The sequence below is a fragment of the Paenibacillus sp. 7541 genome, from assembly GCF_002276395.1.
GTDB classification, from domain to species: domain Bacteria; phylum Bacillota; class Bacilli; order Paenibacillales; family Paenibacillaceae; genus Paenibacillus_AQ; species Paenibacillus_AQ campinasensis.
Genome location: NZ_NQLZ01000002.1, coordinates 1 through 43203, shown reverse-complemented (window position 1 = coordinate 43203; position 43203 = coordinate 1). Strand labels below are relative to the sequence as shown.

General features: G+C 52.8%; 37 protein-coding genes. 22 read left to right on the top strand and 15 right to left on the bottom strand.

Annotated elements, in window-relative coordinates; translation table 11 throughout:
- Nucleotides 1-220: 220 nt before the first annotated feature.
- On the top strand, nt 221-2347 hold the full coding sequence (gene nasC / locus CHH75_RS01880; protein WP_095397321.1) for an assimilatory nitrate reductase catalytic subunit NasC: 2127 nt from the start codon (nt 221-223) through the stop codon (nt 2345-2347).
- A 22-nt stretch (nt 2348-2369) separates the two neighbouring features.
- Here the strand turns inward: nasC and CHH75_RS24720 are convergent, their stop codons facing one another.
- Nucleotides 2370-2525, bottom strand: coding sequence for a hypothetical protein (locus CHH75_RS24720; protein WP_176475430.1), 156 nt, complete (start codon nt 2523-2525; stop codon nt 2370-2372).
- Nucleotides 2526-2643: 118 nt separating this feature from the next.
- Between CHH75_RS24720 and CHH75_RS01875 the strand changes: the two genes are divergently transcribed.
- The 11 genes from CHH75_RS01875 (at nt 2644) to CHH75_RS01825 (ending at nt 15376) form a co-directional block, all read left to right on the top strand.
- On the top strand, nt 2644-2949 hold the full coding sequence (locus tag CHH75_RS01875) for a Dabb family protein (RefSeq protein ID WP_095397320.1): 306 nt from the start codon (nt 2644-2646) through the stop codon (nt 2947-2949).
- A gap of 202 nt (nt 2950-3151) precedes the next feature.
- On the top strand, nt 3152-3850 hold the full coding sequence (ric, locus tag CHH75_RS01870) for an iron-sulfur cluster repair di-iron protein (RefSeq protein WP_095397319.1): 699 nt from the start codon (nt 3152-3154) through the stop codon (nt 3848-3850).
- 351 nt (nt 3851-4201) lie between these two features.
- The gene (locus tag CHH75_RS01865) at nt 4202-7879 is read left to right on the top strand and encodes a nitrate reductase subunit alpha (protein ID WP_095397318.1); all 3678 of its coding nucleotides are present in this window, start codon (nt 4202-4204) and stop codon (nt 7877-7879) included.
- A complete protein-coding gene (narH, locus tag CHH75_RS01860; protein WP_095265332.1) occupies nt 7869-9401 on the top strand; it encodes a nitrate reductase subunit beta in 1533 nt (510 codons plus the stop codon). The genes CHH75_RS01865 and narH overlap by 11 nt, the downstream gene beginning before the upstream one ends.
- Nucleotides 9394-9963: a nitrate reductase molybdenum cofactor assembly chaperone gene (gene narJ / locus CHH75_RS01855; RefSeq protein WP_095265331.1), complete on the top strand. Its 570-nt coding sequence runs from the start codon at nt 9394-9396 to the stop codon at nt 9961-9963. The genes narH and narJ overlap by 8 nt, the downstream gene beginning before the upstream one ends.
- Complete coding sequence (gene narI / locus CHH75_RS01850; protein WP_095397317.1) at nt 9960-10652, top strand: respiratory nitrate reductase subunit gamma; 693 nt, start codon at nt 9960-9962, stop codon at nt 10650-10652. The genes narJ and narI overlap by 4 nt, the downstream gene beginning before the upstream one ends.
- A gap of 53 nt (nt 10653-10705) precedes the next feature.
- Nucleotides 10706-11176: a GAF domain-containing protein gene (locus CHH75_RS01845; protein ID WP_095265329.1), complete on the top strand. Its 471-nt coding sequence runs from the start codon at nt 10706-10708 to the stop codon at nt 11174-11176.
- 32 nt (nt 11177-11208) lie between these two features.
- The gene (locus tag CHH75_RS01840) at nt 11209-12246 is read left to right on the top strand and encodes a PAS domain-containing sensor histidine kinase (protein ID WP_483310902.1); all 1038 of its coding nucleotides are present in this window, start codon (nt 11209-11211) and stop codon (nt 12244-12246) included.
- Nucleotides 12246-12893, top strand: coding sequence for a response regulator transcription factor (locus CHH75_RS01835; protein WP_095265327.1), 648 nt, complete (start codon nt 12246-12248; stop codon nt 12891-12893). Before CHH75_RS01840 ends, CHH75_RS01835 begins: the two co-directional genes overlap by 1 nt.
- Before the next feature lie 181 nt (nt 12894-13074).
- The gene (locus tag CHH75_RS01830; RefSeq protein WP_095397315.1) at nt 13075-14607 is read left to right on the top strand and encodes a nitrate/nitrite transporter; all 1533 of its coding nucleotides are present in this window, start codon (nt 13075-13077) and stop codon (nt 14605-14607) included.
- Between the two features lie 37 nt (nt 14608-14644).
- Nucleotides 14645-15376, top strand: a complete 732-nt coding sequence (locus tag CHH75_RS01825) for a YwiC-like family protein (RefSeq protein ID WP_095397314.1) — start codon at nt 14645-14647, stop codon at nt 15374-15376.
- 95 nt (nt 15377-15471) lie between these two features.
- Here the strand turns inward: CHH75_RS01825 and CHH75_RS01820 are convergent, their stop codons facing one another.
- Nucleotides 15472-16389 carry an aldo/keto reductase gene (locus CHH75_RS01820; RefSeq protein ID WP_095265324.1) on the bottom strand — a complete coding sequence of 306 codons (918 nt, stop codon included), beginning with the start codon at nt 16387-16389 and terminating at the stop codon, nt 15472-15474.
- Between the two features lie 216 nt (nt 16390-16605).
- On the opposite strand from CHH75_RS01820, the gene CHH75_RS25110 reads away from it, so the two are divergent.
- Nucleotides 16606-16734 (top strand): hypothetical protein, encoded by a 129-nt coding sequence (locus CHH75_RS25110; RefSeq protein WP_255222942.1) that lies wholly within the window; start codon nt 16606-16608, stop codon nt 16732-16734.
- 18 nt (nt 16735-16752) lie between these two features.
- Nucleotides 16753-17037, top strand: coding sequence for a hypothetical protein (locus CHH75_RS01815; protein WP_196426448.1), 285 nt, complete (start codon nt 16753-16755; stop codon nt 17035-17037).
- Nucleotides 17038-17047: 10 nt separating this feature from the next.
- On the opposite strand, the gene CHH75_RS01810 is transcribed toward CHH75_RS01815, so the two are convergent.
- Nucleotides 17048-17683, bottom strand: a complete 636-nt coding sequence (locus CHH75_RS01810) for a L,D-transpeptidase family protein (protein ID WP_230875777.1) — start codon at nt 17681-17683, stop codon at nt 17048-17050.
- A 235-nt stretch (nt 17684-17918) separates the two neighbouring features.
- The gene (locus tag CHH75_RS01805; RefSeq protein ID WP_095397313.1) at nt 17919-19718 is read right to left on the bottom strand and encodes a hypothetical protein; all 1800 of its coding nucleotides are present in this window, start codon (nt 19716-19718) and stop codon (nt 17919-17921) included.
- 340 nt (nt 19719-20058) lie between these two features.
- Here CHH75_RS01805 and CHH75_RS01800 point away from each other — a divergent pair, with 340 nt between their 5' ends.
- The gene (locus CHH75_RS01800) at nt 20059-21546 is read left to right on the top strand and encodes a stalk domain-containing protein (RefSeq protein WP_230875773.1); all 1488 of its coding nucleotides are present in this window, start codon (nt 20059-20061) and stop codon (nt 21544-21546) included.
- 127 nt (nt 21547-21673) lie between these two features.
- Here the strand turns inward: CHH75_RS01800 and glsA are convergent, their stop codons facing one another.
- Entirely contained in the window at nt 21674-22615 is a 942-nt protein-coding gene (gene glsA / locus CHH75_RS01795) for a glutaminase A (protein WP_095397311.1), read from the bottom strand.
- A gap of 279 nt (nt 22616-22894) precedes the next feature.
- On the opposite strand from glsA, the gene CHH75_RS01790 reads away from it, so the two are divergent.
- The 4 genes from CHH75_RS01790 (at nt 22895) to CHH75_RS01775 (ending at nt 27648) form a co-directional block, all read left to right on the top strand.
- A complete protein-coding gene (locus CHH75_RS01790; protein WP_095397310.1) occupies nt 22895-23440 on the top strand; it encodes a GNAT family N-acetyltransferase in 546 nt (181 codons plus the stop codon).
- Nucleotides 23441-23510: 70 nt separating this feature from the next.
- Nucleotides 23511-24470 (top strand): phosphotransferase, encoded by a 960-nt coding sequence (locus CHH75_RS01785; RefSeq protein WP_176475428.1) that lies wholly within the window; start codon nt 23511-23513, stop codon nt 24468-24470.
- A gap of 246 nt (nt 24471-24716) precedes the next feature.
- The gene (locus tag CHH75_RS01780) at nt 24717-25757 is read left to right on the top strand and encodes an ROK family transcriptional regulator (protein ID WP_095397308.1); all 1041 of its coding nucleotides are present in this window, start codon (nt 24717-24719) and stop codon (nt 25755-25757) included.
- 76 nt (nt 25758-25833) lie between these two features.
- Nucleotides 25834-27648 (top strand): DUF3658 domain-containing protein, encoded by a 1815-nt coding sequence (locus CHH75_RS01775; RefSeq protein WP_255222941.1) that lies wholly within the window; start codon nt 25834-25836, stop codon nt 27646-27648.
- Nucleotides 27649-27734: 86 nt separating this feature from the next.
- Here the strand turns inward: CHH75_RS01775 and CHH75_RS01770 are convergent, their stop codons facing one another.
- The 3 genes from CHH75_RS01770 to CHH75_RS01760 are packed head-to-tail and all read right to left on the bottom strand — an operon-like array spanning nt 27735 to nt 31428.
- Entirely contained in the window at nt 27735-28835 is a 1101-nt protein-coding gene (locus CHH75_RS01770) for a Ger(x)C family spore germination protein (protein WP_095397307.1), read from the bottom strand.
- A complete protein-coding gene (locus CHH75_RS01765) occupies nt 28832-29923 on the bottom strand; it encodes a GerAB/ArcD/ProY family transporter (protein WP_255222940.1) in 1092 nt (363 codons plus the stop codon). The genes CHH75_RS01770 and CHH75_RS01765 overlap by 4 nt, the downstream gene beginning before the upstream one ends.
- Nucleotides 29920-31428: a spore germination protein gene (locus CHH75_RS01760; protein ID WP_230875772.1), complete on the bottom strand. Its 1509-nt coding sequence runs from the start codon at nt 31426-31428 to the stop codon at nt 29920-29922. The genes CHH75_RS01765 and CHH75_RS01760 overlap by 4 nt, the downstream gene beginning before the upstream one ends.
- A gap of 323 nt (nt 31429-31751) precedes the next feature.
- On the opposite strand from CHH75_RS01760, the gene CHH75_RS01755 reads away from it, so the two are divergent.
- Complete coding sequence (locus CHH75_RS01755) at nt 31752-33326, top strand: ATP-binding protein (RefSeq protein ID WP_095397304.1); 1575 nt, start codon at nt 31752-31754, stop codon at nt 33324-33326.
- A gap of 108 nt (nt 33327-33434) precedes the next feature.
- Here the strand turns inward: CHH75_RS01755 and CHH75_RS01750 are convergent, their stop codons facing one another.
- Together CHH75_RS01750 and CHH75_RS01745 are read right to left on the bottom strand one after the other, a co-directional pair.
- Nucleotides 33435-34235, bottom strand: coding sequence for a cytochrome c oxidase assembly protein (locus CHH75_RS01750; RefSeq protein ID WP_141235799.1), 801 nt, complete (start codon nt 34233-34235; stop codon nt 33435-33437).
- A gap of 45 nt (nt 34236-34280) precedes the next feature.
- The gene (locus CHH75_RS01745; RefSeq protein WP_413773628.1) at nt 34281-34712 is read right to left on the bottom strand and encodes a DUF2243 domain-containing protein; all 432 of its coding nucleotides are present in this window, start codon (nt 34710-34712) and stop codon (nt 34281-34283) included.
- 315 nt (nt 34713-35027) lie between these two features.
- Between CHH75_RS01745 and CHH75_RS01740 the strand changes: the two genes are divergently transcribed.
- A complete protein-coding gene (locus CHH75_RS01740) occupies nt 35028-36287 on the top strand; it encodes a DHH family phosphoesterase (RefSeq protein ID WP_095265309.1) in 1260 nt (419 codons plus the stop codon).
- Nucleotides 36288-36483: 196 nt separating this feature from the next.
- Here the strand turns inward: CHH75_RS01740 and qoxD are convergent, their stop codons facing one another.
- From qoxD to pdxR, 5 genes are all read right to left on the bottom strand, one after another.
- The gene (gene qoxD, locus CHH75_RS01735) at nt 36484-36771 is read right to left on the bottom strand and encodes a cytochrome aa3 quinol oxidase subunit IV (protein WP_095265308.1); all 288 of its coding nucleotides are present in this window, start codon (nt 36769-36771) and stop codon (nt 36484-36486) included.
- Between the two features lies 1 nt (nt 36772).
- Complete coding sequence (gene qoxC / locus CHH75_RS01730; protein WP_095265307.1) at nt 36773-37369, bottom strand: cytochrome aa3 quinol oxidase subunit III; 597 nt, start codon at nt 37367-37369, stop codon at nt 36773-36775.
- Nucleotides 37366-39309, bottom strand: a complete 1944-nt coding sequence (gene qoxB / locus CHH75_RS01725; RefSeq protein ID WP_095265306.1) for a cytochrome aa3 quinol oxidase subunit I — start codon at nt 39307-39309, stop codon at nt 37366-37368. Before qoxB ends, qoxC begins: the two co-directional genes overlap by 4 nt.
- A 60-nt stretch (nt 39310-39369) precedes the next feature.
- On the bottom strand, nt 39370-40317 hold the full coding sequence (qoxA, locus tag CHH75_RS01720; RefSeq protein ID WP_095397303.1) for a cytochrome aa3 quinol oxidase subunit II: 948 nt from the start codon (nt 40315-40317) through the stop codon (nt 39370-39372).
- Between the two features lie 497 nt (nt 40318-40814).
- Nucleotides 40815-42260: a MocR-like pyridoxine biosynthesis transcription factor PdxR gene (gene pdxR / locus CHH75_RS01715; RefSeq protein WP_095397302.1), complete on the bottom strand. Its 1446-nt coding sequence runs from the start codon at nt 42258-42260 to the stop codon at nt 40815-40817.
- 131 nt (nt 42261-42391) lie between these two features.
- Here pdxR and CHH75_RS01710 point away from each other — a divergent pair, with 131 nt between their 5' ends.
- Nucleotides 42392-43009 carry a LysE/ArgO family amino acid transporter gene (locus CHH75_RS01710; protein ID WP_095397301.1) on the top strand — a complete coding sequence of 206 codons (618 nt, stop codon included), beginning with the start codon at nt 42392-42394 and terminating at the stop codon, nt 43007-43009.
- Nucleotides 43010-43203 lie beyond the last annotated feature (194 nt).

Genomic DNA, 43203 nt, shown 5'->3' with positions numbered 1-43203 from the left:
TGTGGCAATGGGTGGATCGCGAAGGCATCGTACCGATCCGGGAACATGTGCTGGATGCATGCCTGCAGCAAGAGCTTGCCGACAAGCTGATCGGAAACAGCAAGTGGTATGATGCGAACCTGGCGTCAGGCCATCGTTATGAGGCGAAGGTGCTTGGATGATTCACTGACTACGATTCAAACATGTGTCATATAGGAAACTCCATCAATGATAGGAAGAGGTGTGGAGAGTGAAACAGAGACAAACATTTGCCTATGCAGGCACACGGCCCGAAGCGGCTACACAGTGCCCATTCTGCAGCGTACAGTGCAAAATATCGGTGGAGGAGGTTTCCGAAAGCATTGCCGGTCAGCGGCGGGCAGCGTTCAGTGTGGAGGGCGTGCCGAACGCAGCTTCCCAGGGGCGAGCCTGTGTGAAGGGAATGAACGCCCACCAGCATGCGCTGCACTCGGAACGCTTGCAGCATCCGCTCATCCGCAGAGACGGGGAGCTTGTGCCTTGCACCTGGGATGAGGCGATTGCGGAAATCGCCGGCCGTTTTCAGGAGACCTCCGCGCTGCACGGTCCGGATGCGCTGGGCGTGTACGGCGGCGGTTCACTCACCAATGAAACGGCATACTTGCTGGGGAAATTCGCTAGAGTGGCGCTCGGCACCCGCTATATCGATTATAACGGCCGCTTCTGCATGTCGGCTGCTGCGTCTGCCGGTGTCAAAACATTCGGCATGGACCGGGGGTTAACCTTCCGGCTGGCGGATATTCCACTGGCGAAGTGCATCATTCTGGCGGGCACCAACATTGCCGAGTGTCAGCCCACCCTGATGCCTTATTTCAACGAGGCGAAGGAGGCAGGTGCACAGCTGATTGTCATCGATCCGAGGAGAACGGCGACCGCAGCAGCGGCGGATCTGCATCTGCAGATCCGTCCGGGAACGGATCTATCGCTTGCGAACGCTCTGCTGAAAGTCGTGATGGAGGAGGGGCTGATTGACGAAGCGTTCATTCGCAGCCGAACGAATGGTTATGACGATCTGCTTGCATACATGGCGAAGGTTGATGTGGATGTGGCTGCAGCAAGATGCGGGGTGGAGCCGGGGATGATCCGGGAAGCTGCCCGCGCTTTTGGCATGGCAGAGACGGGCATGGTGCTGACAGCCAGGGGCGTTGAACAGCAAACGGATGGCCATCTGGCGGTTCGTCATTTCCTCAATCTGGTGCTTGCAACCGGCAAAATCGGGAGGGAAGGCTGCGGCTACGGGGCCGTTACCGGCCAGGGCAATGGCCAGGGAGGACGGGAGCATGGCCAGAAGGCAGACCAGCTTCCGGGCTACCGATCCATTGAGAATGAAGCGGACCGTGCCTACGTCGCTTCCGTATGGGGAGTGGAGCCTTCCAGCTTGCCGGGGAAAGGGGTGTCTGCCTACGAGATGATGGAGCTGGTGCATCAGGGCGTGATAAAGTCCTTGTTCGTGATGGGCTCCAATCCAATCGTATCCAATCCGAATGCAGAGCTGGTTGCCGAAGCACTTAAACAACTTGATTTTCTGGTGGTGGCCGATATGCTCATGTCCGAAACAGCCCGCATGGCCGATCTGGTGCTGCCAGTGACGTCCTACATGGAGAATAAAGGGACGCTGACCAATCTGGAAGGCAGGGTGCTGCTGCGAGAAGCGTCGCGTCCGGCACCGGGTGAGGCTTGGCATGATTGGGACATCCTCTGCTCGATTGCAGAGGCGCTGGGCAAGGGCAGGTATTTTCGATACAAGGATGCTGAGGCGATCTTCAACGAGCTGAGACTGGCGAGCAAGGGAGGGATTGCGGACTATTATGGGATCACGTACGACCGGCTGCGCCGGGAGGAAGGGATATACTGGCCGTGTCCTTCGACGGAGGAGGAAGGCAGCGGGCTGCTCTTCCGCGATAAGTTTGCCCACCCCGATGGAAAAGCGGTGTTCACCGCGGATCAAGGTCCAGCCTGGGCCGGTGTGAACGAGGCGTATCCTCTTATTCTGACAAACGGACGGGTCCTGTATCATTACCTGACCGGAGTACAGACCCGGAGAAGCCCGTCGCTTGCTGCACGAGAGCTGGAGAATTTCGTGGAGCTGCATCCTTATACGGCAGAGCGCTATCACATCCAGGATGGGGAATGGGTGCTGATCCAATCGGAGTTTGGCAGCTTCAAGGTGAGAAGCCGAATCAAGGAGCATATCCGTGAGGATACCCTGTTCGTGCCGATGCATTGGGGCGGCATCCAAAATGTCAACCGGGCTACCCGCCCCGAGCTTGACCCGAATTGTAAAATGCCTGGCTTTAAAACCGCGGCGGTTCGAATCCGCCGATTATAACAGATCGGATTCGTCCTATCTGTTAGGACGCGTCGAAAGATACCGGTCCCCAATCATCACGATTGCTGAATTCCGAGCTGCTTATACTTAGCTCCGCGCCAATGGCTCCGAGAATGGCAGCGATCGCGGCCGAGATGACTGTGAGATTGAGAATCAGTTCCTTTTTGAGATACTCCATCCTATCGAACTCCTATCCGCAATGAACGAAATCTATGAATCTCCTAATCACTGGATGTTCATTTACAGCACTATACCATATAATAGTTACAACTCAAAATATAGAAAGGATGTTCGATATGAGCAGTAATGCCATCATTCATTCCGTTATATTTTCATTAAAGCATGAGCAGGGTTCAGAAGAAGAGCAGCGCTTTTTGGAGGATGGGCGGACTGCGCTCAGCGCGATTCCTACCGTAAAGAATTTTCAAGTATTCCGGCAGATCAGCCCCAAGAATACCTATCATTTCGGCTTTTCCATGGTGTTTGACAGTGAAGCTGATTATGAAGCTTACAATGTTCACCCGAATCATGTGGCGTTTGTAAAAGAGCGGTGGGAGCAGGAAGTGACGCAATTCTTGGAGATTGATTATAACGAAATGTAACACAAGTCAAGGAGCGTTTCCCGACAGATCGTCGGGGAATGCTTTTTTTTTATTATGCAGCGAATGTGATCATGGCCGCGAAGGTGGTGCCGCTGTCACAGATCGTTTGAATTTGGTATGACGGCAATCACAAGCGGAGACACCTCCTTCTATATACTTGATGGTAAGCAAGACGATTGCAACAGGAATGGGGGAGTGAAACATGAGTACATTAACACTTCAAACGCAAGTATCTGATATTGTGACAGCCGTACCACAGACCGCCGATGTATTCCGTCAGCTTCGGATTGATTTTTGCTGTGGCGGACAAGTTTCATTGGAAGAGGCTGCCCTTGGCCGGGGACTGGACCCGGTTAAAGTGCTGGAGCAAGCACAGCTTGTGGAGCGGAAATTTGCGGAATATCAGCAGCATCGTCCGGCCGAACTGACAGCGCTTGAGCTGATCGACCATATCCAGAAGAAGCATCACGCTTTTCTAATGGAAGAGCTGCCTGCGCTGGTGCCCTATGTTACGAAGCTGGCGCGTGTTCATGGAGGTGCACATCCGGAGCTGCTTCGGGTACAGGAGCTGTTCTCGGATTTGAAGCGAGAGCTGCTGGATCATACCCAGGATGAGGATGAGGTGGTGTTCCCGTTAATCACACAATTTGTAAGCGAGCCGGGTCCGGAAACGGCGGCGGCGCTGAAACCGCATCTGTCCGAGCTGGAGGATGAACATGAATCGGCTGGTCAACTGTTGAAAGAAATGCGGGAAGTCACCAGCGATTATGAACTGCCAGCAGATGCTTGCGGCACTTACCGTCTTGTTTACCAGCGTCTATCCCTTCTGGAGAAAGATACGTATGACCATATTCATCTGGAGAACAATATTCTATTCCGAAACGTTCGCGCTGCGATGTAAATCGAGGAGTTTGATACCGCGGCGTGGCTGGAACGCACACGCATCAGTTATAGATTTCACGAGTAGAAGTAGAGACCTCGCCATCGGTGGGGTCTTTTTCGTGCCAGAATGCCAGAATGCCTGAGTGCCCCCATGCCCCCATGTCAGCCCTTCTTCAAGCTTAGCACCGTTATCCCGATGGATCAGGGGGACAGGCATTCATCCGCAAAACAAGGGAGTTCGTCAAGCGATATAGGAGTTTCCCTAATAGGAGGGGAGGGGGCCGCTTCTTCATAATAAGATTATACGAATGGACGACGCATTGATTCCCCGCCAATCATCGTCATTCAAGCAGAAGGAGTGGAGCGTCCTATGAAACGAAACAAGGGACTGAGGTTCTTCAAAAGGGTGGAAAGCTATTCGGACAATTGGTCCATTCTTGAGGAGAAGAGCCGGGAATGGGAGAACATGTACCGCAGCCGCTGGTCGCATGACAAGGTGGTGCGAACGACGCATGGGGTTAACTGCACCGGTTCCTGCAGCTGGAAGGTGTTCGTGAAGAACGGCATTATTACTTGGGAAAACCAGCAGATCGACTACCCTTCCTGCGGGCCGGACATGCCGGAATTCGAGCCTCGCGGCTGCCCGCGCGGCGCGTCGTTCTCCTGGTATGAGTACAGCCCGCTGCGCGTGAAATACCCCTATATGCGCGGCCGATTGTGGCGACTGTGGAATGAGGCGCTGAAGCAGCATAGTAATCCTGTCGCTGCCTGGGCCAGCATTGTGGAGGATCCCGCGAAATCAAGACAGTACAAAGCGGCGCGAGGCAAGGGCGGTCATGTCCGGGTGTCCTGGCAGGATGCGACCCAGCTGATCTCCGCCCAATTGATATATACGATACGCAAATACGGACCGGACCGTATCGCAGGCTTCACGCCAATTCCGGCAATGTCGATGATCAGCTACGCCTCCGGTGCCCGTTTCATTTCATTGCTCGGAGGCGAGATGCTGAGCTTTTACGACTGGTATGCCGATCTGCCGCCGGCTTCTCCACAAATTTGGGGAGAGCAGACCGATGTTCCGGAATCGAGCGACTGGTATAACGCCGGCTATCTCATGATGTGGGGTTCCAATGTGCCGCTGACGCGCACGCCGGATGCACATTTCATGACCGAGGTTCGCTATAAGGGAACCAAGGTTGTCTCCGTTGCCCCGGATTACGCCGAGAATGTGAAGTTTGCCGACAACTGGCTGGCGCCAAACCCTGGAACCGATGCTGCCATTGCCCAAGCCATGACCCATGTCATTTTGGATGAATATTACCATAAGCGTCAGGAGCCGATGTTCCTGAATTATGCCAAACAGTATACGGATATGCCGTTTCTAATACTGCTTGAGGAGTTCGAGGACGGTTATAAAGCAGGCCGCTTCCTGCGGGCAAGCGATCTGTGGGAAACGTCGCCGCCGCATGCTGAGTGGAAGCCGGTTCTCATCGATGAAACGACGGAGGAAATCCTGGTGCCGAACGGAACGATGGGTCAGCGCTGGGAGGAAGGGAAGCCGTGGAACCTGATTCTGGAGCGCGAGGACGGCTCGGTCATCTCGCCTTCGCTTTCGGTTGAGCCTCATGGCGGAAGCTATCAAACGATTCATTTTCCATACTTTGATCACGATGGCGGCGGTACGTTCAAACGGATGATTCCTGCCAAAACCATTCAGCTGGCTGACGGAACGCAGTGTCTTGCAGCCACCGTGTACGACCTGATGCTGAGCCAGTACGGCATCCGGCGTGCGGGAAGCGAGCTGGAGGCCAGCGGTTATGAGGATTCGACTTCGAAGTACACTCCTGCTTGGCAGGAGAGCATTACGGGTGTGAAAGCCTCCATCGTGGTCCAGATTGCGCGGGAGTTTGCGCAAAATTCACTGGATACAGGCGGGCGTTCCATGATCATCATGGGCGCAGGGATCAATCACTGGTTCAACAGCGACACGATCTATCGCTCTATCCTGAACCTGGTCATTCTTACCGCTTCCCAAGGGGTCAATGGAGGCGGCTGGGCCCACTATGTCGGTCAAGAGAAATGCCGCCCGATTGAGGGCTGGTCGACCGTAGCCTTCGCTAAGGATTGGCAGGGGCCGCCGCGGCAGCAAAACGCAACTTCGTTCTTCTACTTCGCTACCGATCAATGGAAGTATGAGGAGATGGATACCGAGTCCTTGAAATCGCCAACAGGCGGCGATATACGTTACAGCCATCCCGCAGACTATAATGTGCTGGCCGCAAGGCTCGGCTGGCTTCCGTCCTATCCGCAGTTCAATAAGAGTTCTCTGGCGTTTGCGGAGGAGGCGAACCGGCAGGGAAAAACAAGCAACGAGGACATTGTGAAGCATGCTTATGAGCAGATTGTGTCCGGTAAAACAACGTTTGCGGCCGAGGACCCCGATGCGCCGGAGAATTTCCCGCGCACGATGTTTGTGTGGCGCTCCAACCTGATATCCAGCTCGGCCAAGGGGCAGGAATATTTCATGAAACATCTGCTGGGAACATCGGATAACCTGCTCTCCGCTCCGAACGAGGAGCAGAAGCCGAAGGAGATGGTCTGGCGGGAAGAAGCGGTAGGCAAGCTGGATCTGCTGGTTGCCCTTGATTTTCGCATGACGGCGACTCCGATGTATGCCGACGTTGTTCTTCCGGCTGCGACCTGGTATGAGAAGACGGATCTGTCCTCGACTGATATGCACCCGTTTGTGCATCCGTTCAATCCGGCTGTCGATCGGCTCTGGGAATCGCGGTCGGACTGGGACATCTATAGAACGCTTGCCGCGACATTCTCGGAGATGGCGAAGGAGCATTTGCCCGGCGTACACAAAGACCTTGTGGCCACCCCGCTCGCGCATGATTCCGTAAGTGAGATCGCTCAGCCTTACGGGATGGTGAAAGATTGGCGCAAGGGTGAAATTGAGGCAATTCCGGGCAAGACGATGCCGAATCTGACGATTGTGGAACGCGATTATACGAAAGTGTATGACAAGTTCATTTCGCTGGGGCCGCTTCTTTCCAAAGGCAAGGTGGGCGCGCACGGCGTCAGCTTTTCCGTTGCGGAGGAATACGAGGAACTGAAGCGGGTGAACGGCATCTACGAGGACGGGTCGATCAAGCAGGGGCTTCCGAAGCTGTATACGGCACGGGATGCGGCTGAGGTCATACTGTCGATATCGTCAGCTACGAATGGCAGGGTGTCCCAGCGTGCCTGGGAGGCGTGCGAACAGGATACCGGCGTGCAGCTGAAGGATATTTCGGCAGACCGGGCGGCGGAACGCATCACATTCCAGAGCATTACGGCGCAGCCGCGTGAGGTCATCCCGACACCGGTATTCAGCGGATCCAACAAGATGGGCAGAAGATATTCTCCATTCACTACGAATATCGAACGTCTTGTCCCTTTCCGTACGCTGACCGGCAGACAGCATTTTTATATCGATCATGAGATTTTCCTGCAGTTTGGCGAGGCGCTTCCAGTGTATAAACCGACACTTCCGCCGATGGTGTTCGGCCCTCGGGACCGGCAGATTAGCGGCAGCGGTGAGGCGCTGGTGCTGCGCTATTTGACCCCGCACGGGAAATGGAACATCCACAGCACGTATCAGGACAATCTGCACATGCTGACGCTGTTCCGGGGCGGACCTACGGTATGGCTGAACAATGAAGACGCAGCGGCCCATCATATTGAGGACAACGACTGGCTGGAGGTATTCAACCGCAACGGCGTGGTCACCGCGAGAGCTGTGGTCAGTCACCGGATGCCGAAAGGGACAATGTACATGTACCATGCCCAAGACAAACATATCTATGTCCCGGGCTCTGAGATAACGAAAAACCGCGGCGGGAGCCACAACGCCCCGACCCGAATCCATGTGAAGCCGACGCAGGTCGTTGGGGGCTATGCCCAGCTCAGCTATGGATTCAACTATTACGGACCGATCGGAAACCAGCGGGATGTATACGTGGCTGTCCGCAAAATGAAAGAGGTGGATTGGCTTGAAGATTAAAGCGCAAGTGGCCATGGTGATGAATCTGGACAAATGCATCGGATGCCATACCTGCAGTGTAACCTGCAAGAGCACCTGGACAAACCGGCCCGGAGCAGAGTATATCTGGTTCAACAATGTGGAGACCAAGCCGGGGATCGGCTATCCGGTTCGCTGGGAGGATCAGGAGAAGTACAAGGGTGGCTGGACGCTTAAGAACGGCAAGCTGGAGCTGAAATCCGGCAGCAGGCTGTCCAAAATCGCGCTTGGCAGCATTTTTCACAACCCTGACATGCCGGAGATGAAGGATTATTATGAACCGTGGACTTACAATTACGAGCATCTGACGAATGCCGGAGAGAAGAATAACCAGCCGGTTGCCCGCCCGAAATCCGCGGTAACCGGAGATACGATGGATCTGGAGTGGGGACCGAACTGGGAGGACGATCTGGCGGGAGGCCATGTGACAGGCCCGCGCGATCCGAATATTGAGAAGATCGAGGAAGAGATCAAGTTCAACTTCGAGCAGACGTTCATGATGTATTTGCCGCGGCTGTGTGAGCACTGCCTGAATCCGAGCTGCGTGGCTTCCTGTCCATCCGGAGCGATGTACAAGCGGGATGAGGACGGGATCGTGCTGGTCGATCAGGAGGCTTGCCGGGGCTGGCGCTACTGCATGACCGGCTGTCCATACAAAAAGGTATATTTCAACTGGAAAACGAACAAAGCGGAGAAATGCACCTTTTGTTTTCCGAGAATCGAAGCGGGACTGCCGACGGTCTGCTCTGAAACCTGTACCGGGCGCATCCGCTATCTCGGCGTGCTGCTGTATGACGCGGACCGCGTTCAGGAAGCAGCGTCCATGCCGGATGAGCAGGATCTGTACCAGGCCCAGTGCGATCTGTTTCTGGACCCGAGCGACCCTGCTGTCATCGAGCAGGCACGGGCCGACGGCATCCCGGAGGAATGGATTGAAGCCGCGCAGAAGTCGCCGGTCTATAAACTGGCGATTGAATACAAGCTGGCGTTTCCGCTGCATCCGGAGTACCGGACCCTGCCGATGGTATGGTATGTTCCGCCGCTCAGTCCGATCATGAATGTGTTTGAAGGCAAGGATTCGATCTCGAATCCGGACCTGATCTTCCCGGCGATTGAAGAGATGCGGACACCGATTCAATATTTGGCAAACATGCTGACCGCCGGGGATACGAACACGGTCAAGGAGGCGCTGCAAAGAATGGCCATGATGCGCTCCATGATGCGTGCGGTCTCCTCCGGTGCAGACTTCGATGAACGCCGGCTGGCACGGGTAGGGCTTACCTCGCATCAAGTCCAAGAGATGTATCGGCTGCTGGCAATCGCCAAGTACGAAGACCGCTTTGTCATCCCTACCTCCCATAAGGAAGCGTATATGGACGTATACCGTTCGCAGGGGGACGAAGGCTTCGGTCTCGGCTGCTCGGGCTGCGGACCGGAAGGCTTCGGTAAAGGCGGCAAGACACAGTACGAAGAAAACTTCTACGGGGGGATATGGCGTGATTGATCTCGAGAAGCTGCATGAACAACAAGCGTTGTTCGCCTTTTATGCCCGGCAGCTGTCCTATCCGGAAAAGATCGACTACCATCCATCGGTCTGGGCCGAAGCGCTGATTGCCGGACATCCTGCTTACCCTGCACTGCAGCAGTACTGGGAGGCTATGCAGACATACAGCATGGAGCAGATTGAAGAGATGTATGTGCAGACCTTTGATTTCCAAAAGAAAACGACATTATATATGACGTACTACCAATATGAGGACAGCCGGGAGCGAGGCTCCCTGCTGGTCCGCCTTAAAGAGGCCTATGAGCTGTTCGGCCTAGAGATCGAAGGTACGGAGCTGTCGGATTATTTGCCGCTGATGTGCGAGTTTCTGTCAGCCGCCGACTGGCGGGGGCACGAGCAGGAAGCCGCGAACATCCTGGGGTTGATGCTGGCGGTTATGGAGGACGGCACCTACCGCTTGCAGCAGGCTCTGAAGGAGGCGGCCAGCCCGTACTTCCATCTTATCAACGGACTGCGCGATACATTTAAGGCGTGTGTCATTCAGGAGGCGCAGGGCACATGAGGATGATAGATCAGTTATTGTGGGTGATTTTCCCCTATATTTGTGTTTCGGTTTTCGTTGTTGGTCACATTTACCGTTACCGGACAGATCAATTCCATTGGACAGCAAAGTCGAGTGAATTCGTGGAGAAAAAAAGACTGAAGGCAGGCAGCCTCATGTTTCATATGGGCATCATTCCGGTAATTGCCGGCCATGTAGCGGGGCTTGGCATTCCCCAGTCCTGGATGGAAGCGATCGGGGTGAACGAGCATCTCTATCACATCGGGGCCGTCTATATCGGTGGGGCTTTCGGGTTTTTGACACTGGCCGGGATGGTGCTGCTCACCTTCCGCAGATTCACGATGAAGAATGTGCGACAGCTCAGTTCCGCCTCGGACATGATCGTTAACGTGCTGCTGCTGTTCATTGTGGCGGCAGGCATGTACAGCACGCTCGTCACCAATGCGCTGCAGCCGGATTTCAACTACCGGGAGTCGGTGTCGGTGTGGTTCCGCCAGCTCTTTATTCTCCGGCCGGACCCGGGCTTGATGACCGATGTGCCGCTGTCTTTTAAAATTCACATCACCGCAGGCCTGTTCATTTTTGCGCTGTGGCCGTTCACCCGGCTTGTTCATGTGTGGAGTGTGCCGTTGAATTATATCGGCAGACGATATATTCTGTATAGAAAGCACCGTAAATATGACATGTAGCTAAAGGGAAGGCTGATCGCGGCCTTCTTTTCTACATCAGAGGAGTTAGGGGTATGACCATGACGAATCTCCATTCATTTCATTATCAGCAGGAGATTGACGGCATTCGGAGCAGGTTTCAATTCGACTTTGTGTCATTGGCGCTCGTGCAGCCGGCTGAAGACCGGTTTGTGCTTACATGGCAGTACGTTTCGGGGAACAGGAACGACCGGTACAAGCGGATCGTGCTCCATTCCGGCAAAGGCGTCGCCGGGATCGTATTTAAAACCGGGAAAGCGATGCTGATTCAAAATGTCAGTGCCGATATCGAAGCCAAGGATTTATTCAATTATCCGATCATTGTATCAGAACAGTTGCGGAGTCTTGGCGCCTTGCCTTTATGGGAGGGATCCCGCGTCATTGGCGTGCTTCTGGTCGGTTTCCGGAAGGAGAACGAACTGGATGAGGCGTCCTTTGCCCGATTCCAGAACAGCCTCGGAGCCTCATTGGGCGCTTTTCAAATCAGGGAGGTGTCGCAGCCTTGAACGCTTTGAGCGGAGAACGGCTAGGCGAGTTGATGAACAAGCTGTACCGGAACAGCATGGAAGCGATGATCTTCATCGACCAGGAGGGCAAGGTGATCGATATGAATCCTGCGGCGGAGCAGATTATCGACCCGCAAGTCATTGAGCAGATCCGTACAGGGGCTGATCCCTCCTTCTGTCAAACCTGTGAAGGCTATACCGATGAACAGGAACTGATCTCCTGTGCCCGGTGCTATCTGAATTATCCGCAGGGGGAATTTTCTTCCTTTCAGGTGTTTCTCAAGACTAGGGACGGGGGTGTCGTTCCGTTTGCCGCCAGCTACCATACGATTGATGAGGCTCGGGGGGTGCGGTTGCTGATGCTTCTGGATCTGACCAAGCAGCAGAAAACGCAGGAGATGCTGCAGCGCAACCATATGCTTAAATATGTCATTAAAGCGCAGGAGGACGAGCGCAAGCGAATATCCCGCGAGCTGCATGACAGCGTGGCTCAGGAGCTGCTCAGTTCGCTGGTCGATCTGCGCGTCATTAAATATATGGATGTCGGGGAGGATGTGCTGAAGAAGCTGCAGCATACCGAGCAGTCTTTGACACGGCTTCTGGATGATATCCGGCACTTGTCGGTAGAGCTGCGCCCTTCCTCCCTGGATGATCTGGGCCTCGAAGCAGCCTTCCGTTCTCATTTCAAGTGGCTGGAGAAAAATTACGGTCTGCTGGTGAAGTTCTCGGCCGAGCTTGCGGCGGCCCGGTACGGCAGCGAGATGGAGACGGTCGTTTATCGGGTGTGCCAGGAGGCGCTGCTGAACGCCCTGAAGTACTCGGGTGTGGATGAAGTGTACGTACGGCTGTGCGAAGAGAACGGCCATCTGCTGCTGACGGTGCGCGATGAAGGCGTAGGCTTTGATATGGTCATTGACGAGGCGAAGGGAACCGGCCTCGGCTTGTATGGGATGCGCGAACGCGCCGAGCTGGTGGGCGGCCAGTTTATGCTTCGTTCGGCACTCGGGGAAGGAACGACGGTTCAGCTCAGCATTCCGCTGTCCCGGGCAGAGCAGCAGGAGGTGGGATGATGAGGATTGTGATTGCGGACGATCATGCTGTTGTTCGGAGCGGATTTACGATGATATTGAACTATCAGGAAGACATGGAAGTGGTAGCGACGGCAGCGGACGGTCTGGAGGCTTATGCGATGGTGGCTCAGCACCGGCCGGATGTGCTGCTGATGGATTTGAGCATGCCGCCCGGGGAAAGCGGACTGATCGCCACCGGCAAAATCAGCAGCGAGTTTCCGGACACGAAAATTATCATTTTAACGATGTATGATGACGAAGATTATTTGTTCCATGTTCTGAAGAACGGCGCAGCGGGCTATGTACTGAAAAATGCACCGGACGACGAGCTTGTCTCGGCCATTCGCATGGTTCATGCAGGCGGCACCTATATCCATCCGCAGATGGCGACCTCCCTGGTGCGGGAATTCATCAAAAAGGACAGCGAGAGCGCCGAGCAGGATCCGTTCAACAGCCTGTCCAGGCGAGAGGTCGAAATATTGCCGCTGATCGCCAAAGGTTACGGCAACAAGGAGATCGCCGAGAAGCTGTATGTTTCCGTCAAGACAGTGGAAGCGCATAAGGCCAAAATTATGGAGAAGCTCAATTTGAAGAGCCGGCCGGAGCTGGTTGAATATGCGCTGAAAAAAAAGCTGCTTGATTTTTGATTTCCTCCGCCAGGCAGGGGGAGAGGTTTCGGCGCCTTTAAGTTATCCATTCATCATAATAGGGAAGTTCCTTGCTCAGGTTCAGGGAACTTCCCTATTATTTTTGTGAATAAGTGCACTTACAATGAAAACGGGGATCAATCGTAAGAGCCATTCATTATGCACAGAAAAGGTGATTAGAATGATCAAGAAGCTGCAGCTGCCGCTGCAAACGATGAATCTGGTGCTTGGGTTTATGGTATGGGTGATCATCTCGGCGCTGCTGCCCTTTATTCGGGAGGATATCGCCATCCCGGCTGACCGGATCGCCATCTTGACCGCCATCCCGGTTGTGCTCGGGTCCGTCTTGCGGATTCCGCTTGGCTATTATGCCAATGTGGTAGGGGCACGGATTGTGTTTATTGTCAGTTTTATTCTGCTGCTGTTTCCGGTGTATTTCATCAGCACGGCTTCAAGTGTAACGCACCTGGTAATCGGCGGCCTGTTCCTGGGGATTGGCGGCGCGGTATTCTCGGTAGGGGTTACCTCTCTGCCCAAATACTATCCGAAGGAAAAACTGGGACTGGTTAACGGCATTTACGGGATGGGCAACCTGGGAACGGCCATCACGACATTTGCTGCACCGGTCATCGCTACCCAGATCGGATGGTCGGCTACAATCCAAATGTACTTGATATTGCTGCTCGTCTTTGCGGCATTAAACGCCGTGCTGGGCGACCGGAAGGAGCCGAGGGTGAAAACCCCGGTGATGGAGCAGATCAAGGGTGTATATAGAAATGATAAGCTCTGGTATTTCTCGCTGTTTTACTTTATTACGTTCGGTTCATTCGTGGCCTTTACCGTATATTTGCCGAACTTTCTGGTCAGTCATTTTGAGCTGCCGAAGGTGGATGCAGGGCTGAGAACAGCCGGTTTCATCCTGATCGCCACCTTCCTCCGTCCGGTGGGCGGCTGGCTTGCGGATAAATTCAAGCCGCTGTTTCTGCTGATGGGGGTATTTATCGGCATGACCTTGGCGGCGGTTCTCCTGGCGTTCTCGCCGTCCATCGCGCTGTACACGGTTGGATGCTTAACCATCGCGGTATGCGCTGGGCTTGGCAACGGCATTATTTTCAAGCTGGTGCCGCTTTATTTCAATAAACAGGCGGGCATTGTCAATGGTATCGTGTCGATGATGGGCGGCCTGGGCGGATTCTTCCCGCCGCTGATGCTTTCCTTCATTCATTCGGCAACCGGCCAATACTCAATCGGCTTCATGGCGCTGTCCCAGGTTGCACTGGCCAGCTTTGTACTGGTTGTGTGGATGTATTATCAGGATAAGCTCGCCGTGACCTCCCAGGTGTTCAACTCTACCGGCCAGGGCATTCTGGTCACGGATGCGAAAGGGCGTATCTATGCTGTAAATCCTGCCTTCACAAGACTAACAGGCTATGCGGAAGAGGAAGTGCTTGGCAGAAACCCAAGTCTGCTTAAATCCGGAAGGCAATCGCCGCAGTTCTACCAGTCGATGTGGGCGGAGATAATGGAGAAGGGCAGCTGGCAGGGTGAAATTTGGAACCGGAGAAAGAACGGGGAACAGTATTTGGAGCTGTTGACGATCAATGTGGTGAAGGATGAGACGGGGGAAATCGTGCACTATGTAGGCACCTTCAGCGATATTACAGACCGCACGCCAGGCGCTTCAGCCATGGAAGACCGCGTGGCTAAACCTTGATCCAGCGTTCAAATCGTAGTGGAAAGGTGGCGAAGGTATGAAGGAGTCGAGAATTGTAATCCCCCGCGAGCATGGAGGCTGGGCTATGCTTGCCGTGCCTTATATGATCGGCACGATGGCGGCACAGCCGATCCTGCTTCACGTGCCGCTCTTTCTGGCCTGGCTGCTGCTCTATCTGGCGTCGTACCCACTGCTGCAGGCTCTGAAGAAGGGGAGCAGGCAAAGAAGCTGGATCAGATGGGGGATTGGCTATGGCGCTGCGGCGGTCATTATGCTCATCCCGGTTGTGCTGCAGGAGCCGTGGCTGTTCGGGTATGCTCCGGTCTTGCTGCTGTTCATCATGGTTAACATATGGCATGTGCTCCGGAAGAAGGAGCGTGCGCTCTTTAATGATATCTGTGCAATACTGCTGTTTTGCACAGGCGGGGCTGCTGCCTACATGCTGGGGGGAGGCGGGCTTGATGCCGGACTCGCAGCTGTGGTGTTGTTAAACTTTCTGTACTTTACGGGGACGGCATTGTTCGTGAAATCGGTGTTCCGCGAGCGGAAGAACAGGCGGTATACATACTACTCCAAAGCTTATCATGCTGTGATTCTGCTCGTTCCGTTCCTGCTCGGCTATCCCTGGCTGACGCTGGCTTTCCTGTTTCCGCTGGCGCGCGCGCTGGTGCTTTCCGGGAAGGTCATCAAGCCGATGAAGGTTGGCATACTCGAAATTGCCGGAGCGGTGCAGTTTCTCGTGCTGGCCATAATCTTTCTCCATATGTGAAAAAAACCTCCAAGAGCAAAGCCAATCTGTTCCAGATTGGCGGTCTTGGAGGTTTGTTTATGATAGGAACCTGTTAACATGCCCGTACAAGCTTGTTACGGTAGAATGTTGCCCGCTGCGCGATATACTTCGTACCATTCTTGACGCGTCAAGGTGATATGAGTAGCCTTAATGCAGTCTTTCAGACGCTCGGTATTCATCGTCCCGATAATCGGCTGCATGTTGGCCGGATGGCGGAGCAGCCATGCAATGGCGATCGTGGTATTGGTGACGCTGTATTTCTCGGCCAGCTCGTCGATCTTCTGATTCAGCTCCGGGAATTTGTCACTGCCCAGGAAGACACCCTCGAAGAATCCGTACTGGAACGGAGACCAAGGCTGGATAGTGATGTCATGCAGCCTGCAGAAGTCAAGCACGCTGCCGTCGCGGTTGACAGCTGACGCATTCTCCATATTGACGTTAATGCCGCTGGAGATCATGGTGGCGTTGGTGATGCTAAGCTGCAGCTGGTTGGCTACAATCGGCTGTTTGACCGACTTCTGGAGCAGCTGGATTTGCATCGGGTTCTGGTTGGAGACACCGAAATGCCGAACCTTTCCGGAACGCTCCAGCTGATCGAATGCTTCAGCTACTTCCTCGGGCTCAACGAGCGCATCAGGGCGATGAAGCAGCAGCACATCCAGGTAATCGGTTTTCAGTCTGCTCAGAATGCCGTCAACCGAAGCGAGAATATGCTCTTTGGAGAAATCGAACATCCCTTGCCGAATGCCGCATTTGGATTGCAGAATCATCTGCTCGCGAACGGTCGGATTCATCTGAACAGCATCTGCGAAGATTTCTTCGCAGGCACCGCCTCCATAAATATCAGCATGATCGAAGAAGTTGGCGCCTTCCTCCATCGCTGTGCGTACGAAGCGTTCCGCTTCTGTTTTATCCAATGAATTGATCCGCATGCACCCTACGGCGACCGCGGGAACTTCAAGTGAGCTGCTTCCGAGTGTAATCGTTCTCATGTGTGGGATCCTCCTAATTAAAGTATGTAGTGCAGCACTTCCTCTCTATTGTGACAGGAGGGAACGGAATGTCAAGCGTTCGGAGCGATAAAAACAACACCAGTCAAACGAGCAGGCATGAAGTCGAATCCGGTGATGTCACAAGCCTGTGGAACACCAAAAAACCCGCGTTCATATAATAAGAAGAACCATCCATGCAATTGGAGGGGATCGATCATGAATGAAGAAGACAATCAACGCCTCGTTACGCTTATCGTTGTCATTGTAATCCTGGCATCCCTGATCGGGGGATTGGGCGGATCAAGCATCCTTGGAGGAGCAGGCAGTCCTATCGTTATCGTGTAGTGGGGAGGTGGGGAGCCCGTGAGAATAAATGGCAAGAACGGCAACAACGGAAATAACGGTAGAAGCAGAGCAAAAAGCAAAAAAAAAACCTCGCTCCCCAATCTGTCTCCACAGGAAATCGCCGTGATCGTGGGTATTCTGACCAATGCGCTGGAGGTTGAATCCGTCCTGGTCGACCGGGACCAGAAGGTGGCCATTGTACTTGCAGGCTCTCTTCGGAGAAGGACAGAGGCGGATCGGCTGGCTGAGGAGATAGGCAATGTGAGCGTGGGCGATCTTATTAATGCTTTAATACGAAGATGATGCACGGCAATTATTCGATCAGCCCTAATTCCTGATAGACTTTGGAGCTGACAACACCGTTTTCGGGGAGGCCGAGGTCCCGTTGATACCGTCTTAGTGCTGCTGTGGTATTAGCGTCAAATTTGCCGTCACACATACCGTCATAATAACCGGCACTTTTCAAGCGGTTCTGGACGAGCTGTACATCTCCTCCGATATCGCCTGCAGCAAGGTTTCTTGGACTCTGCATCCAATCTCCGAGCACATGGCCGAATATAGTAACTTTAGTGCCAATGGGGACGAGATCGAACAGTTCTATGACCTCATGATTATACATGCGGATGCATCCATGACTTCTATGCTGGCCGATGGAATAGGGCTTGTTCGTGCCGTGAATGCCGTAATGCCCCCATGGAACATTCAGCCCGAGCCAGCGAGGCCCGTAAGAGGGTCCCCAATTTTTGCCTTTATAAGTGATGAGGTATTCTCCTACTGGCGTTGGCGTGGATGGGTTTCCTACGGCAACCCGGTAGGTTTTTATTATCTTGCCCTGCTTTGACACGACAAGCTTGTGGTGAGAGGGATAGATATCAATGGTGTATTCTGGATCTTCCGCTATGATCGGCAGGGAGGGATCCGCATAGACGGTATCGGTCCCGATATACATATTGCCTAAAGAGATAAAGAGAACAATCGTCCATATATGGATATGTTTCATTCGAATACGCTTCCCTTTGTCGATAATGATGTTTATGAACACATACGTTGATGCTCATAAGACATGGGTAATATTCCCTTGCAGAGGAGGGCCTATACGAGCAGGACGATAAAATAAGGCAACAACCCGTCCCTAGGGGGGAGGGTTGTTGCCTAAGCGATTTGCAAGCTGTTAAAGCATTAGCTCAGGGTCTCGCATTCTTCCAGTAATCATAGGCATGAACGACGATGCCTGAATAAGAGGACGAGTGCTGCAAAAGTCCGGGCAGCTTGGCAAGCTCCTCTTCCATATAGGCAGCGCCTTCTTCATAGAACGTAATATGATTGCCTTCATGACTTTCCTTCATTTCGACCGAAAGGAGAATGGGCTTTCCCAGCTCATCTGCATATGCAATTTCTTCCCGGGCGATGCTGACGATCCCGTTCGAGCCTTCGGCCGTATCGCGGAAGGCCATGACGGATACATGATCCATCCGGCTGATCATCCATTTGGCCAGGGACAGGTTCTCGCCGGGTACCGCGTGTTTGTCCAGCCATGCGGCCATGTCCATGCTGGACTTCAACTCCGAGTCACGCCTCATTTCGCGGACAAAAGCATCGATATTGGATGTCCACTGGGAAATGATATCCGGCGTATGGCTGCTCCAGCCAGGAAGCACATAAGGCTCGATATCCAGATGAATGCCGTGGAAGCGGGAAAGGCTGTCCACATTCCGGTTATAGTCCTTGACGTAATGGACAAGCCGCATCATTCTGTCCCGGTTCTCTTCAAGCGCCCATAGCGGATGACCGCCCAAGGCGTGAACTTCAATTCCGGCCTCGGCCGCATCTCGGACAAACGAAGAATAAGCGCTGAACGGCTGTTCAAGGTCCAGCCGGACGTACAGTAAATTCAGATTCTTCTCACGGGCGAATTCAAGAATTTCCTGGCTCTCATGTACCGCCTGTTCTGCTTCCCATATATAAGTCCCTCTTATCGGCCCAGCATGCTCGATGGGGTCAGGGGCTGGAACAGGTTCCCCGGTTCCCGGATCAGGGGCCGGCTCTGGAACAGGATCTGGAACAGGAGCAGGCGCTTCATTGTCAGGCGGCTGATTCGGTCCACTATCCTCTGAATGGGGCATACTCTCCCAGCTGCGGTAGTCATGGATCGCCAGCCCAGCGAAGGAAGGGAAAGAGCTGAGCTCATGCTGCAGTTCGAGCAGCGTCTGATTCATATACGTTTTCCCGAGTCCATAGAAGGAGGTATGAGGCTCCTTCGGCATCTCTTTGGTATTGACGGCAACGATCACCCGATGTCCTAGCCGACTGGCAAGCTCCAGCTCAGATTGAACCAGAGATATGATTCCGTTCGCTGAATCGAGCTGGTTCCGGTAAGCCATCACCGTAACGTGGTCAAAATCGTTCATCAGCGATTCGTTTAGTCCGGTCCCATCCGCCAGGGTGAAAGAGTCAAACCAGAATGGGATGTCTATTCCCGTTTCCAGTCCGGCATCGGATATGGTGTTCAGAAATGCGGTCAGATTGCGCTGCCAGGATTCGATGATCGACGGATGCTGATCTTCCCATTGATCAAGCACATAGGGTTCGATATCGAGGTGGATACCGTCAAATCGGGCAGCTGCCTCCCTATTGTAGCTGGTAACCCAATCGGCAAAGTCCAGCATATCGTTACGATACTCCGCAAGCGCCCATCTAGGATCTCCTCCCAGGGCATGGACGGTAATTCCGTTCTCGTGAGCCTGCTGGATAAAGTGTTCGTACATTGGTTTTGGAAGCTGGCGCTGAATTTGTAAATAAATGAGGTTGATTCCTTCACCTTTTGCAAATGCAATAAGCTGCTCTCCGCGATCCGCAATGAATTCTGTCTGCCACACCCAGGTTGCCCGAACTCCGGTCGCTTCTCCATGTGCCGGAGCCTGAAATCCGGCCAAAAGAAGAGCAGTCAGCAGGACTATGAGCATTTGACGTTTTTTCACATTCATCCATTTCCCTCCATTCTTTTGCGAGAACCTTTCTCTTTATGGATTTAACCGGGCTTATTATAGCATCGAACATAGAAAAAGAGATGAGGCCAAGTTCTTAGTAGTCTGAAGCGCTTCAGCCGCGGCTGGCACGGCCTGCTCACATGGAACTATTTTTGCTTCATTATTACTTTCCATGATATGGAATATTAAGGCATTGCGAGGATTTTAGTGCCAATCGCACGGGCATAAAGAATGATCATCGATTAGGAAAAATGACGAAGGAATGAAACATTTTCCCTTTTTCATCGTTTGGTAGAACGAGAGTACAAGTTAATGGCGGAATGGAGGATTGTTATATTTGAAAACTGCAAAACATTGGGCGAAAGGTGTTCTGGCGGTTCTGCTTGCGGTGACGGTAGGTTCTATCGGCTGGAAGACCCATGCGCAAGCCGCTCCAACCGTACAGCCTGTAAGTGCTGCTGGCGGAAATGGTCATGGCGTTGCCGCTTGGAGTGACGGCTCTGTCACCGCTTGGGGTTACAACAAATTCGGACAGGTTGGGGATGGGACGGCTATTCATCAATTCGTTCCCAAGACCGTGGAAGGATTGTCGGACATTATTCAGGTTCAGGCCGGAGGCAGCACTTCATTTGCTCTAAACAAGGACGGTGAGGTGTGGGCATGGGGAGATTTCTATACACCTTATATGAACGGTGACGCACAGCTGCCGTTTCAAAAACGGGGAGATCCGATTCAATTAACGCAGCTGCACAATGTTAAGCGGCTTGCTTATTCCGAGGCATTCGGCTCCATTGTCATTCATAAGGACGGCACAGCGACGCTGTGGTATCCTTCGTTCCGGGATCACCAAGCCTTCGATATCCGGCTCACTCGCCTTAAGGGCTTTTCAGATGTTCGGGAGGCCGTGATGGCCAGATATGAAGCGGTTGTGCTGGATGAGGACGGGAACGTAGGGACACTGAATATGTACAACAGCTTTTATGACAGATATCGTACAGAGAATGAGCTGAGGGAAGTAAAACCTCTAGCTTCTTCAATTGAAAGAATAGCAGTGTCATATTCAGATGTGTTCCTCCTCCATAGCAATGGTACCGTTCTTCACTGGAACGCTGATAGCAACAAGCCGCCTGCAGCTGTGAAAGATGTGATCGGCATGAAACAGATTAAAGAGATCAAGACAGGCTACCAACGTCTGTATATGCTGAAAAGCGACGGGACCGTCTGGCAGTGGAACTACAACACGGTACCTACAGCGAAGCCGTTTCAGGTCAAAGGACTCACCGGTATCAAGGCCATCGAGGGCTCGGCAAGCCAAACCGGCTACGCGGTCAGCGAGGATGGAAAGCTGCTCGCATGGGGCGACGGTTACTATTCGGGAATGGGAACTGTCGCCGGATCACAGCAGCTCAAAGGCAACAGCGCAGCCCAGGTGCTCCCAGCCATGACCTGGAAGGTGAACGGGGAGAACGTCCGGTTCTATGCATCATCTGCCGTCATTGACGGAGAGCTGTACGTACCGTTTACCAGTGTATTTCAGTCGCTGGGCGTCACCACGAAAATTGGGCAGTCAAATCCGGATCCGAAGGCCAACAATCAGAGGTATCCGGTGATCTCTTTTTCTTATAAGGGAAAGACCATTGCGGTTAAGAAAAGCAATCCGCCGGTACTGCTAGTGAACGGGAAAGCGACCAAAGAGAAGCTTGAACTTCCGTATCTGGCCAATTCCACGATGTATCCGCTGGAACTGATCTGCGAGAAGCTCGGTATCCCTCTCTATTGGAACCAGGAAACCGGAGAAGTCCAGCTTGGGGAAAGCATCAGGTAATCCTCTATTGAGCAGAATGTCATTATAATAGCGCGGGGTTGGTAGAATGCGTACAAAGGTCCGGGAACAGGCTCATGTAAGAGCGCTGTTTCCCGGACCTTTTTTATGTGATATAACCTGAACCATCCTAGAACATGCTCCAGTCCAGCTCACGTGACATATGCTCCATAAGATGTACACCAGCTTGGCTGTTGCCTTTGTCGTTCAGCGCAGGTCCGACAACGCCGATGCCGCAGTATCCGGGAACAAGTGACAGGATGCCGCCGGACACCCCGCTTTTGGCAGGGAGGCCGACCTGGATGGCGAATTCTCCGGATGCATTGTACATGCCGCAGGTCGTCATAAAGGTTTTGGCGATTTGCACATATCTGCGGGGAATGAGCGTTTGGCCCGTCATCGGGTCAACCCCGTTGTGCGCAAGCACCAGGCCCATTCGGGCAAGATCGGAGCAATCTGCAAGGATGGCGCAGTGGCGGAAATAGACGTCCAGCACCTCTTCGACATCCCCGCTCAGAACGCCGTTCTCCTTCAGGAAGTAGGCAATGGAGCGGTTCAGATTTCCGGTCTCGGATTCGGAGCGATACACCTGAAGATCGTAATCGAGGCCGGGGTTGCCGGTCAGATCCTTGAAAAACTGAAGGATTCGTTCGGATTTCTCCTTGGGGTCTCTGCCTCGAATGAAAGAGGAGACGGTAATGGCCCCGGCGTTAATCAGCGGATTGAAGGGAATGCCTGGACGCACCAGCTCCAGCTTCAGCATGGAGTTGAAGTTGTCGCCGGTCGGCTCCATGCCGACTTTGCTGAACACCTCATCTTCCCCGTGATCCATGAGAGCCAGAATGAGTGTGAACACTTTGGAAATGCTCTGGAGCGTAAAGCGCATGCCGCAGTCGCCCGCGCTCGCAGACTCCCCGTCCTTCGTTAGAATGGTGACTCCAAGCGCGTCTGCAGGTGCTTTGGACAGTTCAGGGATATACGAGGCTACCTTTCCATGTGCTGCATGAGGCCTGCTGACCTCCACCCAGACAGGCAACTGCTTGCGTATCGTTTCCATATCAACAGCCAACATTGTAGATCTGTGCTCCTTTCATGAATCCTCATTAGAAATTACTAAGGGCCCACTTTCCTTATTGTATTGGCCCCGGCGGGGGTAGCGCATAGTATATATCTTCTTATAATAGAACATAAGATCAGTCCAATATACAGTCAACAGTAAATAAACAGGTTGTCTCTCCTGGCAGAGCTTGACCACGGAAATCAATTCCATGATAATCGGTATATATTTAAAATCGACGAATTTCAAATTGGATGTACATATTCTTGACGAGATGGAAGTGAACACAATCGAATGAAGATATCATTTACGATACAAGAGACGAACATTCATCATTCATTGACGATGGGGCAGGCACAGCCGGAGCATACGGAGGCGGTCATGGGCCTGCTGCTGGAAACGGCCCGCTGGCTGAAAAGCAAAGGCTCCGATCAATGGAGCGGACTGCTTGAAGGCAAGGACTCCCATGATACCCCCAGCGCAATCGAGCGCGGCGAGGTGTTTGTGGCGATGGACGGGGAACAGGTTGCCGGCATGGTCATTCTGATGAAACAGCCAAGCCAGTGGGATTACTCCCTGTGGGGCGACAAGGCGCATCCCGAAGATCGGGCCCTGTACTTGCACAGGCTGGCCATCAATCGCCAGTATGCGAATTCCGGACTCGGCCAAGCGATCCTCCGCTGGTGCGATGCCGGCATCCGTTTTGAGGGTAAGGATCGGGTAAGGCTGGACTGTATGGCTAACAATCCAACGCTGAATGCATTTTACAGTGGGAACGGGTATCGCTTTGTTGGGACGAATGGGGAGTTCAACATTTATGAGAAGCCGGTTCAGGCGTAGCTCCGGTGTATCCAGGGTCGCGGAACTAGACGGTTGGTGTAAGCACGTTGTAAGGTTGGGAGAGGGGATTATGGAAGACCTGAGCAGTTACGTCCTTCCGGATGGAACGCTAAACGGGCAAGGGTTGTGGAAGAGGGAGCCGTTATATCAAGGAATGAATGGCCGATGGGTAGAGCGTTTCTATCCAGGGCCAGAGCAGAGCTACGTCTTCAAACCGCTCACCAATCGGGAGAGCATCGACAGGGAGGCGTGGATATATCGGCATGTATTGAGTTCTTTTCCTGCGATTTTCCCGCTGCTGCTGGCCTCATCGGGGGAAGGGGCCGGGGAAGACGGCTGGACAATATTCGAGGATCTTGGACTGCTGCGGCATGAGTATAGTGTGGAGCTGGCGACCGAGGTCGTGCAGCAAATGGCCTGGTGGCATTCCTTCCCGGAACAGCATTGGAGCGGGTTAAACAGCCAAGGGCCCAAGCCGTCGATTGCCAGCATGGCGTCTGATCTTCTGCTGAAGCGGGAGAAGGCCGCTTCTTTGCTTGCAGAGCTCGGATGGGCGTGGACGCTCGATGAATGGATCGATGATTATGTGTCCGGTCAGGCGTTGTCATCAATCAGGGTATTGTCTCACGGCGATTTGCATCTGGGCAATTATGCGAAGGGCGAGAACGGGCGTCTGTACATTATCGACTGGGAGCACGCGCATCTGAACTCGCCATTCTGGGATCTATACCATCTGATCGATATGACACATCCGATGTTTCCGAAATCGGTGACGCCTGCGGAGCGCGAGACGCTGCTAAGCGTGTATGTCAGCTTTTCAATACCGTATGGCCGCAGCTGGGAGCTGGAGACATTTATCCGGGACTACTACCGTTTCTCCGTGATATTCTCACTGTGGATGCTGCTGTTGATCGCAGATGATCTGAAGCGGGATGAGGCGATATGGCCCAAGGAGCGTCTGCTCGTCCAATATGAGGAAACGGCTGCCAATCTCGTCGGCTGCCTAAGCAGGTTAGCTCAACAGCCATAACGGACATCGTCTATCACGTCCCGTCACAGCGGAGATCACATGCCTTGCTTAGCGGTGCTAGTCAGCTGGCACCTAGGGCATGCTCTAAGCTGCGTCAGGGAAGGTGCAAGCAAGTTTCGAAGGGGCTTCAAGGATGATACCGGTATTCATGGAGACAGCCCCTGCTTACTTGCACGGAGCAAGAACGATATGATACACTCGGCTCACCTTATTAAACGGATTTAATATGTTGGAGGGGGACAAGTGTTGAACGGATCTATCGCAGACCCGAAGGCGGTTAGAAGAACGATTCTGAGAAATTTGCGGTCCGCGCTGCTCGAGCTTGGAAGCGCTACAAAGGCGGAGCTCAGCGACAGGCTCGGGGTCAGCTTCCCGACGGTCAGCAAGTTTCTCGGGCAGATGGAGAAGGCGGGTGAGCTCCTCCCCGTGCAACTGGATGATTCAAGCGGCGGCAGAAGAGCAAACCGGTACAGTTACAATCCGGAGGTTATGCTTGGTCTGGCTCTGTTCCTGGAGCGAACGGAAACGAGTTATATCGTCTTTAATTGTGCCGGCGAGGTGAAGGATCAAGGTCATGCTGCGAGTGTGCTGACAGCGGATATTACAGACTTTGATGCCCTGATTGCAGCTTTGGTGAACAAACATCCCCAAATATCAGCCGTTTCCGTCGGCGTGCCTGCTGCGGTGAACAATGGACGGCTAATTTATATTCCGGAATATGAACAATTTCATGATCTGGATCTGAAAGCACACTGCGAGCAGCGCTTCCAGCTGCCTACCGTCATCGAGAACGATATGAACGCAGCCGTATACGGCTACTATATGGCGAGACATCAGCGAAGCAAGCTCCAGCCGTCGCTGGTGTATCTGTATTTCGGTCAGAACGGGCCGGGCTCGGGGATTATGCTGGACGGGAACATCATGCGCGGCAGCTCTTTTTTCTCCGGGGAAGTGTCATTTGTGCCTCTATACGATCAATATAACTTCGGGGAAGCGATGCGGGCGTCCCATCCTCACCCGCGCTCCCCGGACGGGGATCTGTCGGTGGATGCTGTTGCACGCCTGATTGCGGTTTTTGCGGCTGTGCTGAATCCGCACGGGGTCATTTTGTCCAGACATGAGGCGAATGAAGGGCTGCTGGCGCAATTGGAGGCTGCAAGCCAGGCCTATATTCCGCGTGAGCATCTTCCGGCATTCATACTTAGCGATTGGGAGCAGGATTACTTGTATGGCTTACAGGGATTGTCCCTTGATCTGATGCTGTCCAGGGAGGCAGGCGGGAATTAATCCGGTCCAGAACAGTGATGGATTAGGTATGACAAGAATGATGATCCGCTTGATGGAGAAGAAGGGAGGTTGCCACGTGCGACACGCAAACCAGGAACGAATCATTCGGGAGGCGGCACGTTTTGCCCGGGCTGTACATGAACAGGACAGCAGCGGTCATGACTGGTGGCATGTTATGCGCGTCACCCGTCTTTCACGATTGCTCTCGGTGATGGAGGGGGCAGATGCCTACCTATGCGAGCTGGCCTCGCTGCTGCATGATGTGGCCGATGAGAAGCTGAATGCTTCGAAGGAGGTAGGATTACACCGAGTCCAGCGCTGGCTTGAAGAAGCGGGAACAGCACCAGCGGACCGGGAGCATGTGCTGGACATTATCGGGACGATGTCGTTTGCCGGGGGTTCAGGGCAGGCGATGAAGACGCTGGAGGGCGCCATTGTGCAGGATGCGGACCGACTGGATGCGCTGGGCTTTATCGGGATTGCGAGAACCTTTGCATATTCGGGATGGAAAGGACAGGGGATATACGATCCGGCCATACCGGTAAGAGAAGGGATGACCCGTGATCAATATCGGCATGAGAAGAGTACAGCCATCAATCATTTCAGTGAGAAGCTCCTAAAGCTTAAAGATCGCATGAATACGGATACCGGACGCATGCTGGCTGCGGGCAGGCATCAGCTGATGGAGCTGTTTCTGAACGGGTTTGATAAGGAATGGGGCTTCGGCAATGAGCGCTACCTGCTGGAATCCCCGCTTCATCGCAGCGCGATAGCCCGGGTTCATGTAACGTTTGATGAATCGGCAGCCGGATCGCTGCGGCTGGCTCTGCGGAATCGGAACCGTCAGGGGGAGATGGTGATTGCCCTGCCGGATGATTTCATGGTGGGCCCGCTGCCGAGAGGGCGTGAGGGAACGGAACTCCGGGAGCGCCATCATTGGCTGCTGTCCCGCTTCGCCGTATCGGAGGAGGAACATGACGGGACGAGGTCAATGCTGATTGATTCGACAGCAGCCTGGCTAACCTGGCCCGATCAATGGAAGGATACCGAATGCGTCATCTGGGCCAGCGACTCCGCTTCCGAACAGCTGGGGTTGCGCCGTCTAATGACACTGCTTCCGGATGAGGCCGAGGTCTTCGTTGTGAATCCCGGGCGTATGTTGTCCGATCTGTACCCGCAGATCGATTACAGGCGGACCGGTGAGATCGTGCCGGATAAGCTTGAGCCGCTCCTAGAAGACGGACCTGTGAAGCTGACGCTGCAGGCGAAGTCGGACCTTCGTGCAGACTGGGAGCGCCTGCTGCTTGAAGATGGCTGCCTTCGCATTGTTCTGGACGGACAGCTGTGTACGGTCGAGGAGTCCCATTATGATGCCTTCATACTTGCGTGTGCGGATGCCATCGGAGCCAGGGACGGCAGGTTCCTTAAATCGGCACGGGTGATCGGGGAGGTGATCGGAAAGGCTGATCAATACATTTCTGATACGTTCATTGCCTACCGGGTACGGCAATTGATCCGGCAGGGGAAATTCCGGTATACCGGCCATCTGGACGCGATGCGCCATTACAGCATCTCGCTCTCCGATGCTGCGCTCGCCGCCATTCCAGATGATGAGCCGCGCATCCGGCATTGTGCCACGCTTCGAACAGCCGCCATCGAGCTGGCGGAGAGCAGGGATCACGAGCGGAGGCTGCTCCAGGAGCTGGAGCAGCTGGATCCTTCAAGCCTGTACCGTCTGCTGCCGGATGACTGCCATGCCGACATCGATGAGTTTGCCGAGCAGTTGAAGAAGATGCAGGACCTGGAGCGGATGTATGCCAGGCAGCAGGCGTCTTTGCAGGAAGCTGTGATGCGTCTGTCCGACCATCTGGGCCCGTCTAAATCCAGCTAGATATCGCAGGTGTCCCGGCAGCAAACGATCCATTCGGGGCACCTGTAATGAACGCAAGGCAGAGGCGTTGCCGCTCTTCACGCAGCCTAACGAACTTCCCCGAAATCCTTAATGACCACTTTAATCTTATTCTCCACTTCAACATGAGGAAATTCTTCGCGCCAATTCATCTTCTTCCAGTTGGCGTAACCGATCTTGTTGCGCACAGCCGATCCGAGGCCGAGGCTGTCCACTTTGTGCTGCTTGAGCAGCGCGATCATGCTGTCCGCTTTACGGGTAAGCTTGTCGGAGATGCGGCGCTCCAGCTTATTCCGATCCTGTTCATTGCTAATCTCCAGATCACCGAGAAATTCCAGAATGGAGCACATAATTTTGATCTCACAGCGGACTTTAATCTGCTGATTATGGTAACTCACCTTTAGCTTTCTTCCGCTGACAAGCGAGCTGAGCATGGCGTATTCCTTCTTGTCTCCGTTCTCCGAAAGATCTACATTGATCTCGCCTTCCTTAAAACTGCCTTTCAGAAACGCAAAAATCATCGTATCATCTGCAGGGATCTTGGCAACATAGCGATCGTCCTGGAACAGGGCGATGCCGTTGATCCTAATGCTGTTCCCCATATCTTTGATAATAGGGGTGATCGGGTCGATGCCATCGTCAAACAAGTCCCGCAGGAAGCTAAGGATGGTCACCCGGGGAATGGTCTGCCACGAGGATTCCTTCTCCAGCAGGTGGTCGATATATTTCCCGGTTCTCGGGTGCTGGTCATAGTCCTTCCTCAGAAGCTCCCCGGCATTGCCTTCTACGATACTGATCTTTAACTCTGGCGATATGGAAGGGTCTCGGATGAGTGTATCCATATAGCGGTAGATCCCTTTTTTTGCCATCGACAATCCGTACAGCGCGTTCCGTATCTGTCCGCTGACCAATATGAGCTGGGTTTCTCGGGACATTTTAATCCGGCCATTCTTGGTGTTCTCAGCAACCACCGTCAAGACTTCCCGCTTGGCAGAGGCTTCGGGGTCAGCCATCGGAATAGAGGCGGTGATGCTCAGCATGCCGTCTGGCAGCAGGTCATAGCTCGTGGTCTGAACCATGTCGAGATCCTCCAATATACGCGAGTCAGCCGCACAGCCAGATGCCGTCAAGCTGAAACACAGAATAACACACAGGATCGCCTTCTTCATCCGTGCTTCACCACCTTTCTTCGTTGGATAAGGAGCAGCAGAATAAGGATAACCGGGAACAGGAAAGCAATGACGATCTGGGCGCATCCGAGCAGATAGAGAACTCGAAGAACCTGATCGAGGGCGACAGGGACTGTCGAGACGATGAGGGAGCAGAGGATAATCACAAAATAATGCACACTGCTTTTCAGTTTCGGAAAAATTCTCAAGGTGCTCTCGCCTGCCGCCCAATAGTACATAACCAGCGTGATCAGCGTCGTGAACAGGAAGAACCCATAGAATAGATTCTCGACCCGTTCGATAAAGGGCAGCTTGATATACGCCAGGAGATCAAGTAAGGGAAACAGCATTTTCTTGAGCAAATTATGGCCCGCAATCCCATAAGAAACGATCCCGAGCATCAAATAGAAAAAGGTTCGAATCAGATGGCCGTACATGACAGCCTTCATCAGCTTTGTTTTTTTGTTCACGTACGGGAACAGAAGAAGGCTAAGCTCATAGCCGATATACGCGATATAAATGTTCAAAAAGCCGGTGAACATATCCCCGCCCTCTTTAAAGAGAAAGGTGGTCAGCCGCTCCAGTTTAATATCGTCCAGCGCTTTGAACACGAGCAGATTCATCCAGATTGTAGAGAAGAAGAAAACGGTTGAAGCTTTGGAAATGTTATAGACGCCTTTGATCACTAATAGAAAGGCAAGGATATCAATCGCGACCTTGAATACCATCGGACTGGTTGTAGGGAAAGCATACATTTGAAAAATAAGCACGTACTCCTTGGCTACGAGACAGCCGATCATCGACCACAGAGCCGCCAGACCCAAATAAATAGGGAACAGGATGAACTTCGGAATGCTCTTCTCCAATATTTCAAAGATGGATCTTCCATTCGACATTCGGTGCACGATGGCGATCAGCATCAGGTTCACGAGAACGACAAGCGAGGTAAACAGCGCCATAAGCCAGCCATTCGTTCCAAAATGCAGCGCCTCCAGATGAGTGATGCTGAAGACCACGACACCGGTCTGGATCATATAAGTCAGGATCATCACGTGAAAAAAGGAGAGTTTTTCCTTCAACTTGGTCACCTTTTCATTTTTTGTCTTGTCTTATTCTGTGCCCGGTTCTGCGTTGGCCGCCGGTTCAGCAGGCGGAATGGGAACCGGAAGAATACATCTCTCCAATCGTAGGGCTGAAACGGTGCCACCGGCGTCAAATAGGAGCTGCCAAGGCTAGTCAAGCCGCTTAGATGGATGACCATATAGGCGATACCGATCACAAGACCCAGGTTCCCCCAGAGACCGGCCAGAAAAATCAGACCAAAGCGAAACAGGCGAAAGGCAGCGCTCATAATGTAGCTTGGAATGACAAAGGAAGCGATCGCCGAGGAGGCGACGGATATGATCAGAACATTGCTGGTCAGCCCCGCCTGCACAGCGGCCTGACCGATGACAATACCGCCTACGATACCGATCGTCTGGCCGATCTTGGTCGGCAGTCGAGCGCCTGCTTCCCGGAGGAGCTCAATGGTTGTCTCCATCAGGAGCGCCTCGATAATAGGGGGGAAAGGTACCCTGCTTCTGGATGTGGTCAGCGTCAGGATAAGATTCTCCGGGATCATCTCGTAATGAAACGACGTAATCGACACATACAGCGCGGTAAATGTTACGGTAATGACGAGCGCCATAAACCGCAGGAACAGGGTAGCCGTCCCGATAGCCCAGCGTTGATAGTAATCGTCGGCCGAAGCAAAAAACTCAAAGAAAGATGATGGCGCGCTGAGCAGAGACGGACTTCCGTCAACCAAGCAGACGATTTTTCCCGATACGAGCTTGGAAGCGATGGTGTCCGGCCGCTCGGTAGTCATATACTGGGGAAACATCGAATAGGGATTGTCATCGATGCATTGCAGCAGCATGTTCGTATCATGGATCGCATCGATTTCCACATTTTTGATTCGTCTGATCAGCTCGGACAAATAATCTTCATTCGCGATATCTTCCATATACAGGACATAACAATCGGTCTTGCTTATCTCCCCGACGGATAAATGAATCACCTTCAGATGAGAGCTGCGCACTCGCTTGCGGATTAATGACAGATTGGTGAGCGCATTCTCGTTAAAAGCTTCATGGGGACCATTGATGATGGACTCGCTCTCGGATTCCTCCACGGATCGGGAGGCAGGGAGCGTAACATCTGCCAAATAAGCCACGTTGTTATAGAAGATGGCGGCGTTGCCGGATAGAATTCCTGTGACACAATCCTTCGCATTTTGCACCTGTTGGAATTGAGATTGTTCATTCAGTATGATATCGGCCGCCGGTGCAGCAAGCAGAGGAGGGAGCAGGTCCCGTTGAAGCTTGTCCTCATTGATCATATGACTGAAATATATGACATCCAGGCCTTCACGCGGGTATCGATGATGGATCAGATCGGCACTTCGCTTGAATTGATCCAGAATGTGCTGGAGATCGGCGGAGGCGTTCTGTTCCGGCTTATCCTCGTTATGGTTATGGTCCTGATCCTTGTTCGTCTCGTTTAACGGATTGAACAGCACTTTGCGCAGCATGGATGTTAAGATGCCCATCATGATCACCCCGGATGCTATATGATTGTCTAAGTATGCGGAGTTTCATATTTTTTTATCCCAAATGATGGGTGGGGCTCGTGAAGATGAAAAGCCGGGAAGAGGGGGAGATGGATAGCGGGAGGAACGTACGGAGATTGGTGTTTTGGATATTGCTAGTTTTATAGGTCGGTATACCTAAAATCTTCGCTTGGCTTGCGAATTATATCTGTTCAGAGCCGAGGAGATAGTGTACCATATTTGGTGAAAGATTCCTCTCAATGGAAATGGAAATCGAACGAAAGCATGCAATTCCCTAGCGGATAGATGAATTAGGAGTGGTGCTGTTGTCATTTAATATCATGAAGCTCCTATTTATTCCTGTTATTTCGGTATTTATTATGATCTCCTCTGTATATCTCGGATATAGCTCCAAAATTCCCGTCATGGTCCTCACGGCGATCCTTCTCTATGGCAGCATGGTTCTGGACCGGAAGTACAAATGGCTCCGTTATGGGCAGTTTCTGTTCCTGGGAGCGTTTCATTTATCCACCCAGCTGAACTGGTGTGTGCTGCTGTACTACATCCTGATTATTCATCTGATCCACCGAAAATCGAGCTTAAAGGAAACGCTGCCGATCAGCGTTCTGCTCGTGCTTCAATATTCGCTGATCCGGCAGGTGTACATGCCGCCAACCAGCTATAACCTGCTCGTAACGGTATTTGACTTTATTTCCTCACTCGTCGTTGTGTTCTCCTACCACTTCGTTCACCGGCTCGAGTATGAGAAGAGCAAGCTATGGAAAGAAAAGCAATTCCTCACCTTCCACGACGTCTTGACCGGACTGCTGAATTATGATGGGTATATGAACAAGGTTCAGGAACTGGTAGAGTACCGCACGCCATTTCAGCTGGTTCTGCTTGACATTAACAATTTCAAGTCATTGAATGGCAAAGATATATCCACCGCTAACGAAATTCTGATCAGCATGGCCAAAGCCATACAGCTCAGATTTGATGAGCATCTAATCGGCGCTTCAAGATATGCGGGTGATCGCTTTGCGATTCTATTAACCGAGCAGGCGGTGATCGATGACGAGAAGTTTAAGTTTGACGCGATCGGGGTCAAAGTATGTTACAGCATTACCTGTTATCCGCATGAAGCTTCAACGTTCCAGGGGCTGATTACGATGGCGGAGGACCGGATTTTTCAGATGCGTCGGAATGTGTGGCTAAGAGAGCAGGACGAGCTGTTCCGTACGGAAAAAATGAAGATGATCGGAGAGCTGGCGGCAGGCATGGCGCACGAGATTCGCAATCCGCTCACCTCCATCAAAGGCTTTATCCAGCTGTCCAAAATTCAAAATTACAACATCAAGCCCTGGTACGATGTCATTATGGGAGAGATTACCCGCGTTGGGGAACTGACGGCTGAATTCCTGCAGTTCTCGAAGCCGCATGCCAGCAACATGAAGCTGGAATCGTTGTCCGGATGCATGATTCGGGTATACTCCTTGTGCGAGTCCGAGGCAGCCTCCTATGGGCATACGTTCTCACTGGATTTGCCGGATCAGGAGATTAAAGCCAACATGGACCGGGACAAAATTATTCAGTTATTGATCAATTTGATTCGCAATGCGTTCCAGGCGATGGAGAAGACGGGGCATGTTTCGTTTTCTTTAACAGAAGAGAGCAGGGTGGCGGTCATTCAGGTAACGGATACGGGGAAGGGCATTCCCCCGTCTGATCTGCCCCAAATTTTCGAGCCTTTCTATACAACCAAAGAAGAGGGCACCGGTCTTGGGTTATCCGTATGCCAAAAAATTGTGGAGGATCATGGCGGGAGAATTATGGTTGATAGTGAAGTGGGGACGGGCACAACATTTACCGTCCGGATTCCGATTGTGACCGAGGTCGATTAAGAGGTCGATTAATTAGAGGCTTAACCGGCATAAGCACTAGGACAAGGCTATCCGGAATAGGCAGGCTGGAAGCCATCCCGATACTCAGGCTGGAAGCCATCCCGATACTCAGGCTGCCGGCTTGAGATTGCCGCCGGGGCTTTCCCTGCTAACTGATCGGAACCACTGGTACCCGAGGGCGATCATCATCATAATGTCCACGGCATCTCCGCCATAATACATCAGCATGCTGCCGGTCTCTGCCTGAGCTAGAGGCACACCTACAGGCGGGTGGGCATAAAGGTGCTTGGACAAAATGTTGTGTGCGGCCGCTGCGAGAATGAGCACAATGACCCGAAGCGGGAGCCGGTACCGGTGGGGAGCCGGCTCATTGGCAAGGATGGAGGCGGTGAACAGATACCCTGCCAGAAACACATGAATATGAATCAGAGTATATAGGAAGCGCGATTCGTGCATGGCCGCATATAAATCGGTCGTGTAGAGAACCCACAGGCCGCCGATATTCAGCAAAGCCGCCATGACGGGATGACTTATGATTTGCACATAACGGCTTTTTAACAGACGGGTTAGCCGCCGTGCGGAGCTTGTGCGGAGCGTGCGCAGGAGCAAGGTCACCGGGCGGGAGAAGGCGATGAACAGCGGCCCGATCATGCCGAGCAGCAGATGTACGGTCATATGAGCGGTAAACTGATGGTGAGCCTCCTTAGCCACTGGTCCGATGAGCGATGCGGCAAGGCTGGCCAAGCCCAGCGCCCAGCAGATAGAGCGGAGCACCGGCCAGCGCTTAAGATGCCGGCCGGTGGCCCGCGCAGCTGCAATATAGGCCACGAGCAGGGCTGCACCTATGACAAGCACGAGTGTGCCCGGGATGTGATAATCCAATGAGTGGGCATTATGTACATGATGCATAATTATAACCTCCGCGATAATGAGTGGGGCTGCACGGCTTTCTCGTCACGTTCTGGTGCGGCGGATGAGAAACAGCCCTGCTGTGAGAACGATCGCTGCAAGGATGTTCCAGGTAAGGTCGTAGGGCAAGACATCGACCTCATACCGGATCTGGTGCAGCCGCATCAGCTTGTGCTGAATGATGCCATCATACAGCTGGAAGCCTCCGGCACCGGCAAGGGCGCCACCGATCCAGCGCATGCTGTGCAGCGCTTGACGTCTGCGAAGATCGGCATACATGAACAGGGAGGCGATCGTTGCAAACCAGCTGAACGCATGGAACAGTCCGTCTGTGACGAGACCGACACTGGTCGTTGAACGGTCGTAGAAATGATGCCAATGTAGCAGCTGGTGAAAGACAAATTCGTCAATAAAGGCGACGAACCCGAGGCCAAACAATATGCCGGACCACAGGCTTCGCTTTGCATTTTTTTGCATGGGCATACTCCTTTGGATGATCTGCTTGGTTCATCGTTCAAGCGGGTGGATAGAATTCATTACCCCATTCTGTCCGGTCTGAATGGAAGTCAAACCGAAGCAGCAGGAAGGAAGACAAACCCGGCGTCGCTGTTGTGCCAGCCGTTGATAGAAGTCAGAGTAGGATATAAGGATCTGGAGGCTAGACAGGGAAGGGACGTAAAGCCGGTTAATACCGGTTAATACCGGTTAAAGCGGGCCACCCCTGCCTTTGGATAAAAGACGGCATAAGAGGGAATCTTGTGGGATGAACGTCATTACGAGGAGTTGGCATGGATGTACCATTTGTACACGCACAATGATCTGGACGGTGTCGGATGCGGCATTATAGCCAAATGCGCTTTCGGTGACCAGACCAATGTCCGCTATAATTCGGTCAACGGATTAAACCTGCAGGTAGAACGGTATCTGGACAGAATGTCCATTCCGGATCATCCGTATGACATGCTGTTCATTACGGATTTATCGGTGAATCCCGAGGTCGAGAAGCGACTGCATGTGTTTGTTGATGAGGGCGGTCATGTTCAGCTCATTGATCACCATAAAACGGCATTGCATTTTAACCAATATGAATGGGGGCTTGTTGAAGTCCATCACCGGGACGGCCGGCTCGCATCGGCAACTTCCCTGTTCTACGAATATTTGATTCAACACGGACATATTGCTTCAACGGAGACGATGGACCAGTTTGTAGAGCTGGTTCGGCTGTATGATACCTGGGAGTGGGAGGAAGTGAACCGGGTGGAGGCCAGGCGGCTCAATGATCTGTTCTATATGTTGTCCATTGACGAATTTGAGGTCAAGATGGTGGAGCGCCTGCGCCAGGGTCAGGGTTTCTATTTTGACGAATTTGAAGAGAAGATTCTGGAGATGGAAGAAGGGAAAATCGAGCGTTATATCCAGCGCAAGCAGCGGGAGATGATTCAGACGTACGTGGATGAATACTGCGTTGGCATTGTGTATGCCGAATCGTATCATTCCGAGCTTGCAAATGAGCTTGGCAATCTCCACCCGCATCTGGATTACATCTCAATTCTGAACATGGGCGGCCGTAAAATGAGTCTGCGAACGATTCATGATCATGTTGACGTCTCGGAGGTGGCCATGCGTTACGGAGGCGGTGGACATGCCAAGGCTGCAGGCTGTACCATAACGGAGGAAGTCTACCGCTTGTATGCGGCGGAGCCGTTTGAACTGGAGCCGATTCGGTTCGATGCCGTCCGGAACCAGTTCAATGTCAAGGGCGCAGAGTCCGGCGTGTTGTACGAAAGCTGGGGGGAGGACCTGCTGTTCGTCTACGCACAGGCAGGCGAATGGGTGATCGAATGGAACGGGGAGTCACTGCCGTTTCGTTTCTCTACGTTTCACGATGCCGAGCGGCATATGAAGCGCCAGTATGGAGCATGGCTCGCCCGGGACGACGTGTATGTGCAGATGCTGAAGGATCAGCTGATCAACACCCGAACGAGCAGGGAGCTGGAGCGGCTCTCGCTAACTTCGGATCGGGATGATGAGAAGACGCTTGAGGATGGTTAGCCGCGCCTGTTGCGCGAGCGTGCAGCCCGTGCGTGGAGCCCGTGTCGCCGCGGGCGCAGCAGGTGAGGTGCGTGCTTGGAGCGGGTAAGACCGTACCCCCGGCACTACTGGCACAACAAAAAAACGGACTGCGTGAGGCAAGCCTCGCGCGGTCCGTTTTCTTATTAACTTGGTTAGTGATTTGATCGGGCAGTGATCACGAGTACCAGCCCCATACGAAGATGAACAGGGTGCCGAAGATGGTCACCAGTCCGACAAACAGAGCGTAGGCAATGTTGATATACACGGATTTTTTATCTTCGCTCTCGCCTGCATGCATGAACAGCACGAGCTGTACGGAAGCCTGCAGGACGGCCGTTACTACCAGGATGGCCATTTTCGAAGCAAACGGCATATCGAGCAGAACGACCAGCGCTACCGCCGAAAGGACGAGGGAAGAAATGTAACCCGCAACATGCTTGATTGGAAACAGCTGTTTCAACATATTACATCAGTCCTTTCAGGTATACAAAGCTGAAGATAAAGATCCATACAACGTCCAGGAAGTGCCAGTACAGCGAGAATATAAACGATTTGTTCGCTGTCGAGTGATCCAGACCGTGCTTCTTGAGCTGGATCAGAATGACGCTTCCCCACAAGAGACCGAAGGCCACGTGAGCACCGTGTGTGCCGAGCAAGGTGAACAAGCTGGAAGCAAAGGCGCTGGTAGAGAGCGTCAATCCTTCATGCACGTAGGTGAAGAACTCATAAATCTCAATGCCCAGGAACGCGGCGCCGAGAAGCAGGGTAATGACGATGAACATCATGGTCTGCTTCTTCAGGCCGAGCCGCATCGCATGGATCGCAAGCCCGATGGTGAAGCTGCTTGTCAAGAGCAGGAAGGTCTCCAGCAGCACCGGTGTCAGTTCAAAAATTTCTGCTCCGCTAGGACCGCTGGCATAGCGGTTCACCAGTACGAAGTAGACGGTAAACAAGGTGGCAAAAAGCGCAATTTCAGCTCCAAGGAACAGCCAGAATCCAAAGATTCGGTTTCGATTCTCTTCCGTTCCGTATTCAAGCGGTTGAGTGGCATCTATTTTCATACCGTATCACCCCGCAGTTTCTGTTCGGTTTGAACAATTTCTTCAGCCGGAATGTAATAGCCATGATCACGTTCAAAGGACATGGTAGCCAGAATGATCAAGACGGCGATTCCGGCGATGATGGACGGTGTCCACCAGCTGAATACCAGGAAGAAGCCCAGGAAGAAGAAGGCGACACCGAGTACAAACGGTTTTCCGGTATTGCTTGGCATATGAATTTTCGTAATCTTCTCATCCGAGAGCGGTTCATTATTCTTCTTCGCAAACCAGAACGCATCGCGGCCTTTCACTTTAGGTGTAACTGCAAAATTGTATACCGGCACCGGACTTGGCGTTGACCATTCCAGCGCGCGTGCATCCCAAGGATCGCCCGTTTTGTCGCGTGGCTGGTAACGTGTACTCCAGTAGATGTTGTACACAAGAAGAATGAACCCGATCGCCAAACCGATCGCACCGATCATGGACAGCAGGTTCAGCGGACCGAACCCGGTTTCTTCCGAGTAGGTGTAAGTCCGGCGTGTCATCCCTTGCAGTCCCAGGAAGAACATCGGGAAGAAGGTGACGTTAAACGAAATGGCGATAAACCAGAATGCCATCTTGCCAAGACGTTCGTTCAGACGGAAGCCGAACACTTTCGGGAACCAGTAATGGAAGCCGGCAATAACGGCAAACACCGCACCTGGAATGAGCACATAGTGGAAGTGGGCAACCAGGAACATCGTGTTATGGTACTGGTAGTCCGCACTGGCCATGGCCAGCATGACACCGGTCACGCCGCCGATCGTAAAGATCGGGATGAAGGCCAGGGAATACAGCATAGGTGTCGTGAAACTGATTCGGCCCTTATGGAGCGTGAAGAGCCAGTTGAATATTTTGACCCCTGTCGGAACGGCAATCGCCATCGTTGTAATGGAGAAGAATCCGTTGACCATTGCGCCTTGACCCATTGTATAGAAATGGTGGGCCCACACAAGAAAGGACAGGGCGGAAATGACAACCATACTCATAACCATCGAGGTATAGCCGTACAGATTCTTTCTTGCAAACGTAGAGATAATCTCACTGAAAATACCGAATGCAGGAAGAATAACGATATATACCTCAGGGTGTCCCCATACCCAGAACAGGTTCGCCCAGAGCATATCCATGCCGCCATTGGCCATCGTAAAGAACTGAGAGCCGAACAGACGGTCAAACATCATGAGCAGCAGCGCGATCGTAAGCACCGGGAAAGCGAAGATGATAATGAGACAGGTGATTAGCACCGACCAGGTGAACATCGGCATGCGCATCAGTGTCATTCCCGGAGCGCGCATTTTCAGAATCGTAACGATAAAGTTGACGCCGGTTAACAGCGTACCGATCCCTGATATTTGCAGGGACAAGGAATAATAGTTGTTGCCAACCGTCGGACTGAATTCAATGCTGGCTAGCGGGAAATAAGCGGACCAGCCTGCGTCCGGCGAGCCTCCAATAATGAAGGAGATGTTGAACAGCATCGCGCCGGCAAAGAAAAGCCAGAAGCTGATGGCGTTCAGCTTAGGGAAGGCAACGTCACGCGCGCCGATCTGCAGCGGAACGATCACGTTCATCAAGCCGAAAATGAAAGGCATCGCCATGAACAGAATCATAATGACGCCATGCGTCGTGAAAATCTCGTTATAGTGCTGTGCGTCCAGAAACTTCATTTCTGGCGCTGCGGTTTGAGCACGCATCAGAAGGGCGTCAACGCCGCCCCGGAACAGCATGAGAAGGGCGCAGATGATGTACATGACACCGATTTTCTTATGGTCTACGGTTGTCAGCCATTCCCGCCACAGGTATCCCCATTTCTTGTAATAGGTTAAACCGAATAGGATCGCCAGCGAGACGAGAACGATGCTCACCATGGCCCCGTATATTAGCGGATCTCCGGTAACGAAAAATTCGTCCCATTTCATAAGGGTCTTGCTCCTTTCTGGATGTATGAAGTGAACCGGGCTTGCCTCGGCAAGCCGGATTTAGTGCCCGTCATGACTACCTTGCTCGTCATGGTTGTCGTGTTCATCCTGTCCATGATGCCCGTCATGCTCAGTATCCGGGCTTTCGTCGGAAGAATGGTCGCCGCCGCTGCCATGATGATGGCCTTCTTCTGGCGGAGGGCTAAACTCAAGATGAGTCGATGAAAATGTCATTCTGCCGACATGGGCGGTGTTCAGCAGTTTGTTGAACTCGTCCTCGGTCAGCTCCGGTGCGGTCGCTTTTACGTCATCGACCCATTTCTCATATTCAGGAGCCGACATGGCCAGCGCCTCAAACTCCATATGGGCAAAGCCTTCACCGTTAAAGTTAGCGTTCCGGCCCATCATGGAGCCCGGCTCTTCCGCAACCATGTTCAGCTTGGTGATCATATCGCTCATCGCATACTTCTGACCATGAAGCTGTGGAATCCAGAAGCTGGTGATCGTACCGAAGGAATACAGTCTGAACTCAATCGGGCGATGTGTAGGAATGTTGACATAGTTCACAGTTTCAATGCCTTCCTCAGGATAGCTGAAATGCCATTTCCAGTTGGAGGAAGAGGCATAGATAACCAGCGGTTTCTGGCTCTCGTAGCCTTCTGGCACATTCTCTACAGCAACGGTTGTTTTAACAGTAACAACAGATAGAATGGCAACGATAATAATCGGAATCGCAGTCCAGGTAATTTCCAGCCAGATATTTCCCTCCTCGTGAGGGGGCTCATATCCTTCGTTAGATTTTCTGGCCCGGTATTTCGTCAGCATATAAATGTAGAGCACGTAAACGACGACCAAGACCCCGATCATCATCAGAATCGAAAATATGATCGTATCCGATAGTGTTCTGGCAGCGGGTCCTTTCGGATCCAGAACCGTAAGCGAGCTGCATCCCGATAAGAGCAAAACAACGCTCAAAAACAATGCAAGTAACGGTCCTCTTTTCTTCATGATGTACCCCTTTCCTTGAAACGGCTTCATTCGATTCAATAGTTTGATTACCCTTATACTAGGAAGTAATAAATTTCTTTGCAAAACATATAAAATAGAAAAAATAACAATAAAATCCATATTCGTGGCGATGTGTTTAAGATTATGTGTTCAAATTGTTACAAAACAGCGGGGATATGAAAGAAATCATTGTTATGGCGCGGTTTTCCGACTGTTCATTGTTTGTTCAAAATTTCACGAGAGTTCCCAGGATCGTCACAATTTCAGACTCGTTTTCGCACCGGAAACGGGGGTGAATGGTGGGGGAGAAGCGGGAGAAAGCCCTTGCCAGCAAGCGATTCAGCGCGATATGAGATTTTTTTCACATAAAAAATGGAAGGTCGTTCACTTAAAGTGAGGCTCCATCGCTCCCCGATGCCGGGACGGGGTTCACGCGGGATTCCCGGCAAGGGCATCGGGATGAATCCGATGGATGGCTTTAAGTTGAGTTGGCCTGATTAATATTTCTGGATCAGATCAGCCAGGCGTTGCAGCCCGAACTCCAGCTGCTCCAGAGAGGCATAGGCATAGGACAGCCGAAGATGCTGACGATCCTGGCGGTCGTACACTTGACCGGGGTTGAGAAGAAGTCCTTCTTTCAGAGCCTGTTCGAATAGGTGGCGGATGGGCATCTTCTTCATAAGGTGAAGCCAAATGTAAAACCCGCCTTGCGGCACAGTCCAGGAGGCGAGCCCTTGAAAATGCTGTTCCAACAGGTTAAGAACGAGGTCCCGGCGCTGCTTCAAGGCAGCCCGAATCTCAATCAGATGCTGTTCATATTGCCCGGTAGCCAGCCAGCGGGCAACGGCAAACTGGGACAGGGAGCTGGATCCGTAATCGGTCTGCATCTTGATATCTGCCAGCCGGTTGATGACCGGCTCAGGTCCGGCAATCCAGCCGATGCGAAGCCCCGGTCCAAGCGTCTTGGACATGCTGCCGATGTGAAGAACCATCCCTTGGCGGTCCAGTGCCTTCAAAGGCGGGGGAGGCGCTTCATTAAACCACAAATCCCGGTACACATCGTCCTCGATAATCGGAAGACGTTCCTGCGTGCATACTTGCAGCAGCGCCTTGCGCCGTTCTGCCGTCATCAGAATACCCGTCGGATTATGAAATGACGGAATGGTATACAGCAGTGCGGCGTTATGCTGGCGCTTGAGCCGGGCGAGGGTATCTGTGCGGATGCCGTGATCGTCCATCGGAACCCCTTGAAGGCTCATGCCAGCCGATTGAAAGACATGGACCGAGTTCAAATAGGATGGGGTTTCCAACAGAACGGTGGAGCCACGGTGAAGCAATCCGAGCGAAATGAGCTGCAGCGCCTGAAGCCCGCCAGATACAATCATAATGCCGGCCGGAGACGTCTCGATCCCTCTGGCGTGAAGATGCTCGCTTAGCACCTCCCGCAGGTGGAGGCTGCCTTTCGGCTCCGAGTAGCCAAGCGTGAACGGCTCGTCTGCCTCGGCTTCGCTAAATATCTCCTTCATTTTCTGCGCGGGCAGCAACTCGGGGGAGAGCTCTCCTGTTCCGAGGCGGATCATACGGTCATTCGTCTCGGCGTCGTTAATCTGCTGAATGATTTGAATATTCGGCTGATAGGAGCCGGACTGTACGTAGTGGTTCCAATCGGGCGGCGGCTCGGCTGCTAGCGCATTCCAGGTATTATTCACAACGACGGTACCTTTACCGACCCGGGCCTCTAGCAATCCGTCCGCAATCAGCTCGTCGAGGGCATAGATAACCGTGCTCCGGTTGACAGCAAATTGGGCGGCGAGCTGCCGCTGGGAGGGGATGCGGGTCCCGATCGGCCATTCCCCGCTCATGATTTTGTCTTTCATATCTTCATAGATTTGTTGATAGAGAGGAATTCGGGAGGATGAGTCCCATTCGGATGGTGAGCGCATAGTCAGTCCCCTTCCTGCTTCGTATGGGTCCATTATATCGAATTGGTTGGGATGGATGTCAACCAATTGGTTGGAGACTTGGTGAAGTGGATTCATTACAATGAAGCCAAATGATGCAGGAGGAATTGAGGATGCTACAAGCAATGATTCATGGGCTGATTCTGGCTTTCGGACTTATCCTACCCCTCGGGGTACAAAATGTGTTTGTGTTTAACCAGGGGGCTGTGCAGCCCAATTTCAGCAAGGCGCTGCCGGTAATTCTGACAGCTGCGCTGTGTGATACCCTGTTGATTACGCTGGCGATTATGGGCGTATCCGTTGTCGTGCTGGAACTGGAAGGGCTGCGGGTGATGCTGTTTTTGTTCGGCATCTTATTTCTGATCTATATGGGAGTAACAACGTGGCGCAGCAAGCCGTCGTCCCTCGGAGAGGAGAAGCGCGAATCCCTCTCCCCAGGCAAGCAGGTGGCGTTCGCGATGTCGGTATCTCTGCTTAATCCGCATGCGATACTTGACACCATCGGTGTTATCGGGACAAGCTCACTGACCTATTCAGGAGCGGACAAGACCGCTTTTGCATTGGCGTGCATTACGATTTCCTGGTTGTGGTTCATCGGGCTCGGGCTGGCCGGAAGAGCTGCCGGAAGACTGGATCGTTCGGGAAAAGTGCTATCTCTGCTGAACCGTGTCTCGGCCATCGTGATGTGGGGGACGGCAGGATACCTTGCATACAGTATGTGGATGGCGTAGGGGAGCGAGGGGCCAGCATCACTATCCTATCGGTGAAGAGAGTGAGCCTAGTGCGATGAGATGATCCCGATGGTTCAGGGTGAGTCTTGCACGGTTATCCCGTTAGCTCAGGGAGGGAGCGTTGCAAGATTATACCTTTGACTCAGGAAGTGCGTGTATCGCGATGATCCCGATGGTTCAGGGTGAGTCTTGCA

Coding starts and splice junctions, on each gene's coding strand:
- CHH75_RS24720 (WP_176475430.1), bottom strand. CDS start 2,525: ATGGAGTATCTCAAAAAGGAACTGATTCTCAATCTCACAGTCATCTCG.
- CHH75_RS01875 (WP_095397320.1), top strand. CDS start 2,644: ATGAGCAGTAATGCCATCATTCATTCCGTTATATTTTCATTAAAGCAT.
- ric (WP_095397319.1), top strand. CDS start 3,152: ATGAGTACATTAACACTTCAAACGCAAGTATCTGATATTGTGACAGCC.
- CHH75_RS01865 (WP_095397318.1), top strand. CDS start 4,202: ATGAAACGAAACAAGGGACTGAGGTTCTTCAAAAGGGTGGAAAGCTAT.
- narI (WP_095397317.1), top strand. CDS start 9,960: ATGAGGATGATAGATCAGTTATTGTGGGTGATTTTCCCCTATATTTGT.
- CHH75_RS01845 (WP_095265329.1), top strand. CDS start 10,706: ATGACCATGACGAATCTCCATTCATTTCATTATCAGCAGGAGATTGAC.
- CHH75_RS01840 (WP_483310902.1), top strand. CDS start 11,209: ATGAACAAGCTGTACCGGAACAGCATGGAAGCGATGATCTTCATCGAC.
- CHH75_RS01835 (WP_095265327.1), top strand. CDS start 12,246: ATGAGGATTGTGATTGCGGACGATCATGCTGTTGTTCGGAGCGGATTT.
- CHH75_RS01830 (WP_095397315.1), top strand. CDS start 13,075: ATGATCAAGAAGCTGCAGCTGCCGCTGCAAACGATGAATCTGGTGCTT.
- CHH75_RS01825 (WP_095397314.1), top strand. CDS start 14,645: ATGAAGGAGTCGAGAATTGTAATCCCCCGCGAGCATGGAGGCTGGGCT.
- CHH75_RS01820 (WP_095265324.1), bottom strand. CDS start 16,389: ATGAGAACGATTACACTCGGAAGCAGCTCACTTGAAGTTCCCGCGGTC.
- CHH75_RS25110 (WP_255222942.1), top strand. CDS start 16,606: ATGAATGAAGAAGACAATCAACGCCTCGTTACGCTTATCGTTGTCATT.
- CHH75_RS01810 (WP_230875777.1), bottom strand. CDS start 17,683: ATGTATATCGGGACCGATACCGTCTATGCGGATCCCTCCCTGCCGATC.
- CHH75_RS01805 (WP_095397313.1), bottom strand. CDS start 19,718: ATGAATGTGAAAAAACGTCAAATGCTCATAGTCCTGCTGACTGCTCTT.
- glsA (WP_095397311.1), bottom strand. CDS start 22,615: ATGTTGGCTGTTGATATGGAAACGATACGCAAGCAGTTGCCTGTCTGG.
- CHH75_RS01790 (WP_095397310.1), top strand. CDS start 22,895: ATGAAGATATCATTTACGATACAAGAGACGAACATTCATCATTCATTG.
- CHH75_RS01785 (WP_176475428.1), top strand. CDS start 23,511: ATGGAAGACCTGAGCAGTTACGTCCTTCCGGATGGAACGCTAAACGGG.
- CHH75_RS01770 (WP_095397307.1), bottom strand. CDS start 28,835: ATGAAGAAGGCGATCCTGTGTGTTATTCTGTGTTTCAGCTTGACGGCA.
- CHH75_RS01760 (WP_230875772.1), bottom strand. CDS start 31,428: ATGATGGGCATCTTAACATCCATGCTGCGCAAAGTGCTGTTCAATCCG.
- CHH75_RS01750 (WP_141235799.1), bottom strand. CDS start 34,235: ATGCATCATGTACATAATGCCCACTCATTGGATTATCACATCCCGGGC.
- CHH75_RS01745 (WP_413773628.1), bottom strand. CDS start 34,712: ATGCAAAAAAATGCAAAGCGAAGCCTGTGGTCCGGCATATTGTTTGGC.
- CHH75_RS01740 (WP_095265309.1), top strand. CDS start 35,028: ATGTACCATTTGTACACGCACAATGATCTGGACGGTGTCGGATGCGGC.
- qoxD (WP_095265308.1), bottom strand. CDS start 36,771: ATGTTGAAACAGCTGTTTCCAATCAAGCATGTTGCGGGTTACATTTCT.
- qoxC (WP_095265307.1), bottom strand. CDS start 37,369: ATGAAAATAGATGCCACTCAACCGCTTGAATACGGAACGGAAGAGAAT.
- qoxB (WP_095265306.1), bottom strand. CDS start 39,309: ATGAAATGGGACGAATTTTTCGTTACCGGAGATCCGCTAATATACGGG.
- qoxA (WP_095397303.1), bottom strand. CDS start 40,317: ATGAAGAAAAGAGGACCGTTACTTGCATTGTTTTTGAGCGTTGTTTTG.
- pdxR (WP_095397302.1), bottom strand. CDS start 42,260: ATGCGCTCACCATCCGAATGGGACTCATCCTCCCGAATTCCTCTCTAT.
- CHH75_RS01710 (WP_095397301.1), top strand. CDS start 42,392: ATGCTACAAGCAATGATTCATGGGCTGATTCTGGCTTTCGGACTTATC.